Source organism: Georgenia muralis (genome assembly GCF_003814705.1).
GTDB lineage: Bacteria > Actinomycetota > Actinomycetes > Actinomycetales > Actinomycetaceae > Georgenia > Georgenia muralis.
Genome location: NZ_RKRA01000001.1, coordinates 690,504 through 748,174, shown reverse-complemented (window position 1 = coordinate 748,174; position 57,671 = coordinate 690,504). Strand labels below are relative to the sequence as shown.

The following is a 57,671-nucleotide window of genomic DNA, read 5'->3' as shown; positions in this document are numbered from 1 at the left end:
TTCCACGACCGAGACCTCTGCCTCGACGGCGTTGCCGCCCTCAGGGTCCTCGCCCGGTGCCAGGACCCGGAGGTCTTCCGGCCGGATCGCCAGGCGCGCCGTCTCCCCCTCGTGCACGCCCTCCACGGCCGTGGCCGTGATGGTGAGGTCGGGGCTCTCGACGACGATCCGGTCCCCGGCGACGGAGGTGACGGTGACGTCCGTGATGTTCCGGTACCCCATGAAGTCGGCGACGTGCCAGTTCACCGGGTTATTGTGGAGCTCCTCGGGGGTGCCGACCTGCTGCACCCGGCCCGCCCGCAGGACCACCAGGCGGTCCGCCATGGAGAGGGCCTCCTCCTGGTCGTGGGTGACGTGGATGGTGGTCAGACCGAGGCTCTGGTGGATGCGCCGGATCTCCATGCGCATCTCCAGGCGGAGCTTGGCGTCGAGATTGGACAGCGGCTCGTCCATGAGGACCAGCCGCGGCTCGAGGACGATCGCGCGCGCGATCGCCACCCGCTGCTGCTGACCGCCGGAGAGCTGGCCGGGGAGCTTCTTCGCGTGCTCCTCGAGCTTGACCAGCGCGATGGCCTCCGCGACGCGGCGCTTCATCTCGGCCTTGGGGACCTTGCGCATCTGGAGGCCGAAGGCGACGTTCCGTTCGACCGTCAGGTGCGGGAACAGGGCGTAGTTCTGGAACACCATGCCGAAGCCCCGGCGCTCCGACGGCAGGGTGTCGATCCGTTCCCCGTCGATGGTGATGGTCCCGTGGGTCAGGGGGAGCAGACCCGCCAGGCAGTTCAGCGCTGTGGACTTCCCGCAGCCCGACGGTCCGAGCAGGGCGATGAACTCGCCCGCCCGGACCGTCAGGTCGAGGTCAGCCAGCGCCACCTGACCGCCGAAGCTCCGGCCGACGCCGTTGAGCTCGAGGGTCTCGAAGGCACCTGCTGCGATCGCCATGGTCAGCCCTCGTACTTCCCGGCGCCGATCTCACGGTCCCAGATGTCGAAGGCCTCGACGAGCTCGGCCGCGGGAAGCGGGACCGCCTTCTCGTTGGACTCGATGAGGTCGTCGTACCAGTCCCGGCCGAACTCCTCGATGACCTGCTGGCTCTCCTCCGGCGCCAGGTCGAGGGTGGCTCCCTCGACGGCGGGGCCGGGGTAGAAGTAGCCGCTGTCGTAGGCCTTGGCGTTCTGCTCGGGGGTCAGCATGTCCTGCAGCAGCAGGAGGATGGCGGAGAGCTTGTCCTCCGACTGCCCCTGGGGGACGACGGCGTAGTGGGCGTCCGTGACCCAGGTGAACTCGTCGAACGCGGCGGCCTCGATGGTCGCCGGCTGCCGGCCCTCTGCGCGGGGCTCGATGTCCCAGCCGGTTGTCGTGGGGATGAGGTTCCACGTGCCGTCGGCGATGTTCGTGATGACCTGACCGGTACCGGTGGGGTAGTTGTCGATGTACTGGTTCAGCTCACGCAGGTACTCCCACGTGTTGTCCCACCCGTCGACCGGGTCGAGCGGGTCGGTGTCACCGAGCATGTAGGGAAGGCCCTGGAGGAACGTGCGGCCCGGCCCGGAGTTCGCCGGGCGGGCGTACCCGAACTCGCCCGGGTGCTCGCTGGCCCACTGGAGCAGCTCCTCGGGCGTGGAGGGCACGTCCTCGACGGCGTCGGGGTTGTACTGCAGCAGCGGCCCGGAGGGGTAGTACGTGACGAGGACGCCGTAGCCCTCGGCGAGCTCCTGCATGGCGGCGGCCGGCTCGATGTAGTTCTCCTGGTTGCTCACGCGGTCGCCGTACTCGTCGACCAGCGGGATCCACAGGTCCTGGTCGATGCCGGCGGACAGACCGTCGGTGCCGGTGAGGACGAGGTCGATCTGGAGGTTGCCGGAGTCGACCTGCGGCTTGACCGCACCCACCAGGTCGGGCGCTCCGCCGGCCTCCCAGGTGACGGAGGAGATCACGTCGGGGTTCTCCTCGACGAAGGCGTTGACCATGCCCTCGGTGAGCTTGATGTTGCCGGCGACGTCCATGATGTTCAGCGTGACCGGCTCGGACGGGGTCTCGGGGACCTCGCCCTCCGCGGCGCCACCGGTCTCGCCGCCTCCGCCGCCGCCACCGCTGTCCGGGGCCGAGCAGGCGGCCAGGAGCACCGCCATGACGGCGGCCGCTGCGATCGAGGCTCGTACGGTCTTCGTCCGTGACATATCGCTTTCCTTCCTCTCCTTCCGGCTTCGTTACCGGATGGGAACCGTGGGGCTCGGCACCGGGCCGGTGGTCTCGCGGACCATCAGTTCCACCGGCAGCCGGTGACCGAGCGGGGAGTCGGCGGCCCGGGCGGGCGCGCCGTCCTCGATGAGGTGGGCGAGGACGTCGACCGCGGCCCGGGCGAGCGGCCCGATCGGGATGGCGACCGTGGTCAGGGGCACACCGACGCCACCGGCGAGCGGGATGTCGTCGAACGACGCCACGCTGAGCCCGCCGGGCACGTCGACCCCGCGCTCACCGGCCCGGGAGAGCAGCCCCAGGGCCATCAGGTCGTTGTAGACGAGGACGGCGGTGGCGTCGCTGGCGAGCACCAGGTCTGCCGCCGCCACCCCGCCGGAGAAGAACGGCTGGAAGGAGCCGAGGTCTTCGATCGTGATGTCGCCGAACGTGTCGGCCGCGCGCGTCAGTCCCTCACGTCGCTGACCGTCGCTCCAGGATCGATGGGGCCCGCCCGCGTAGGCGATGTGGCGGTGGCCCAGGGCGCGCAGGTGCCGCAGCGCGATCCTCACGCCCTCGACGTTGTCCGCCACCACGTGCGACAGCTCCCCGGAGCCCCGGTGGAGCAGGACCACCGGGACCCGACCGGCAAGCGCCTCGAGCTCGGCGTCGCTGGAGCGCGGCGAGCACAGGATGAGCCCGTCGACCTGCTGGGACACCTTGCGGGCGAGTCGTCGCTCGTGGTTCGGGTCCTCGTCCGAGTCGGCCACCACGAGGGCGTAGCCCATCGACCACGCCCGCGCCTGCACAGCTTTCGTCGTCGCGGCGAAGAACGGGTTCTCGAGGTCCGGGACGACCAGGCCCATGGCGTGCGTCCGTCCGGTGACCAGGCCGCGGGCGGTGGGGTTGGGCTCGTAGCCCAGCTCGCGGGCGGCGGACTCGACCTTGCGGCGGGCGCCCGGTGAGACGGTGGTGGGGGTGGAGAGTGCGCGGGAGACCGTCGAGACGGACACACCGGCCCGTTCGGCGACGTCGCGTGCGGTGACCCGCATCCCACACCCCCTCGTGTGGGCGCCATCCTGCAAGCGTTCTCATCTCACGTCAAGGGTTCGCCGTTGCGTCGCGCCCAGCGACCCCGTTATCTGCGGGACCGGCACTGCAATCGTTTGCGACTCGGCTCGTCAGGGCTCAGGGGCCCAGACCTGCCGGCTCGTGCGGACCGGAGCGCCGGTCTCGACCGCCCGGCGCACCTCGAGGCCGAGGTAGTGGTCCTGCGCCGCATCGGCGAGGCTGTACACCTCGGGGCCGCCGGCGACGTGCTCGCCCATGGCGCGCATCACCGCCGCCACGGACAGCTCCTCGTCGGGCAACCGGGCCCGGAGGAAGTCGTTGCGGTAGAGCCACCGGTCCCCCAGGGTGAGCCCGCGCAGGAACATGCCCTCGTGGCTGCCGGGACCGCCGGCGGCCAGCCGCTCGATGCGGGTGCGCAGCGGGGTGCGGTGGTCGACCATCCGACGCACGGTCTCGTCGCGGAGCTCGCCGCGGTCCCCGCGCACGAGCACCGTGCCCGAGCGGATCCACGAGCGGTACTGGTCGGAGCTGAAGTCGTAGGTGCCCACGCGGCCGCCGAAGTCGAGGCGCGCGGTGACGTGCCGCTCCTCGAGCACCCGCTCGGCGGCGGGGTCGCCGGCCCGGTCCGGCCCGCCGGCCAGCGGCGCGACCGACTCGTACGCAGTGACCGTGGCGTCCTCGAACCCGATCCCCAGCAGCCGCCGCAGCACCGAGATGCCGTGGTAGTCGTGGGCCACGGAGACCAGCGCCTCGCTGACGTCCCCGAGCAGGCCCGAGCGGGCGACGGCGATCTGCGCGCTGACCATCGGCTCGAGGTGGTACTGCTCGGCCACCTGGATGCGCGCGCCGCCCTGCACGAGGGCGTGCAGCCGGGCGAGCCCGGCGACGTCGGGCGCCGGCGGGGTCTCGGCCAGGACGGGGAGACCCGTGGCCGCGACCGCGGTGACCACCTCCTCCGAGGCGGCCTTCGCGACGGCGACGACGGCGAAGTCCGGGTCGCCGGCCAGCGCAGCGCCGAGGTCGCGGTGCGTGCGCACGCCGAAGGCCCGCTCGAGCCGTGCGCCGCGGCCCGGGTCGCGGGCGAGGACGCCGGTGACCTCGAGGCCGGGGACGAGGCTCGCCACCCGCAGGAAGGCCTCGGCGCGGAAGCCGCTGCCGATCACGGCGAAACGGGTCATGAGCCTCTCCTCGGTCGCGACGTGCGAGTGTGGCGGCGAAAGCGTTTGCAGGCCGCCGTTGACGAGCATAGGCTCGGCGTGGGCACACGTCGGGCGACCACGACGTGCTCCGTCGTCGCCGACCCCGGGCCGCGCCGGCATGTGCGGGTGGCTGCGCACCTACCTTCTGCCGCCGCGCGGCTGACGCCTGCGCCGCCCGCTGCGGCGTAGCCGACGTCGACGGTCACGGTTCCACCGGCCGGGACGTCCTCGCAGGTCGGAGCACTCGTGACCGGGCGCGGCGTCCGCACGGGCTGCGGTAGGTTCCCGCCCATGCCGCTGTTCGACCTTCCCCGGAGCGACCTCGAGTCGTACCTGCCCGACGTCGCCGAGCCCGCCGACTTCGACGCCTTCTGGTCGACCACGCTGGCCGAGGCCCGCGGGCACGACCTCGCGCTGCGGCTCGAGCGGGTCGAGACGGGCCTCGAGCTCATCGAGACCTTCGACGTCACCTTCGCGGGCTTCGGCGGCCACCCGGTCAAGGGCTGGCTGACCCGGCCCGCCGGGGCCGCCGGCCCGCTGCCCGCCGTCGTGGAGTACGTCGGCTACGGCGGTGGCCGAGGGCTGCCCCACGAGCGCATCGGCTGGGCGAGCGCCGGCTACGCCCACCTCGTCATGGACACCCGGGGCCAGGGCTCGTCGTGGGGCGGCGGCGGGCACACGCCCGACCCGGTCGGGGCCGGGCCCGCGGCGCCGGGCTTCCTCACCCGCGGCGTGGAAGACCCCGCCGGCCACTACTACCGCCGGGTCTTCACCGACGCCGTCCGCGCCGTCGAGGCCGTGCGCGCGGTCCCCGGGGTGGACCCGGCGCGTGTGGCGGTGGCCGGCATCAGCCAGGGCGGCGGCATCACCCTCGCCGTCGCCGGGCTGGTCCCCGACCTCGCCGCCGTGCTGCCGGACGTGCCGTTCCTGTGCCACTACCGCCGCGCCACGGAGATCACCGACTCCCTGCCGTACGCCGAGATCACCCGGTACCTCGCCGTCCACCGTGACGGCGTCGACCGGGTCTTCCAGACGCTGTCCTACCTCGACGGCGTCACGTTCGCCCGGCGCGCGAACGCCCCGGCGCTGTTCTCGGTGGCGCTCATGGACGCCACGTGCCCGCCGTCGACGGTCTACGCCGCGTTCAACCACTACGGCGCGGGGACGGGCGCGGGTGCAGGCGTCCGAACCGCAGCCGCTGCCGGCTCCGGTGCGGGCGCCGGTACGGACGCGGGCGCCGGGACCGACCGGCCGGCGAAGGAGATCGTCGTCTACCCCTTCAACCAGCACGAGGGCGGCCAGGTGCACCAGTTCGCCAAGCAGGTGGCCTGGCTGGCGCCGGTCCTCAAGGGCTGACCGACGACGGCTGGGCGTCCGGGTCCCGCCCGGGGCCTCACGGGGCGTTCGGGGTCAGCGGATCTCCCAGACCGCCCGGCTCGCGTCGTCGAACGCGAAGAGCTCCTCGATGAAGAAGCTGCCGCCCTCGATCGCCTCGGGCGGGACGTCCATGCAGACCTGGTAGCTCGCGCTCGCGCCGGTGCCCATCGTGGGGACGTCGAACACCGGGTTCGGCTCGGTGGCCGTGCAGGACGCCCAGTCGTACTGCAGGGCGTCGGCGCCGACGAAGACGTGGTTGAGGTCGATCCAGGGATCGCCCTCGTCCGTGCCGTTGAAGACCACGGAGACGTCGGCGAGGACGTACCGGCCCTCGGCGGCCTCGTTGAACTCGACGGCGCCCATCTCCTCGTCGGCGTCGAGGTCGATACCGGTGACGGTGACGGTGTAGTCGCCCACCTCGGCTCCCTGCCCCAACGGCAGGGCGGCGGCCAGGTCGGGGGCGTCACCCGCGGCGCCGTCCGGGGCGGTCGTCGCGTCGTCGCCGGTGGGGGCGTCCGTGAGGTCCTCGTCGGCCGGGGCCTCCTGGGCGGGTTCCTCCTCGACGACCGGCTCGGGAGCACCCAGGTCGCTCTCCTGGAAGGCCGTGAGGGCCGCCCCGAGGATCACGGACACGACGAGCCCGAGCAGGACCGAGAGCACGCCGAGCACGAGCCCGGCGATCCCCAGCCCCTTGCCGCCGGCCTGGCCCTTGTTGGCCTTGGTCATCGCCATGATGCCGAGGACGACGGCGACGATGCCGCCGATGATCCCCGCGATGCCCACCACGGGGATCCACGCGACGAGGATCGACAGCAGGCCGACGACGAAGGCGGCCACGGCCAGACCGTTGGTGCGCTGCGGCTGGCCCGTGGGCTGCCCGTACTGCTGCTGGTACCCGTAGCCCTGACCGTAGGCCTGCTGGCCGGTGTAGGGCTGCTGGCCGGAGCGGGGCTGCTGGCCGGAGTAGGGCTGACCGTACGGCTCCTGGCCGTAGCCCTGCCGGCCACCGGAGGACTGCCCGTCACCCTGCTGGTAGGGCTGGCCAGGCGTGTCACCATCCGAACCCTGCCCGGCCGGGCGGCCGGCCTGCCCGGGCGGAGGCGGCGGGGCGTAGGGCGAACGGTCGTCGGGAGGGTTCGACATGGCGGGTCCCGCTCTTCAGATGTCAGTCCCGGCGCGGTGTCCGGATGTGTTCAGCGTAGGGGCCCCGCCGTTGGGGGCGCAGGGGAATCCTCGTGCGGCTCCAGGGCCAGTCGCACGGTGGGGCGGCCCCGTCGTCGGCCGGTCTCGACGAATCCGGCCCGGACGAACGTGGCGAGGGTGCCGCGGAACAGGCTCGAGCTGCTGCGCGGTCCGGCGTCCGCGCCGGTGTCCACCGGGTACGCCTCGACGAAGCGGGCGCCGTGGCCCCGGGCGTGGTCCACCGCGGCGCTGACGAGCGCGCCGGTCACGCCCTCGCCGCGGTGGTCCGCACGGACGTAGAAGCAGGTGACCGACCAGCAGTCGGGGACGTCCTCGAGCGCGATGATCGTCGAGCGGGGGATGCGCGCGTGCTCCGGGCGTGGGGCGACCGCGACCCAGCCCACCGCCTCACCGCCGGCGTAGGCGAGCAGGCCCGGCGCGGGTGCCTCGCCGGCCCGGGCCGCGAGGAGGTCGTGCCGCTGCGCGACGCGGGAGGCGGAGAACTCCTCGGGGGAGAGCCGCCACCACATGCACCAGCAGCTCGCGGGGTCCTCGCGGCGCCGGAAGAGGTGCTCGAGGTCGCCGAACCGGGCCGGCGTGAGCGGGCGGATCTCGACGGCGCTGTCCACCCGTCCATGATGCGCCGGGTCGTCCGGCCGGGCGGGAGCCCTCCCGCCGTCAGGGCCCTCGGGCCGAGTGTTGCGCCCGTCAGGCCATCTTCTCGACGACGTGGTCGACGCACGCGGTGAGCGCCTCGACGTCGGCCGGGTCGACGGCGGGGAACATGCCGATGCGCAGCTGGTTGCGGCCGAGCTTGCGGTACGGCTCGGTGTCGACGACCCCGTTCGCGCGCAGCTGCGCGGCGAGCTCCTTGGCGTCGACGCTCCCGGCGAAGTCGATCGTGCCGACGACGGGGGAGCGGTGCTCGGGGACGGCCACGAACGGCGTGGTGTAGTCGCGGTCCTCGGCCCAGCCGTAGAGGATCGACGACGAGTCCGCCGTGCGCGCGGCCGCCCACTCGAGGCCCCCGTTCTCGTTGATCCAGTCGACCTGCTCGGCGAGCATGACGAGGGTGGCCACGGCCGGGGTGTTGAGGGTCTGGTCCTTGCGTGAGCTCTCCACCGCGAGGGCGAGGTTGAGGAAGTCGGGGACCCACCGCGCCGCGGTGACCTCCTCGATCCGGGCGAGCGCGGCCGGAGAGACGACGGCGAGCCAGAGTCCGCCGTCGGCCGCGAAGACCTTCTGCGGCGCGAAGTAGTAGACGTCGGTCTGGGACAGGTCGACCGCGGTGCCCCCGGCGACGGAGGTGGCGTCGACGACGGTGAGCGCGTCGCCGTCGCCCTGCCGCCAGACGGGGGAGAGGACACCGGTGGAGGTCTCGTTGTGGGGGTAGGCGTAGACGTCGACGTCCTCGACGCTCGTGCAGACCGCCAGCGAGCCGGCCTCGGCGGTGCGGATGTCCGACGGCGCGAGGAACGGCGCCCGGTCGGTCGCGGTGGCGAACTTCTGACCGAACTCCCCGAACGCCGCGTGCTGGGCCCGCTCGCGCACGAGGGAGAAGGTGGCGGCGTCCCAGAACGCCGTCGAGCCGCCGTTGCCGAGGACCACCTCGTAGCCGTCGGGTGCCCCGAGCAGCTGCGCCAGGCCCTCCCGGATCCGCCCGACGAGCTGGCGCACCGGCGCCTGGCGGTGCGACGTGCCCAGCAGGGACGAGCCGAGTGCGGCGACCATGTCCGCCTGGGACTGACGGACCTTGGACGGCCCGCAGCCGAACCGGCCGTCGGCGGGGAGCAGGTCGGTGGGGATGGTGACGGTCTCCATGGGCGCGATCTTGCCACCGGGGCGGGTGGGCCGGTGCCGGTGCCCCGGCCGTGACACCGCCGAGGGGGGCACTGGTGGTCCGGCCAGCCGGCCGGCCGGGCGGCTGGTGCCCAGTGGCCGGTGGCCGGTGCCGAGCGATGCCCGTTGCCCGGCCTTGGGTGAGGATGGATGCATGGCCACCCGTCGGAGCGCGCGCACACCGGCGGTGCGTGCGCTCGTCGCGGTGCTCGCGCTGGTCGCGGGCGGCTGCGCGGGGACGGCGACGCCGGATTCCGGGACGACGATGCCGGAGACCGGGCCGACGACCACCGCACCGCCGGGCTCGTCCGCGGGGAGCGCCACGGCGCGGGAGAGGAGCACGACGGTGCGGCTGACCGCGATCGGCGACTCGCTCACGGGCAGCGACGGCGACCTCGCCGGCGACGACTTCGGCCCTGGAACCTGGCTGCCGCACGTCCTCGGGGCGGGGGAGGACGGCAGCTCGGTGGAGTGGGTCGGCGGCTGGGCGGTGCCGGGCGCCACCACCGCCGTCATGCGGGCCCAGGCCGAGCCACGCCCCGACGCCGACGTCCTCGTGGTCCTCGCCGGCACCAACGACATCGCCCTCGGGGTCCCCGCCGAGGAGATCGCCGCGAACATCGAGGCGATCGTCGCGACGGTGGGCGCCCCGCGGGTGATCGTGGCGAGTGTCCCGCCGATCGAGTGGGCCCCCGACCTCGCCCCCCGGCACAACGCCGCCCTCGAGGCGCTGGCCCGTGGGCACGGGTGGGAGTTCGCCGACGTCGCGGCGGGCCTCAGGCGCGGTGACGGCTGGGTGCCGGGGATGAGCGACGACGGCGTCCACCCCACCGAGGCCGGCTACGCGGTCCTGGGGCGGGCGCTGCGGGAGGCGCTCCTGCGCTGACGCCCTGGCGGGCGACAGGTCACAGGTGCCGCAGGCGCTGGACCTCCAGGACGTGCGCGGACCACCCGGCGGTGCGTCCGCACAGGTACAGGGCGCAGAAGAGCTGGGGCGGGACCCCGACGTGGTCGAGCAGCACGCCGCCCCAGAAGAGCGTGTTCGCCCCGGGGGTCGGGCCGGAGGTGCGGGCCAGGGTCTCGGCGCCCGCGCGGGCCAGGGTCTCGGCGCCCGCGCGGGCCAGGGTCTCGGCGCCCGCGCGGGCGACCGCCTCGGCGGACTCGAGCCGGCGCGCGCCGGCCCGGACGCAGGCGTCGCGAAGCATCCCCACACGGGCGTCGGCGGGGACCAGCTCGTCGCCGAAGCCGGCGAGGTCGCCACCCCGCGCGAGGTGCGCCGCGATGGCGGCGTCGGCGTCGCCGGTGCGCTCGGCCTCCGCCACGATCGCCAGCGCCCGGGCGGCCGCGCCACCGCCGAAGGGTGCTCCCGCGACGGCGACAGCGGCGGCGAGGCACGAGGCGGCGTCGGCCCCCATCTCCGCGGCGGTCCGCGCGGTGCGGGTGGAGGGGACCAGACCCGTCTCGGAGACGGCGAGCCAGAACAGGTCGAGCGCCGCGACGGCCTCCGGGTCGGCGACGCCGCGCCACCGCACGAGGAACCGCTCCGCGATGGTCGTGACCATGTCGACCTCGCGCTGGGGCACTGCCGGCACGTCCTCGCCCCGCGCCGACTGGGCCACGAAGCTCAGCGTCATCACCGACGCCCGAGCGAGGTCCTCCCGGGCGCGCGTGGAGTCGATCTCCACCAGTGGCCGGTATCCCCACACGGGGGTGAGCTGGGCCAGGGCGGAGAGCACGTCGACCCGGGTGTCGCCGGTGCGCACGGGGAGGTTGAACGGCTCCGCCGGCGGGAGGGCGTCGCCGCCCTCGCCGTCGACCAGCAGGCCCCAGATCTCCTCGAACGGGGTGCCCACGAGGTCGCGCATCCGCCGGCCGCGGTAGAGCGGCTCGCCGTCGGCGTACGCGTACAGGGGCGGCGCGGTGCCCGGGTCGGGCAGCGGGAGGCGAGGAGGGGTGAGCGGCATCACGCGAACCATAGAGCCGGAAGTGGACAGAACGGAAAACTGCCCTCCACCGGGCCGGGGCGCTGCCCGTTGTGGCCGGGCATCCCTATCCTGAGGACAGGCATGCCCATGACCAGCCGTCGCGACGCGGCCGCTGGGGCGCGCGCGGAAGAGAGCGGGAGTACGTGAGCGATCTCATCGACACGACGGAGATGTACCTCAAGACCGTCTACGAGCTCGAGGAGGAGCGCGTCGTGCCGCTGCGTGCGCGCATCGCGGAGCGACTGGGCCACTCCGGCCCGACCGTGTCCCAGACCGTGGCCCGTATGGAGCGAGACGGGCTGCTCCTGCTCTCCGGGACCAGGCAGATCGAGCTCACGGACGCCGGTCGCCGCAGAGCGACGGAGGTCATGCGCAAGCACCGGCTCGCCGAGCGGCTGCTCACCGACGTCGTCGGCCTGGAGTGGGCGTACGTCCACGACGAGGCCTGCCGGTGGGAGCACGTCATGAGCGAGCGGGTCGAGCGCCGTCTCCTCGAGCTGCTCGACCACCCGCACGTCGACCCCTACGGCAACCCGATCCCCGGCCTCGACGCGCTGACGGGGGACGAGGAGGTCGTGGCGCCGCGTGAGGAGGTCCGGTCCCTCGCCGACGTCGCCGCCGAGCTCCTCCCGGCCGGCGACGACGGCGAGCGCTTCGCCCCGCAGGCCCCCGTACACGGGGAGAGCCGCCGCGTGGACGAGCAGTCCGCCCGCGCGGACGTCGGCGACCTCCGTGCCGACGTCGTGCTGGCGCGCATCGGTGAGCCCCTGCAGGTCGACGTCGACCTCCTCTCCCGCATGGACCAGTCGGGGCTGCGGCCCGGGGTGCGCGTCGAGGTCCGGGTGCGGCCGGGCGGGGACGTCGTCTCGCTGCACGCGCCGGGCTCCGAGACGGTCCTGGACCTGCCCGAGGAGATCACCCGGCACCTGTTCGTCACCACCTGACGAGCGCTCGGGGCGCACGTGGCGGCGTCTCCCGGAGCCGGGCGCCATGCATCCACCGCGGCGCCACGCGCGTCCCCCGGAGCCGGGCGTCACGCATCCACCGCGGCGCCACGCGCGTCTCCCGGAGCCGGGCGTCATGCATCCACCGCGGCGCCACGCGCGTCCCCCGGAGCCGGGCGCCATGCATCCACCGAGGCGCCACGCGCGTCGGCGGGTGTGAGCCGCCTCACGAACCCGATGCTGAGAAGCGCTTCCCGACCACCCCGGGGCGTGGTCGGCGGCGAGTGGGCCCTGGCCCCCTGTGGCCCTTTCACCTGCGACGACACCCTCTGACGTGACCGCCCCGTGGGTGCTGGCCGCGGCCTTCGGCGGAGAGGTCGCCGCGGACCTCACCGCACCCGCGCCGACGTGACATCCCCAGGGTCGTGATCGAAACGTGACATAGCCAGAATCTGGCTGTAGTGTCCAGATCGCTTCCGGAACCCTCCTCCGCGAAGTCTTCGGGCGGACGCCTAACCCTGCCGCCGCCCCGGAGTCAGCATCGAGTAGGAACAGCGGCGGGGACGGGGGAACCAAGTGATGGACGGCTCCGGGAGACCGGGGCCTCGGGGTGAAGTGCGGCCTTCCTGCAGCAGGAACCGCGCCGGGTGTTCTCCCACCCGAACCCGACAGCTCACTCCGTAGGCAGCCAGGAGAGGTAATCCGTGACCACCATGACGCCCCAGGGCGCCCGCCACCGTGCGGCCCGCCGTCCCTCCACACCGTTGACCGTGGCCCTCTCCGGCCAGGGCGCGCGCCGCGGCATCGCCGCCGTCGCCTCCTCCGGTCTCATCCTGACGATGGCGGCTACCTCCGCCTCCGCGGCCCCGCAGACCTCGGCCCTGCCGAACGTCGACATCTCCGCCGCGACGTCCGAGGCGCTCACCGCGATGGTGACCACCCCGACCGTCACCGTGCCGGCCGACATCACCTGGTCCGCCGACGTCGTCGCCTCCGCCGAGGCCACCCCGCCGCCTCCGCCGCCGGAGCCCGAGCCGGAGCCGGAGCCCGTCGTCGAGCGCGACACCGCCGCGGCTTCGCGCACCGCCGAGCGCACAGCGATCGAGGCGCCCGCCGCCCGGACCGCTGCTCCGGCCCCCGCCGAGGCCGCCCCGACGCCGGCGCCCGCCCCGGTCGCCGCCGCCTCGGGTGTCGGACAGCAGATCGTCAACATCGCCCGCCAGTACGTCGGCGTCCCGTACGTCTGGGGCGGCGCGACCCCGGCCGGCTTCGACTGCTCCGGCTTCATCCAGTACGTCTTCGCGCAGGTCGGCATCTCGCTGCCCCGCACGTCCTCCGCCCAGGGCAGCGTCGGCTACCGGGTCTCCGCCGCCGAGGCGCGTCCCGGCGACATCATCTGGGGCCCCGGCCACAGCGGCATCTACACCGGCAACGGCCAGCACATCGCGGCCCGCAACCCGGGCACCGCGCTGTACGAGAGCCCCATCTACATGTCCAACCCCGTCTTCATCCGGGTCACCGGCTGAGCGAGCCTCCAGCCGCACCCGACGGCCCGTCCCTCCTCGTGAGGGGCGGGCCGCCGTCGTCGTACGCCCGGCGGTGACGCGGGGTTCGGTGAAGTCGTGGGTGTCGGGTCGAGCGCGTGGGGACGGTGCCGCTGAGTCACCCCGGGAGGTGCTCGCTCGACCGTTCGCGACAGAGTCGCTGGGTTGCGGGCTCGGGGTGCGGTGAAGTCGTGGGTGTCGGGTCGAGCGCGTGGGGACGGTGCCGCTGAGTCACCCCGGGAGGTGCTCGCTCGACCGTTCGCGACTGAGTCGCTGGGTTGCGGGCGGCGAGGCCGCACCCGAACCGCCAGGCGAAACCCCACGTCCCCCGGACGGGGAGGGGCACAATGTGGGCAACGGATCGACGAACCACCGCCGGGGAGAGTCCATGTCGCACGAGAAGGTCATCGTCGTCGGGGTCGACGGGTCCGAGGCGAGCCTCGCCGCCGTCGACTGGGCCGTTGCCGAGGCGTCCCGGACCGGGCACCGGCTCCACGTGGTCTGCGCGTACGCGTTGCCGTCCTTCACCGCGGCCTCGCTCGACGGCGGCTACGCCGCGATGGACGACACCGCCATCCAGCAGGGTGCGCAGGCGGTGGTCGACGAGGCCGTCGCCCGCACCGCGGACTCCGGGCTCCGGGTGACGTCCTCCCTCGAGACCGGCGACCCGGCCGGGGTGCTCGTGGACCTCTCGCGCGAGGCCGCGCTCGTCGTCGTCGGCACCCGCGGCGGCGGCGGGTTCACCGACCGGCTGCTGGGGACGGTGTCCTCGGCCCTGCCCGCCCACGCGCACTGCCCGACGGTCGTCGTGCCGCTGTCGCCCGCGCGGTCCTTCCTGCCGGTACGGCGCATCGTCGTCGGGGTGGACGGCTCGGAGTCCGCCCGCATCGCCCTGCGGCGAGCCGTCGACGAGGCGATCGTCTGGGACGCCGAGCTCAGCGCCGTCGCCGCCGTGCCGATCGCGACCGGTGCGGGCGCCATGGCCTGGCTGCCGGCCGCCGTCGACCGCGACGAGGTGCTCGCGGACGTCCGTGAGGGTCTGGGTGTCGCGGTCAAGGCCGCGGTGGGCGACCGGGACGTCCGCGTGCGCCAGCACGCGCTGGACGGCAACGCCGCCGCGCTCATGGCCGAGTTCTCCACCGCCGTGGAACTGGTGGTCGTCGGCTCGCGCGGCCGCGGCGGCTTCGCCGGGCTGCTCCTGGGCTCGACGAGCCAGGCCGTTCTCCACCACGCCGTGTGCCCGGTCATGGTCGTGCCGTCGCGCAGCGCCGACGAGGGCGCCGCACCGACCGACGTGCCCTGGAACCAGTAGCCGCTCAGCCCTCGAGGTCCGGGTCCGCCGCCGGTGGGCCGTAGTGCTCGTGCAACCCGGTGGGCGTGGCGGCCGGTCCGGGCAGGCCGAGGTCGGTGGCGTCGAGGGTGGCGCCGTCGTCCCCGACCACGCGGACCTCGACCGCCTGCGGGACGAACGCTCGGTGTCCCAGCCGGGCTCGGTGGCGCGGTCGAGCAGGCCGAGGAGCGCGGTGGCGTCGCCCGGGGCGGTGACGGTGCCCCGCACGGCCCGGCCCGACTTCTCGTCCTGCTCGACGACGACGTCCGCGTCGCACACGCCCGGCAGGGCGGCCATCTCGGCGCGGAGCCGGTCGGCCTCGCGCTCGAGGTCGGCGGCGGAGGCGGCGCCTCGGAGCTGGTCCAGAGCCAGACCGCCCGGTGGGTGGGGGCGGGCGCCGGGTGCCCGACGGGTCCGACCCGCTCCACGCCGACGTCAACGTCGACTACGAGGTCGCGCGCGACGGCTCCCGCGGCGGTCAGCGCCCCGGTCGAGCGGCGACGGCGCGACAGGGCGACCGCCTTGTCGCCGTCCCAGGCGACCACCTGGGTCAGCGCCACGCCGCCGAGGGTGGCGCTGACACGGATGCGCAGGCCCGGCGCGGCGACCAGGACCAGGCCGGCGACGAACGCGGGGGCGAGGTCGGCCACGCCGCGACGTCGAGCGTGACGTGCACCGGGGAGGGCGCGGGGCGGGGCTCGTCGACCCGGAGCGTGCTCACCGGCTCATCCTGGCGGAGAATCTGCCCCCGTGACATGGGGAGAACTCCCCATCCCGTCGGCTACGGTCGTGGGATGGAGGACAGACCCGGGGAAGCCCGGGCGGCCCGCACCGGCGGAGCGGCCGGGCACCTCGACGGTGCGCCGGCGCACCTCGGTGGTGCGGCCCCGCCCGCTGGCCCGGCCCGCGCGGGATCGGTGCTCGTGCGGGTCCTCGTGGCGGTCGGCCTGCTCCTCGCGTGGGCGCAGACCGCAGGGGGCCCGGTCGAGCGGTCCACCGGTGACCTCCTCACCGACCTGGCGGTCGGTGAGGTGATGAGCCTGACCATCGAGCGTCCCGACCCGCAGTCCGTCACCTCCGGCGAGGCCGAGGTGCAGTGGACCACCGACGGGCGGACCTTCTGGGCGACCTACTGGTTCAGCACGGTGCCCGGCGAGGAGGACGAGGGGCTCACCATCCTCGCGGCCGCCAGGGACGGCGGCGTCCTGGTGCAGACCGAGCCGTTCGCCTTCGTCGAACGGGACGATGCCGGTCCGGTGTGGTCGGCCGTGGCGCTCGCGGCCCTGCTGGTGCTGGTCCTCGGCCCCGAGCCCCGCCTGGCGACGAGGTGGGCGTGGTTCTGGCTCGCCGTCGCCGCGGCTCCGGTCTGGCTGGTGTTCGTGCTGCTGGAGCCGGCGCCGCTGTGGTCGCGGTCGCCCCTGCCCGTCCGGCGGCGGCTCACCGGCGGCTGGGCCTTCCTCGTCAGCGTCACCGTGCTGCCGTTCGTCCTGTCGGCCCTGCCGGGTGGTCTGCTGCCCCGCTGACGCGCTCGCCGTCGGACGGCCCCGCCCGTGCGACGGGGCCATCCTTCGTGCCGGACCGCTCTCGGCCGGCCGGGCCTGCCGGGCTACGTGCGGCGGGCGTGCCACTGCCGGGCCGGCTGGGCGCGGGTCTCGTGGGGCACGAAGCCCTGCGACCGGCGCTGCCCGGGCGGCTGCTTCCCGGCCGGGCTCACCTTCTTGGGAGCTCGCACGGCTACCTCCTTCTCCTCGATGCCGATGGGTCGCGCGTCTGCATCACGAGGTGAACATGGGACGAGCATCGCGCGCCGAGGTGGGCGCCGTCGAGGGAATTTGGACCCGGTACCGTCGTGGCCGACACGAGGAGACGCCATGCCCCTGCGCTCGATGCTGCTGTTCGTCCTGGCCGCCCTGCTCGAGATCGGTGGTGCGTGGCTGGTCTGGCAGGGGGTGCGTGAGCACCGAGGCTGGCTGTGGGTCGGACTCGGTGCGATCGCGCTCGGCCTCTACGGCCTCGTGGCCACCTTCCAGCCGGAGGCGAGCTTCGGCCGCGTCCTCGCCGCCTACGGCGGGGTGTTCGTGGCGGGCTCGCTCGTCTGGGGGGCGGTTGTCGACGGCTTCCGCCCGGACCGTTGGGACGTCGCGGGTGCACTGGTCTGCCTCGTCGGGGTCGCCCTGATCATGTACGCGCCCCGACCCGCCTGACCGGGGCGCATCGGCGCCGTGACCGCCGGCGTCAGCGGCCCGCCTCGCGGGCCTCCTCCCGCAGCACCTCCGCGAGGGTGTCCAGCGCGAGGTGCATGTCCCCGCGCGAGATCGTCAGGGGTGGGGCCAGCCGCAGCGTGTTCCCGTGGGTGTCCTTGGTGAGGACGCCGCACGCGGCCAGGCGCTCCGACGTCGCCCGTCCGCTCAGGCCCAGCGCCGGCTGGACGTCCAGGCCCGCCCAGAGCCCGATCGTGCGCACCTCGGCGAGCAGCCCCTCGGCCACGAGGTCCTCCAGCCGCGTGGTGAGCTCGGCGCCGAGCTCGCGGGCCCGGGCCTGCAGGTCGCCCGGTGCGAGCAGGTCCACCACGGCCAGGCCGACCGCGCAGGCCAGCGGGTTGCCGCCGAACGTCGAGCCGTGCGTGCCGGGGGAGAGGACCTCCAGGACGTCGCGCCGGCCCACGACCGCGGACACCGGCAGGATCCCGCCGCCGAGCGCCTTCCCCAGCGTGGTGAGGTCGGCCCGCACCCCCGCGACCTCCTGGGCGAGGGTGGTCCCCGTGCGGCCCAGACCGGACTGGATCTCGTCGAGGACCAGCAGGACGTTCGCGCCGTCGCACAGGTTCCGCAGCCTCGGCAGGTAGTCCGCCGGCGGGATGATCACGCCCGACTCACCCTGCACCGGCTCGACGAGGACCGCGACCGTCGTCTCGTCGATGGCCGCGGCGACGGCGTCCGCGTCGCCGTACGGCACGATCCGGAAGCCCGGGGTGTAGGGGCCGAACCCGTCGCGCGTCTCGGGGTCGGAGCTCATCGAGACGATCGTCGTCGTCCGGCCGTGGAACGCCCCCTCGGCGACGACGATCGTCGCCTCGCCGTCGGGCACGCCCTTGACCTCGTAGCCCCACTTGCGGGCGGCCTTGACCGCCGTCTCGACCGCCTCGGCACCGGTGTTCATCGGCAGCAGCATCTCCGTGCCGGTCAGCGTCGTGACGGCGTCCGAGAACCGCAGGAGGAGGTCGTGGTCGAAGGCGCGCGAGGTCAGGGTGATCCGGTCCAGCTGGGTCTTGGCGGCCTCGACGAGCGCGGGGTGGCGGTGGCCGAAGTTGAGGGCGGAGTAGCCGGCGAGACAGTCGAGGTAGCGGCGGCCGTCGACGTCGGTCACCCACGACCCCTCGCCTGAGTGCAGGACGATGGGGAGCGGGTGGTAGTTCGGGGCGAGCGAGCTCGGCGGGGCGGCGTGGCGCCCCGGGGCGTGGGAGTGCGACGCCGGTCGGGTGGCGTCGTCCGGGGTGTGCCGGGCGGCGTCGTCCGGGGTGGCGGAGCGGTGCGGCGCCGAGAGGGTGGGGGGCGCCTGGCGGGGGTCGAGCACGGATCCTCCTGGGGTGGCAGCGGTGTGACCAGTGTCTCAGCCCGCGGCCCTGCAGCGGCAGGGACCCGCAGGATCGTGCGCGTCCACGTGCATCGGCAGGCGTCCGGCGGCTTCCGCGCCCGGCTCTCGGCGGCGCCGGCGGGCGGTGAGCGGCGTGCCCGCGTCTCGATGGGTGAGAAGACCGGTGGTTCAGCTGCCCCCGAGCCGTGGGACGTGGTTCGGTGTGGCGGTCACCTACCGGGCCGGACCGCGGCCCGCCTGATCCGGGAGCGCTCGTGCTCAACGTCTGAGATTTTTCGCGGTGTCCCGCTGATCGCCGGATCGGCGGAGATGCCGCCTGACCTGCGACGACAGACTCTTCCGTCGGGGACCCAGGTGGACTGAAAGGCCCTCTCAGGGCACGTCATTCCCCCACAGTTCCCCCACAGATTTCGGTCCGTCTGCGCAGGCCGGAGCCCAGGTCGTCGGCGCTGTCGGGTGTGCGATTCCCCCACCAGAGGAGGTCCGGGCGGGACACCTGATGGGTGGAGGCACACCCATGACCGAGAAGCAAGGACGAAAGCGGACCTTCGGCGAGCTGGAGCGACGCAGGAGCCAGCAGGCTGGAGCGGTCACCGGCTGGCGCGCCCGCTACACCGGGCCCGACCTGATGCGCCACTCGCGCAACTTCGGCGACAAGATGGCCGCCGAGGCCTGGCTCAACGCCGAGCGGCTCCTGATCGACCGCGACCTGTGGACCCCACCGCGCGACCGGGAGCGCCGCGCGCGGCTGGCTGCCCAGCGCGGGATCACGTTCGCCGAGTGGGCGGAGCGATCGATCGCCGGCAAACAGCTGCGCCCCTCGACCCGCTATCGGTACGAGCAGACACTGCGCAGACGCGTGCTGCCCGATCTCGGAGACATCCCGCTGCGGGACCTGTCGCGGCTGGACATCACCAACTGGTACACAAAGATGCGGGCGCAGCTGGCCGCCGAGGCCAGGGCCGCACAGCGCAAGGGCGAAGGTCGTGGCGCGGCGTTCTCCGCCTACCAGGTGCTGTCCTCGGTGCTGAACGACGCCGTCGACCACGACCTCCTTGACACCTCGCCGGCCCGCGTCAAGGGGGCACTGCGGTACGACGCCGTCCACGAGCCCGTGGTGCTGACACCGGAGCAGATGTGGACGTTGCACGAGCTGATGCCGGACTACCTGGCAGCACTGGTGCCGTTGGCGGCGACCACCGGGCTGCGTCACGGTGAGCTGCGGGCATTGCGGCGCCGGCACCTGCACCTGGACGACCCGGCACGCGCCGTCGTGCAGGTACGGGGCACCGCGGCCAACAACAGGGTCCGTGGCAGGTTCAACGAGATCGGAGAACCCAAGACGAAGGCATCCCGGAGGGACGTCGCCATCCCGTCGTTCGTCGTGCCGATCCTGCAGGCTCACCTCGAGAAGCACGCACAGCCCGGTGACGACGGCTTCGTCTTCGTCGGACGGAAAGGCGCGGTGCTGCACGCGTCCGTCGTCGAGTCGAACTGGCAGACCGTGCGCAAGCAGGTGGGACTGGACGACCTGCACATCCACGACCTGCGGCACACGGCGCTGACGTGGGCCGCTCGTTCGGGTGCGACGTTGGCTGAGCTCATGGCGATCGCGGGCCACAAGAACCCCACCATCGCGCTCCGCTATCAGCACATCGGTGACGAGGAACGTCGCCACGCCATCGCCGAGAAGGTGGGGGCCGCCTTCACCGACGAGCTCGCCCAGCGGCGTGCTCGGCGTGCGACGGGCGTCGAAGGGGGTGCGCGGTCGGTGGGCTCAAGCGGACAGGGAGGGCCCGAAGGGGCAGGGCGCACACCTCAGATGTGACGGACGGTGCGTTCGACACGACCAGGAGGAACGAGATGACCACGAACCGGCGGGCGACCACGCGGGTGCCGAGCGGCAAGCTCGTCGCGCTCTCCGACGCCGCAGCAGAGTTCAGCGTCTGTACCAAGACGATCCGGCGACGCATCGCCGACGGCACGGTCACCGGGTACAAGGTCGGCCGCGTCATCCGGGTCGACCTCGAGGAGCTCCGCCGGGCGCTCGTCATCAAGATCCCGACGACGCGGTGAAGGCCGCGCGCGGCGTCTCGTCTTTGAAGGTCACGACGCAGCACCCGTCCCGGTGACCGCCGAAATGTCGAGTCACTCGCTCCTCGTGACTGCAGCAACGACGAGAGGTGAACGCCCGACGTGGTCGTGAGGACTCCCCACCACCGTCCTCTTCCCCCGAGGTTGCCGGCTCCACCGAAGCACAGTTGCCGGGGATGGTGGCCGTGTCCGCGGTGGTGACGAGTCGTCACCACCTTCCCTTCCCCCGAGGTGCGTCTCTACGGAAACGGGTCGCCTGCCCGCCCGGCGGCGTGTCCGCGGTCGTGATGACTCATCACCACCGCTCTCTTCCCCGCGGTGGCCGGCGTCGGCGTGCCTCGCGTTGCCGGCGTCCGGCTCGCCTGTGTGATCGCGAGTTGCATGGGTCTTACTCTCGCGCTGGTGCGTTGCCGAGAACGTACGGGGTGCCTGACCCCGTACGCACCCCGTACGCACCCCGTACGCACCATGGCGGCGAATATCGGCCCAGGTCAGGGTGCGTACGGGGAGAAGGTCGCCGCGTCTTGGCGTCCGGCCCCCAAGTTCCCTCCTCTCCGCCCTCCCGTGGTTGCTCGTCGACCAGCGCGCCCACGCGGGGCGACAGCGTCCGGGAAGGGCTGTTCGACTATCAGGTGTGCCCCCGGCGCCAGAGGCCAAGCCACCGCGGCTCCGGACGTCCGGCGCCGGGCGGAGACGCGGTGGCGGAGCGGAGGTCCGCGTGGACGGCTTGCCCGCGTCCCGGCCACCCGGCCGGAGCAGTCCGAGACGGCCGCGGGCTGTGGTCTTCACACCTCTGGCACCCGAGGTGGATTGGGTCGCGCACCTGGTGGGTGTGACGGTCTCGATGCGGGTGGTCTCGGCGGGCAAGGGGTACGGGTACCTGCTGCGCTCGGTCGTGCAAGGTGATGGGAACGTCGCGCAGGCGACGGGGTTCACGCGGTACTTCACGGAGGCGGGTACCCCGCCGGGGGTGTGGATGGGGAAGGGGGTCGCGTTCTTCGGGGCGGGGGAGCTGCGCCCGGGCATGGCGGTGACTCCCGAGCAGCTGCGGACGCTGTTGGGTCGGGGGAGCGACCCGGTCACGGGGGTGAGCCTGGGTCGGCCGTTTCGGGAGTACCCGAGCGTGGCCGAGCGGACCGCGGCGCTGACCGCCCGGGTGGACCGGGCGCTGCCGGCGGGGGAGTTCGACGCCGAGGTGACCCGGATCCGGGCCGAGCAGGCCGCCCGTGGGCCACAGACGGCGACGGCGGGGTTCGATCTGACGTTCTCGGTGCCGAAGTCGGCGTCGGTGCTGTGGAGCGTGGCGGACGCGAACATCCAGGGCCTGATCGTCGAGGCCCACCATGCCGCCGTCGCGCAGGTGCTCGATTTCTTTGAGCGGGAGGTTGCGGCCACCCGCACCGGGCATGCCGGGATCGCGCAGGTGTCGGTCGTGGGGGTTGCCGCGACGGCGTATGACCATTGGGACTCGCGGGCCAACGACCCCCAGCTCCACACCCACGTGGTGGTCTCGAACAAGGTGATGACGGCCCACGACGGGCGGTGGCGGACCCTGGACTCCCGGGCGGTCCACCACGCGCTCGTTGGCCTGTCCGAGCACTACAACGCCGTCCTCGCGGACCGGCTCACGGGCACGTTCGGGCTGTCGTGGGAGCGGCGCGAGCGTGGCGAGGACCGCACCGGCCAGTGGGAGATCCAAGGTGTCAGTGAAGCCCTGATCGCCGAGTTCTCCAGCCGGGCCCGGGCGATCGACGTCGCCACGGACGCGAAGATCGCCGCCTACGTGGCCGAGCACGGCCGCCGGCCCACCGGCCGGCGGATCGTGCAGCTGCGCGCCGAGGCCACCCTGGACACCCGCCCCGAGAAGGCCATCCGGGCCCTGGCCGACCTGACGGCCGAGTGGCGGGCACGCGCGCGGGACCTGGTGGGGGGCGATCCCACGGCGTGGGCACGCATCCTCACCACCACCCGAGAGCCGGCGCGGGCGCTGACCGGGGAGTCGGTGCCGATGTTCCTGGTCGACCAGGCCGCCGCCGACGTGGTGGAGGCGGTGGCGGAGCGGCGGTCGACCTGGCGGCACTGGAACCTGTGGGCCGAGGCCTCGCGCCGCACGATGGGCTGGCGCTTCGTCGCCGCCGCGGACCGGGAACAGGTGATCGCGCTCATCACCGACGCGGCCATTGGGCGGTCGGTCCGGCTCACCCCGGGCGAGGTCGCTACCGTCCCGGCCGGGATGCGGCGCGGTGACGGCACCAGCCCCCTGCGGCCCCGGCACTCCACCTACTACTCGAGCGAGCGTCTGCTCGGCGCGGAGGACCGGCTGCTCACCCTGGCCGACGACCACGACGCGTCCCTTGTCGTCCCGCAGCACCTCGCCGGGAACGTCACCGGTTCCCGGGGTGACGGTGTGGTGGTCGGCGGGGAGCAGGCCGCCGCGATCACGCAGATCCTCACCTCGGGCCGACGTCTGGATGTGCTGGTTGGTCCGGCCGGGACCGGGAAGTCGACCGCGATGGCCGCCCTGGCCGGTGCCTGGACAGCGGTGCACGGGCCCGGGTCCGTGGTCGGGATGGCGCCGTCGGCCGCCGCCGCACAGGTCCTCGCCGAGGACATCGGCCTCGGCTGTGACAACACCGCCAAGTGGGTGTACGACCACGCCCGTGGCAGGGCGGACTTCTGCCCGGGCGAGCTCGTCATCCTGGACGAGGCCACCCTGGCCTCCACCCGCACCCTGGAGACCATCGCCACCCGCGCCGCCGAGGCCGGCGCGAAGGTCGTCCTCGTCGGCGACCCGGCCCAGCTGCAGTCCGTCGACGCCGGCGGTGCGTTCAACATGCTCACCGCGGCCCGCGGCGGCGACCTGGCACAGCTGGTGGAGGTGCGGCGGTTCATCCACGTCTGGGAGAAGGACGCCTCCCTCGCCCTGCGCGACGGCGACCCGGCCGCGATCGACGCATACGCGGGCCACGGCCGGATCGTCGAGGGCACCACCGAGGCCATGATCGACACCGCCTACCAGGCGTGGCAGCACGACCTGACTGCCGGCCGGTCGTCCATCCTGGTCACCGAGGCTGCCGATTCCGTGCGACACCTCAATGACCGCGCCCGCGCCGACCGCATCCGGTCGGGTGTGACATCCACGCTGCGCGAGGTCGGACTGCGCGATGAGGCCCGCGCATCGGTGGGTGATGTGGTCATCACGCGGCGCAACGACCGCCGCCTGCGCACCAGCCCCGGCACCTGGGTCCGCAACGGCGACCGGTGGACCGTCACCCGAGTCGGCCGCGACGGCACGCTCGGCGTCCGCCAAGCCGGCGACGCCAGCGGCGCGGGCGTGAGGCTGCCGGCCGGGTACGTCGCCCGGCACGTCGACCTCGGCTACGCCGTCACCGCCCACCGCGCCCAGGGCCTGACGGTCGACACCGCCCACGTCGTCGTCTCCCCCTCGACCACCCGCGAGAACCTGTACGTGTCCATGACCCGCGGCCGGCACGCGAACACCGCCTACGTCGCCCTCGACCAGCCCGACCCACTCCACGCCACCCCCGCCGAGACGGAAACCACCGCGCGGACCGTCCTGTTCGGCGTGCTCAACCACTCCGCCCTCGAGCTCTCCGCCCACCAGACCATCACCGCCGAGCAAGAGAGGTGGACCGGCATCGCCCAGCTCGCCGCCGAGTACGAGACCATCGCCACCACCGCCCAACACGGCCGGTGGACCCGGCTCGTCACCGACGCCCTCACCGGGGCGGGCGGGCTCACGTCGGCCGAAGCCGCGCAGGCCACTAAGTCTGAGGCTTTCGCCGTCCTCATGGCTGAGCTGCGCCGCGCCGAGGCCCACCACCACGACCTCGACACCCTCCTGCCGCGCCTGGTCACCCAACGCACCCTGCTCGACGCCGACGACATCGCCGCCGTACTCACCGCCCGCCTCGGCCGAGCCACGCGACAGCCCGCACCCGGCACGACCCCGGACCTCATCGCCGGACTCATCCCGGCCGCGTCCGGCCCTTTGCCCGCCGACTTCGCCCGCGCGCTGGACGAACGACGTCAGCTCATCGAGACCCGCGCCCACACCCTCGCCGAGGCCGCTGTCCGCGACCGGGCGCCCTGGGTGTCCCACACTGGGGAGCGGCCGAACGGTGCAAGCGACTACCAAGGGTGGCTCGCCGAACTGACCGTCATCGCGGCCTACCGCGACCGGTACGCCATCACCGGCCCCGCGCCCCTCGGACCCTCCACCCACACACTCGCACCGGGACGCGACCGCCGCCGCGCCAACGAAGCCCTCCACCGCGCCCGGGCCATCATCCAGACGCGCAGGACCGACGGCACCAGGGCGCAAACCCACGCGCGCAGCCTCTAGGACGGCCCAGGCCTCGTCCGAATCGCGCGCGTACCTGGCCGGAGAGAACAATAACGTCCGCCGCAGAGTCCCGTCCGGGCCTGCGACCCTTGGCCCTCGCCCTGTCGGGCTGCAGCCACAGCCCGGCTCGGCGATCCACGGCCGGTACGTCCGGCGGTTCCTCGTGGTCGAAGACCTCGAGCGAATCCCCGGAGGGACGCGTACGTCGGGAGCGACACGACCGGCCCATGGCCACATACGCGGAGATCAACTGTCCGTCAGCAGGGAAGTACGTATCCGTCTGAACAAGGTCGGCATGTCCCGTTAGCTGCACACGACACGGACACTGGCCCCGAGCACCGCCGCCGTGTCACTCAACACAACACCGCGGTGTGGTTTCGGACATTTTGCGCCTATAGCGGGTCATACTGAGAACGACCGTCGCGCCGAGTGGAGTCGGCTGGAAGAGCACTACCACCCGAGAATGAGGTGTGTGGCTCTCGAGCCAGGATATTGCGGTCTAGTGAGAGGGCGGGAGCGATGACACTTCTCTCTGACGACTCGCGGCCAGCCCGCCGCGGTCCCGGGCGTCCACGGCACGCCGACACCGAAGAACGTGCTTACCGGTCCGCCCTCGAGCTGTTCGGCCAGAGGGGCTGGGCAGGACTCAGTCTGGACGCCGTCGCCCAGCACGCTGGAGTCGGAAAGTCGTCGATCTACCTCCGGTGGAAGGACAAGCGCGAGCTGCTCCTGGACGCAGTTCGCGACTTCGAGACCCGGCACGTCAACCCGGCGGACCCGTCGCTCCCCATCCGCGACTACCTCGTCGAATACGCGGTTGCCCGGGCGGCACTCTTTCTGGGCAAGCAGGGGGCCACCATGGCGGCGATCATCTCGGCTGCGGTGGCAAATCCAGACGAGTACGCGGACATCCAGAACGAGAGCCTCAACCGAGGGGTGCTCGCTTTGATGGGCCGGCTCGAGCAGGCCGTCGCCGAAGGGGAGATGCCCATCGGTACATCCGCTGCCCAGTTCCTTGAGGCGCTCGAAGGGGCGATCGTCTTCCACACGATCATCGCGCCTGGCCGCCCATCCAAAGACCAGATCGCCGAGACCTTGCCGCAGTACGTCACTGAGCTCGTCGACTGGTTGCTCCGCGGACTGCCGCAGCGACGGAGCCCTGATCCGCCGGCGTGGTGAGCGTCGCCGCAGAAGTAGAACCCCTTGTCTGAAGGCAACCCTGGCGCCGTCCTGATCCGACCGCCCCGAAGGGCAATCTTGTAGGCGAACCCGTCCGAACCGGTCCTGGGGCTGATGGAGACCTTGGTTAAGGCCAACGGGTGAACTCGGGCAGGCCCCGTCCACCGCGGTCGAGACGCCGTACACGCTCCTAGCTCGCCCAGCGAGTCCCAGCCGGGCAACACGTCGGGGCCGGCCTCCAGGGTCGGAGTCCCTACGCGTCGCCGGGTGAACACACATACCCCACCCCGGAGTGGGTCGGCAGCATAGGGCCCAGGTCGGTCATCCGCCACGTCATCCCGGTTGTAGCCCCGAAGTCACGGTTCACTAGGTCCGCGCCGGGAGGGTATCCAAACCGGCGCCCGGGGGGGGGGGGGGGGGGGGGGGGGGGGGGGGGGTAGATTCGATGCGTTACTTACGCACCGTAAGCAACGGGTGCCGCTGGCGGCGAGAGGAGTACGGAGATGCCCGGGAGACTCGAGGGCAAGGTTGCCCTCATCACGGGGACGGCCGGGGGGCAGGGGCGGGCAGCGGCGCTGCTGTTCGCTCGGGAGGGGGCGAAGGTAGTCGGCTGTGACGTGAAGGTGGCCGAGGCCGAGGAGACGGTGGCTCTGGTCAAGGCCGAGGGGGGCGAGATGGTCTCGATGCAGCCGGTCGACCTCGGGGACGAAGAGCAAGTTCGCCAGTGGATAGATTTCGCTGTCCAGCAGTTCGGTGAGTTTGACGTTCTCTATAACAATGCGTCGGCTCCTCGATTTGGAAGAATCGCCGACTTCTCCAGCGAGGATTGGCATTTCACGATCAGGAATGAACTCGACCTGATCTTCTTCGCCATCAAGCACGCTCTACCCCATATGCGGGCTCGCGGAGGGGGATCGATCATCAATACGGCCTCCGTGGCGGGTCTCACCGGGCGAGTCATCGGCGGCTTGCACGAGTTCGCGCACTCTGCCACTAAGGGCGGGGTGATCGCGATGACGAGGACGTTGTCGTCGGACCTCGCCGAATATGGCATCCGCGTCAACTCCATCGCTCCAGGTGGGATCGACACGCCGGCTTGGCAGACCTTGGGCGAGGAGATGGTGAACCAACTGAGGCAGACCATCATCGACGGTTCCCTCATCAAGAGAGTTGGCATGGGAGAGGACATTGCATCCTGCGCCCTCTACTTGGCCTCGGACGAGTCGGGTTACGTCACAGGGCAGAACTTTGTCGTCGACGGGGGATTTTCGGCGATCTGATCGGCCCTGGGCTGCGCTAACCCGAAAAAATGTCGGTGAGCTTGGCGGGGTACCTGGGAAAGGCGGTGAGGCGACTTCTGCAAGTGACGGTGTCGCCGAGTTCAGGTCGAAGACGTGGTGCACGGCCATGCCGCATCGAGCCGGTCGAGACTTGGGCCGCCCGGACAGGTACTTGACATCCTTTTGCGTTCACCAGGCACGTCTCGAACCCGGCGGCCTCGAAGACGTAGAGCGGGGGCCTCCAGGAATCGCTAGGCCGCCGCCGCGATGTCCGCGGGGCCGCCTGGTGGGACGTGCAGAATACGGTAGCGGCTCTCGTGCTCGGTTCGGGCGGCGTACTCCAGGGCGGGGTGCAGCCGCGTGGTGGTGTTCAACCAGTGGTCGAAGACCAGTCCGACGCGCCCGGCCGAATACTGGCCCGACCTGGTCGGTGTTGCAGTGCAGTGACGCGGTCGCGACGTCAGGCGGCGCCCGGACCACAGGAAGGCCTCGCAGCTCCTGCGGGTCGGCACCGCCCGCGCGTCGCCGGCTGAACCCTTCGATAGAGGCCAGGGCCCGTAGCCGTCGCGGCCGTCCAGCACCCATGAGCACCGCACGGTACTTGGACTCCAGCTCGTACTTCTTGGAGAGGTCGTCCAACACCGTCGCGGGCGCTCCGCCGTGGCGATGCCCGGCACCCGGGGCGGCCTTCATCGACGAGGTGCCTTGCGCGCAGCTCGCAAGGCCCTCCAGTCGGACCTGCGGTTGGGTGTCCGTGGGAACTGCCGTCCCCGCATCCTGAACGGGTCATCAGCGTGCGCAGAAGGTCATCACGCGATTTCCATCAGTCGGCTCGGCCTCCTCCGACCCCGTGAGACTTGGGGTCTGGCATGGTTACGCCGGGAGGGTGGCCGGGCGGCGGCCTCGCCGCTCACGCAGGGCCGCGCTGGCGCGTTCGGTCAAGTGGTACAGGACCGGGACGAGCACCAGCGTCAGGAGGGTGGAGGTGGTCAGTCCGCCGATGACCACCAACGCGAGCGGCTGGGAGATGAACACGCTGCCCCCCGTCAGTCCCAGTGCCATCGGGGTCAGGGCGCCGATGGTCGCCGCCGCGGTCATCAGGATCGGCCGCAGCCGGTACCGGGAGCCCTCGATCACCGCGTCGAGGACGCTCAGGCCGTGCTCGCGGTTCTGGTTGATCAGGTCGATGAGCACGATCGCGTTGGTGACGACGATGCCGACGAGCATGAGCAGCCCGATCATCGACGGCACACCCAGGGGTGTGCCGGTGAGCAGCAGCAGTGCCACTGCACCGGTGGCGGCGAACGGCACCGACACCAGGAGTATGACCGGCTGAAGCAGGGAGCGGAACGTGGCCACCATCACCAGGTAGACGATGGCGATGGATGCCAGCAGCGCCAGATACAGGTCGTCGAACGCGGATTGCTGCTCCGCGCTGACGCCTGCGATCTCGGCTTCTGCGCCCTCGGGCAGGTTGAGGGCGTCGAGCTGTTCCTGCAGCCGGGTGGTGATTCCTCCAAGGTTCTGATCGGTCGCGGTGGCGGTCACCGTGGCGGTGCGCACCCCGTCCTGGCGGGTCAGGCTGGTGGGCTGCTGGACCTCGCTCACCTCAGCGACCTGACCCAGGGGGACGATCCCGGTGGCGGTGGGGATCGGGGTGGCGCGCAGTGCCTGTACGTCGGCGGGCGCCTGGCCCAGGAGCACCACGACGTCGGTCGTGCGTCCGGCGATGTCCGCCTGACCGATCGGCGCACCGCGCAGCAGCCCGGCCATGGCCTGCCCGATCTCGCTCTCGCTCGTGCCGGCCTGGACGGCCGCCTCGCGGTTAACCTGGATCTGGATGGCGGGTGCGTCCGAGGCGAGGTTGTTGACGACGTCGGTCGTACCCTGGACGTCCGCCATGGCAACGGCGACAAGGTCTGCGGCCTCGCGAAGGGTCTGGTCGTCGACGGCGCGGACCACGACCTCTACCGGCGGCAGCCCGAACCCGGCCTGGCCGGTGGTGACGGTCAGCTCCCCGGCATCGTCCAGGTCCGTGATCGCGGCACGAAGATCTTGCTCGACGCGGGCCTGGTCGGCGTCCAGGTCGGTGGTGATCGCGAAGGTGGCCGTGTTGGACCCGCCGCCACCGCCCAGGAAGGCGGTCTCCAGTCCGTCTCCACCGGAGCCGACGGTCACCTGGTACGTCTCGACCCCGTCCAGGTCGGCGATGACGTCCTCGACCTTCCGTGCCGCGGCGTCGGTGACTTCCAGACTGGTCCCGGCCGGCAGCTGCTGGTCGACGCTGAGGGTGTTCTGGCCGGCGTCGCCGATGAAGTTGGTCTCCAGCCGCGGGGCGGCTGCGACGGTTCCGCCGAGCACGGCGGTCGCGATGACCAAGGTGATCACCGGGTGGGCAAGCGCTCCCCGAAGCACTGGCAGGTAGCTGCGCTGGAGGAGTCCGCGGCGTTCTCGCTGCTCTACGCGGTCTCGGTCCACAGCCGTGTGCGGGTGGTCGGCCGGGGCGCGCAGGAACCAGTAGGCCAGCACCGGGATGATGGTCAAGGAGACGAGCAGCGAGGCCAGCAGCGCCACAGCCACGGTGAAGGCGAAGGGCCGGAACAGCTCACCGACCTGACCTCCGACGATCCCGATCGGCACGAACACCGCCGCGGTGGTGATGGTGGACGACGTCACGGCACCGGCGACCTCACGCACCGCGGCCAGGATCGCCTGCTCCTTGGGCTCCCCGTAACCGAGGTGGCGTTTGATGTTCTCGATCACCACGATGGAGTCGTCCACGACCCGCCCGACCGCGACCGTCAGCGCCCCGAGGGTCAGGATGTTCAGCGAGTATCCACCGACCAACAGCCCGGTCATCGCGATAAGCAACGACAGCGGGATCGATATCGCCGTGACCAGCGTGGACCGCAGCGACAGCAGGAAGAGCATGATCACGATCACTGCGAAGATCAGACCGAGGAGGCCCTCGGTGCTCAGGTCCTCGATGGACTTCTCGATGAACGGTGCCTGGTCGAAAACCACGTCGACCGCAGCACCCTCACCCAGCGCTGCCTCCATCCCCGGGATCAGGTCCCGCACGTCGTTGGAGACGCTGACGGTGTTGCCGTCGGGAGTCTTGGTGATCGCCAGGGCGATGCTCGCCTGACCGTTCGTCCGCGCATACGAGGTGGCGGAGACCGCGGCCTGCTCGACCGTAGCCACGTCACCCAGCAGGACCGGTGCACCGGAGGGGTTGGCGGCGGGCAGCGCGATCGCGGCGATGTCCTGCACCGAGGACAGCCGCTCGCCCACCACGACGTTCAGGCTGCGCTGTCCGTCGGTGACCGTGCCGGCCGGGATGACCACACCATTGGCTTGCAGTGCCGAGCTCACAGCGTCGAAACCGATCCCCGCGGCCGCCATGGCAGCCGGATCCGGGACAACCTCCACGCGCATCTCCCGCGCACCGGACAGGGTGACCTCACGCAATCCCTCCACCCCGCGCAACTGCGGAAGGATCTCTTCCTCCACCCGGGTCACGAGTTCCTGCTCGTCCAGCTCCGGGGCAGCCACCGCCAGCTGCACCACCGGAAGCTGGTCGATGCTGCCGGTGATCACCGACGGTGTGGCGTCCGCGGGAAGACCGGTGCCCGGGCGGGACACGGCCTGTTCCAGGTCCTGCTGGGCAGCCTTCATGTCCGTGCCGTAGGCCAGTTCCACCGACACGACCGACAGGCTGTTGCTGCTGGTCGACTCGGTCCCCTCCAGACCCTCCACACCGCTGACGGCGGCCTCGACCACCTCGGTCACCTGCCGCTCGACCACGTCCGGCGCGGCACCCGGAAGAGGGGTCACGACCACCGCGAGCGGGATCTCCAAGGACGGAATGAGCTCCTGCTTCAGCGACGTGGTGGAGAAGACCCCCGCCACGATGAGGATCAGCGTGGCCAACGCCACCACAGCGCGGTTGGAGAGGCTCAGGCGGGCAAGACGAGTCATAGGAATCTCCCGTATAGTCGGTGCGAGGTGAATAGTACGGCTTAGCCGAAGAATTGGGGCACGCGGTGGATCGGGACGGAGTGATGGCGGCCATCGCCGAGGACGAGGCGGCGCTGCTACGCCTCTTCTCGAGGGCGCAGTTCACCGCTCTGTTGCAGACCACCTTGACGATGCAGCAACTCAAGGTCCTGTTGCTGCTGCACGTGGACGGGTCGCTGATGAGTCACGAGCTGGCCGACGCGCTGAAGATCAGCCCGGCATCGGTCACCGGTCTGGTGGATCGACTCGCAGACCGGGGGCTCGTCGAGCGAGTAGCGGATCCGGCGGACCGTCGTGCCCGACACATACATCCCACAGCTCGAGGCTCACACCTGGTGGAGCAGCTGATGGCCGAAGGTGCCGGACATCGCGTCGCGCTCCTGTCCCGCCTGGACGACGAGAGCGTTCAGACCATCGCGACGGCGTTCGCGGCGCTGCGTCGAGCCGCAGAGCAGGTCTACGGTCGCGAATGACCACTCGATCTTGCCCCGCTGTGCTGCTGGGCTTAAGCACCACAGCCCCAAGCGGGGCCACTTCGGGCTGTCACTGACGCCCGCCCTCCTGCCACAGCGATGTGACCACGGACCCGAAGATCGCTGCCTACGTGAACGAGCACGGCGCCCGACCTCCAGCCAGCCCATCAATTGTGCGGCTGCAAGCCGAGGCCACGCGTCACAGTGGCGCCGCCGGCTCCTCGGCTTTCAATATGCGCAACGCCTCGTCCGCATGAGTCTCCATCCGCAGCTCACTACGGATGACTCCTCGTACCCGACGGTCGGAGCCGATCACAAACGTGCTTCGTCGCGGTGGGAGCCCGGGAAGGTTCCTCTGGATGCCGTAGTCGGAGGCGACGGTCCCATCCGGGTCGGACAGCAACGGGTACCCGAGGTGGTGTTCGGCGTCGAACTGACGTTGCCGAGCAACGGTGTCGCGGCTGATCCCGACCCTGCTCGCACCGACGGCGTTGAATTCCGCGGCCAGGTCACGAAAATGGCAGCTCTCCGCGGTGCAGCCTCGGCTCATCGCCAACGGATAGAAGAACAGCACCACCGGCCCGGCCACTAGCAGCCGGCTCAACCGAACGGCAGTCTGATGCTGGTCGGGGAGTTCGAAGTCCGGGGCAAGGTCACCGACGCCTAGTACGCTGCTCATCTACGACTCCACCCGCACGAGAGGGACCGGTGCGGATCGCGCGGCAAGCTGCGCCCAATCGAGAGGACCACGTCCACAGTGTCCGCACCGATCCTTCCACCTGGAGATGGGCGCCGGCATGCCCGTGCCGGCACCCTAGGCCACCATCCATTCTAGATCAGGTCCTCACGAATAGTAAGCATCCTTCGTAAGTGCGCGTACAACGGCGCGCGGCTGGCCCACAGCATCCTTCGCCCGGGGCGTGGTGGGCGTAGCAGGTCAGCAGTGCGACGCCGGTAGGCAACTGTGAGGCTCCTGCAGCGCCCGGGTGCGGGAGTCGATCACCGGGGGGCGGGCGAGGGCCTGTTGGCCATCTCGGAGACATAGACCGTCGTCTAGGTGAGCGGCCCCAACGGTGGGACCGCGTGGTGCATTCAGGCCTTTGGTGCGCTTGGCGATCTGCGCCGTGCTCAGGTCCACCAGCGACAGCTGCTGGAACGCGGCGACCCAGTCCCGGTCGGCCGAGCACTACCAAACGCGATCGTCACGTCTAGCTAGCTGAACGGGATCGTAGAAGTCCACCGCCGCATCGCCCGCGGCTTCCGCAACCCCACCAACTACCGACTCAGGATGCTCCTCGTCGGAGGGCGGCCTCACCCCACCGATTCTCCGATGGAGCCGTCAAACCGCTGACGTGGTGTGTGGACATGAGCCCTCTGATTCGCGACTCGCAGCTGAGCATGGCTCCGGGCCTATCGCATCTCCGATGCTCCGGTACCGTACAGCGAGTCAGGAGGATCGTCCGAGTTCGCAGAACTCGATACGACGTCCCTGCCCGCATCGCGATCGCTGGGGGACCACATTGCCCGAGACGACCATCCCGGCCGGCGCCAGTGCGCCCTCTCTGCGTGCTTACCTGGCCGCCCCTCCGATCGGGGAAGGGCCCTGGCCGGGTGTCGTGGTAGTGCACGAGGCCTTCGGGCTGACCGACGACACCAGGCAGCAGGCGGACCGGCTCGCAGCTGGAGGCTACCTGGCCGTGGCGCCCGACCTGTTCACCGCCGGTGGTCCGATGCGGTGCCTGAGATCGACGTTTCGGGCGCTCGCCCGCGGGGAGGGCCCTGCATTCGACGATTTGGCGGCCACTCGGGCGTGGCTGGACGAACGCGCCGACTGCACCGGGCGGGTCGGCGTGCTCGGCTTCTGCATGGGCGGGGGCTTCGCTCTCCTCGCCGCCACCCGCGGCTTCGACGCTGCCGCTGCCAACTATGGCCAACTCCCCGAGGACGCCGACAGCGCCCTCCTGGGCGCCTGTCCGGTGGTTGCCAGCTACGGAGCTCGAGACCGCACGCTGCCCGGGGCGGCCGAGCGACTGGACCGCGCGCTCTCAGGTCTCGGAGTTGAGCGCGACGTGAAGGAGTATCCCGACGCGGGTCACTCCTTCATGAACCGGCACAACAGCGGTCCTCTCGCTGTGGTTGAACGGATCGGCGGCTTCAACTACCACCACCCGTCATCGGAAGACGCCTGGGACCGCATCTTCAGGTTCTTCGAGCGACACCTCCGAAACGGTGGAATAGCGAAGTCCTGACGACTTCAGCAGCCGCCGGGGCCCTCGGTCACGCTTCGGCTGAGTGCCGAACCACTCGACCTGAACGGATTCCCGTCGACGTCCTCTCCGATGGTTAATCAAGGCGATTACCAATCCGGGTGAGGCGCCTGCTCTGGAGGTCCAAGCAGGAGTCGCCCTGGCCGCGTTCACGCCGTGACCTACCTCGCCGTTCCTGCCGGCCTCGTACCCTCCGAGGCTGGACCGTTGCCGCCGCGAGGGCCCAAAGCGGCTCTTCGAACATCCGGTGGGGAGTGAGACTCGCGGTGTGATCACGGCTGGGTAGGGGTCGAGGTCCCCGATGATCAGTAGCGACCAAGCAACCGCTCAACCCGAGGACCTCGACGTTGCCCAACGCTACGGGGTGCGTTGCCGCACCCACGACAGATCCCTGCTCGCGTTGTGACGTGCTGCTCGGCCTGGACCGTGTCCGGGCCGAGGGCGTCGATCGCGACGAGACGGTGATGACCGTGGAGACGGTGATGACCGTGACGGTCTCCACGCCCTGGCAGTTGATCGGTTGCCCGACCTGCGGGGTCGTCGCCCCGAGCCGCGGCCGGCGCCTGCGCGTCCTGCACGACGTTTCCGGAACTGTGGCGGTACAAGTGCTGTGGCGCTAGCGGACCTGGCGCTGCCCGGACCGCGGCTGCCCCAGGGGCACGTTCGTGGAGCAGGTCCCAGGGCTCGTCGCCGCCCGTGGCTCAATCACCACCTGGGCGATCACCTGGGCGATCGGGCAGCTGCGCCGTGAGCACGCCACGATCCAGGGCCTCGCCCGCCGGCTCGGGACGTCATGGAAGACGCTGTGGCGCACGGTCTGCCCGAGCCCGAGCGCCTCGCGGACCCACTACACTCAGACTGAGCGAACCGCCCGGTTCCCCGGAAACACAAGGGAATCCGTGAGTTCCCTAGGCTAGGCGCGGTTCACCCTGTTTCTGACGACGCTGCACCGGGTTATCTACGCGTCCCCAGTGTGGAGTCTCGGCAAGCAGCCCTGCCCGCTATTCGTGACTTTACTCCACACGCGTCGGTGGGCTGGCTGCCCGAGGGGTGCGGTCGTCGAGTGCCGTGTCACGGCACTACCATGACGAACCCCCGACCAACGCGGTCCACGTTGCTACGTACCGGGAGCTAAGGCATGCCGCGGCCCCGCGGAAGACCGCCGAGACGCGCACTACCCGCGTTGCTGACCCACCGCACCCTCCCGACCGCTGTCGCGGTGATCATCCGCGACGGGTGGCGTGGGGCTACCGCCGGATACGGCTCCGTGCCGGGCGAAATGTTCGACACCGACCGTGACGAACACCGCCGTCGACGTGGCCACGGTGCATCCGTCGAGGTCGCTCAGGGTGGCAGCAACAAAGAACTTCCGGTCCTCACGGCTCGTCACCCTCGCCTCCATCCGGTAGGTGACCCCCACGAGGACAGGTGACAGGTAGTCCACTGTGAGCTGGCGGGTGACTGCCGGCGTCCCCACCAGGTACAGCAGGAACCCCGACAAGTCATCGAGGACGGTGGCGACCGCGCCGCCGTGGACGACTCCTGGAGCTCCCACGTGGCGGTCGTCAAAGACGTGGTCGGCCGCCACCCCGTCCCCACGGCGGTTGACTTGGAGGTGATGGCCGTGGGCGTTGTCGGGGCCGCAGCCAAGGCACTGTTCGTGGTGCGGTGGCAGCATCGCGCCATCTGGGTGGGGCCCGGCCCTCTCGGCCCAGTGCGCGAGCATCGCTTCCACGTCAGCCATCAAAGCGATCACCTTTCGCCTTACTGCTGCCGCGACGAGAGGTTCGCCGCAGGGAGAGGGTAGTGGGTGCGTGCTCACGGTGCCGGACGGTCGGTCTCGTCGAAGACCCGAAGTCAGTCACGCGGAGGTCAGGAAGCCCGCTGCGGGGCTCGCCTCGCATCCCATTGTCAGGCGGTGGGGGCGTTGGTCAACTTCTTCATCACGTCAACGAAGATCTGCCCGATGTCGGGGTCGGGGCGGCCGGCGCCGCCGGCTGCGACCCAGCCGCCGTCGACGACCAGGTTCGCACCGGTGACGTAGTCGGCCTCGTCCGAGCACAGGTACACCGCTGCCATCGCGATGTCCTCAGGCCGCCCGATGCGGGGGTTGAGCAGTGCGCGTTCGACCGGTGCGCGCCCGCCGGCCTCCAGCAGTGGTCGTGTCGCGGGGGTGTCGATGAACCCTGGGGAGACGGCGTTGACGCGGATGTTCCACGGTGACAGCTCAACGGCGAGATTGGTGGTCAGCCGCAGGACAGCGGCTTTGGCCACGTTGTGCACCAGGTTGCCTGCGACGTTCCCGGGCATGGCCGAGCCGACCATCGCGGCGACCGAGCCGGTGTTGAGGATGGTGCCGCGGCCCTTGCGCTTGAAGACCGGCAGGGCCTTCTGGATCGCCAGGAACAAGATCGTGACCTCGTTGGTCATGTCGAAGTCCCAGTCCACGCGGGTCAAGGACTCGATGGTGCCGCCGCGCACGCCCGAGGCGTTGTTGTAAAGGATGTCGAAGTCGCCGTACTCCTTGACAGCGAAGTCGATCCAGCGCTGCACCCCGGCTTCGTCACCCAGGTTCAGCGGCTGCATCGAGACCATCTCACCGCCGTGTGCCCGGACGAGTTCGACGGTCTGTTCGGCTAGGTCCGCCTTGAGATCGCAGCCCACGATCTTGGCGCCTTCCATAGCGAAGGCGAGCGCGGCCGCCCGTCCCTGCCCGTCTGCCGTGCCGGTGATCAGGGCTACCTTGCCCTCGAGTCGTCCCGCCATGAGGTACTCCTTCTTGACTAGTTCCCGGACCAGCGCGACCTGAGCGTCAGGCCGTGCCCTCAGGGCCCGGTGTGGTCCCCGGCTCTGATCTGAGCGGAGGTTCTGCTCCTGTTGCGTAGGCGTATGACGCCATTACGAGACCGGCGGCGATGTCCGCCTCGTACGCGTCGCGTGGGGCGTAGACCATGACCGCACCCGGCGCGATGATCCCGAGGCGGGCGACGGGGTGCTGCTCGGCCCAGCCTGCTTCGATCGCAGCCTTGGCGGCCGTCGGCGGTAGTACCAGGTGTAAGGAATGGTCGGGGGCTGGATGGAGGTGGGCGAACTCGGTGTCGACCATGAAGGAATCGGGTGGGCCTTGGGCTCGGCCCCGGGGAAGCGTGAGCGCTCGTGCACCCGGGACGGAGATCATCGAGCTCGCCCAGACCACACCTGGCAGGTCGATGAGCTGCCCGATGAGGTACTGCCGCGGTTGGTCGTCGTCGGGCTGCTGGTCGAGCTGGGTGTGCGGGTTGGTCGAGGTCGTGGAGGGTCGTGGGCCAGGGCGATGAGGCATGGCCACGGGGTCGGCGTTGCTCATGACAGGGTGAACAGCGGGCTGACCAGGACGAGACCGAGATCGTCACCGAGGTAGGCGAAGACGGCGAACATCACCAGCGCCGCACCGGCCAGGGCCAGGTCCTTGAGGAACTGGGTCTGTTCCATGGCCTTGGCTCCGGGATCGGTCTCGGCCCAGAAGCCGTGCATGATGAAGGCTGTGGGTACCAGGAACGCCACCAGCAGCAGGGCACCGACGTCGGGCCAGATCCCCAGGGCCACCATCAGGGCGCCGACCAGGATCTGCAGCCCCGTCAGCGGGACCATCACGTTGGCGGCCGGCACGCCCTTGCCCGCGGCGTAAGCAGCCATCATCTGCCTCTGTGCCAGGTGGCCGTAGCCTGACCCGACGAAGAGCAGGCCGAAAAGCACCCTACCGAGGAGCACCAGGACATCCACGTTATCCTCCCGAGGTCGCCGCTTACCAAGAGTAAGTACTTGAGGTATAGCAGTACTCTGAGCTCAGGTCAATCACGCTTGAGCGGAGGTAGGAGGGCAAGGTGGCGGACGAGGGGAGCGGCCTCATGGGTGGTGACTGCGGACGGTACTGCCCGTCCTTCCACCAGACCGTCGAGCTGCTCGGTCGGCGATGGAACGGTGTCATCCTTCATGCGCTGATGGCTCACGCGGAGCGCTTCAGTGAGATCCGCGCCGCGATACCGGGGCTGTCCGACCGCCTGCTGGCCGAAAGGCTGCGAGAGTTGGAACGTGAAGGACTTCTCTCGCGCACCTGCCCGGTGAGCAGCGGCGCGCCGCGATACGTGCTGACGGCCAAGGGGCGGGCTCTGGAGCCGGTGATCGACTCAATCTCGTCCTGGGCTTCAGACTGGAGCCAGGTAGCTGACTAGGCGTCGATCGCGCGGTGGCCTGACTTTCGGTGCGAGGTGGAACCCACCGACGATGAGGACCAGCTCCCCCGCGTGCAGGAGTCCGTCGGACATCAACGCGACCGCGCTGGTGGACTGGTCGTAGAAGTGGTGCCAGGCCAGGATCTGATGAAAGACGATCTCGTCGATGGCCGCCATCAGCCCGACCCCGATCATCGCCGCCGCGAGGATCGATGACCGGCGCGCATTCGTTCCCGGTTCGGGGGACGGACTCGTCACGGAAACCTCCAGGGCGGCTCGGCACTTGTCCAACAACATCAAACCGCGTCCGGACATCACCCGCACCCGCACGCGAACCATCCGCCGCCGCGGTCAGGTGCTTCCGGAGCCGGGGCGGCGCGGCTCTCGCCGCCGCTGCTCGAGTCCTCGCTCGATTCTCCGTCGCGGGTGTGACCGGCGAAACGGTGAATGACAAGGGAGCCGGCGTGCAACCTGGTTTGTCGTGAGAGAGGGGCGGGCGGGCTCTCTCGATGGTGGCAAGCTGGCGTTGCACAACTCGAAATCTGCTACGTGAGAGGCAGAACTGCGCCATCGCGGTTGTCGGCAACGCTCGAAAGTGAGGCGGATCCGACCGGGCTCGGTAGGGTGACGGTGGTGGGTGCGCTACCCATCCGAGTTCACGACGATAACCGTCGGGGTCTCGCCACCTCTGCTTCGGCGGGGGAGAGCACATACGGCCCTGTTCCCCCATGGTTCCCCCATAGCGTCCGAGCTCAGGGCGAAACCCCAGGCCAGGACAGGTTCGAACAGTTCAACGTCTGGAACCTCACCACCCGCCTCGTCGTCGACCTCCGTCGGCAGGCCGGTGCGATGTGTGTGCCGGCGTCCTGTTGTTGAGCTGACCGAGCGACGACTCGGCGGCGCCTCGCACGGTGACCGCGCCACCCGCACGGTGGCGGCGCCTCGCACGGTGACCGCGCCACCCGCACGGTGACCGCCCCACCCGCACGGGGACCGCGCCACCACTCGGCGGTGACCGCCCCGCCCACCGCACGGTGACCCCGCCACGCAGGGCCGCCGACGGTGGCAGGGCCTGGTGTCACCGGGCGGCCGGGCCCAGCAGGCCGCCGGCCGAGACGTGCCCAGTGCGTCGCAGGCCCCACCGGTCGCCGCACCGCTCGGCGGGCCTGCGTCCCGGCCGCTCGGCGGACCTGCGTCCCGGCCGCTCGTCGGGCCTGCGTCCCGGTCCACCACCTGCTGCAGCCAGTCGCACCTCACCGCACCAGCGCCGTCCCGTCATGGCACAGGTGCCCCTCGAACCCACCCCGGCCGGCCACCCGGCCCGCCGCCGCCAGACCAGAAAGGCACCACCCGTGTCCACCGCTCCCACCCGGAGGCGTCTGCGCCTGCCGTCGTTCAGCGCGCAGATCCTCATCGCCCTCGTCGTCGGCGTCCTCCTCGGCTGGCTCGCCCTCGAGATCGGCACCGGCGCCGAGGGTGAGCCCAACGGCCTGACCGTCGCGCTGGCGACGATCGGCTCGTCCTTCGTCAGCCTCCTCAAGGCTGTCGTCCCGCCGCTCGTCTTCACCGCCATCGTCGCCTCGATCGCCAACCTGCGCGGGGTCGCCAACGGCGCCCGCCTGGCGGGCCAGACTCTCCTGTGGTTCGCGATCACCGCCCTGGTCGCCGTCGCGATCGGCATCGGGCTCGGCCTGCTCCTGCAGCCGGGCATCAACTCCGGCGCCGACGCGTCCGCCGCGTCCGTGCCGGGACGAACGGGCAGCTGGCTCGACTTCCTCAAGGGCATCATCCCCGCGAACTTCCTCGGCCTGACCTCCTCCGGGAGCCTGCAGACGGGCGCCGACGGCGCCGTCGCCGGGGTGAGCACCGCGGTGAGCTTCAACGTCCTGCAGATCATCGTCATGGCCCTCGTGGTCGGCGTCGCCGCCCTCAAGGTGGGCCAGAAGGCCGAGCCGTTCCTCACCTTCAACCGCTCGCTGCTGGCCGTGATCCAGAAGGTGCTGTGGTGGATCATCCGCCTCGCGCCCATCGGCACCCTCGGTCTCATCGGCAACGCCATCGCGACGTACGGCTGGGGCTCCATCGCCCAGCTCGGCACGTTCACCCTGGCCATCTACGTCGGCCTGGCGCTCGTCCTCTTCGTCGTCTACCCCGTGCTCCTGCGTGCGCACGGTCTGTCGGTGGGCCGCTACTTCCGTGGCGCGTGGCCGGCGATCCAGCTCGCGTTCGTCTCCCGCTCGTCCATCGGCACCCTGCCCGTGACCGAGCGCGTGACCGAGCGGAACCTCGGCGTGCCCCGCGCCTACGCCTCGTTCGCGGTGCCGCTGGGCTCGACGACCAAGATGGACGGCTGCGCGGCGATCTACCCGGCGATCGCGGCGATCTTCGTCGCCCAGTTCTTCGGGATCTCCCTCGGCGTGACGGACTACCTGCTCATCGCCTTCGTGTCCGTGGTCGGCTCCGCGGCGACCGCCGGGCTCACCGGCGCGACCGTCATGCTCACCCTCACCCTCTCCACCCTCGGCCTGCCGATCGAGGGCGTCGGTCTGCTGCTCGCCGTCGACCCGATCCTCGACATGGGCCGCACTGCGGTCAACGTCGCCGGTCAGGCGCTCGTTCCGGTCATCGTGGCCAAGCGTGAGGGGATCCTCGACGTCGAGCAGTACGAGTCGGCCGACGCCGAGGACCTCTTCACCGACGACGTCGACGACGTCGTCGACGACGCCGCGCAGGTCGGCGCGGACGGCGCGGCTCCGGTGCTCGTCGGCTCGGGCGGCGGGGCCGAGCCGGTCGCGTCCGACGCCCGGCGCTGACAGCTCGGACCGCCTGGCACCTCGGACCGACCGACACCTCGGCCGACCCGAAACACCCCAGCCCGAACGGTCGCACGAAGCGGAGCCCGCCCCCTCGGGGCGGGCTCCGTGACCGTCCGCAGCGCCTCTCGGCGGTAGGGCCGCTCGAAGCGGCTCGGCGTTGAAGCCCGGGGGCAGTGTCGGATCGGTCATCAGGGAGAACGCCCGGGAGGCACCGCACATTCCGGCCCGGCTGCGCGGGCTCAGCGGGTGAGGTACCGCTCGATCCGCCACAGGGCCAGCGCGGTCATGCCCTCGAGGACGGGCGTGAGCAGCGCCGTCGTGAACCTGCGCGGCAACGGCCCGCGCAGGTGGACCTGCTCGCCCCAGTCGACGGCGCAGCGTCCCGGGCCGAGCGGCTCGACCTCGATGGAGACGTCACCGAGGAGCACCGGGCCGATCTTGCGCACCCGGAGCAGCCCCGGTCGGCCGCCCTCGGGCGCCCGGACCTCCTCCACCCGCATCCGGTCGACGAAGAATCCTGTCGTCACCGCCTCCATGAGGTCACCCGGGCGCGGTGGTGCGGGCGGGGCGTCGATCGTGGTCAGCGGGATCCAGCGGTCGTGGCCGGCGAGGTCGCCGATGAGCGTGAAGGCCACTTCGGCCGGGACGGGCAGGACACGGCGCACCGGCGCTCCTCTCCTCGTTCACGGTCCGGTGTCCCGGCGCCGGTCACCATCGTCGCAGGTCGACGTCGGCCGGGCGCGGAGGCGTGCGGGTGCTGGCTCCGGTACGCAGCGGCGCCGCCACGGCACCGGCACGCGGCATGATGAGCGACATGGGTCGACCGCGGCGACGGGTGCGCGTCGTCGTCGCGCTGGTCGGCGCCGCCGCGCAGCTGGGCGCGTGCTCGCCGCCGCCACCGGACCTGCCCGCGACCATCGGGTGCACCTACCAGTACCGTCCCGATGCGGGGGCGTCGGCCGGTGAGCGCAGCGGCACCGTCGAGGTGCTGGGCACGACCGGACCGGCGACCGCACCGGCGGTGACCGAGCTGCCCGACTTCCGGATGGAGGTCGTCTACGTCGCCGCCGGACCGGAGGGTGCCTCGGTGCGCATCGCCGTCGACGACCCCGCCGGCGAGCCCCTGCACCACGTGCTCTACCAGGTCGACGCCGGCGCCGACCTCTCGTCCACCTCGCACGGCTTCACGGGCCTGCACTACGTCTCCTCAGGGCCGGCGGAGCTGCAATACTTCTGCGTGGCGGACGGCTGAGGCCCCTGCCGCGAGCGCCGGGCAGGATGGGCGCATGTTCCTCGCCCGCCGCCTCCTCCTTGCCGGGGAGCTCGCCCCCGCCGTCGCCGAGCACCTGCACGAGCGTCCGGGCGAACCCGACCAGCCGGACGGCACGGACCCGGGGCGCGGACCCGACCTCGAGCTGCGGGTCCTGGACGCAGCGGCGACGGCGGACGACCTCGCCTGGGCCGACAGCTTCTCCGGCGTCGCGGCCCCGCCGGGGCTGACGACCGCCGGCATCCGCTGGGTCCACACGATGGCCGCGGGCGTGGACGGGATGGTCGCGGCGCTGACCGGCAGCGACGTCGTCCTGACCAGGACCATCGGGTCGATGCCGCGGGCCATCGGCACGCACGTCCTCGCGCACGTGCTCCCCGGGCTGACGCACGTCGCCGACTACCGGGCGCAGCAGGACCGCCACGAGTGGCGGCGGCTCGAGCCCGCGCGGGTGGAGCGCCGGCGCGCCGTCGTCCTCGGCACCGGGGAGATCGGTGCGGGGGTCGCCGAGGTGCTGCGGGCGGTCGGCTTCGCCGTGACCGGGCTCAGCCGGTCCGGCCGGGACCGGCCCGGGTTCGACCGGGTCGTCGCCCTGGCCGACGGCGCCGCGGACCTCGTCGCGTCCGACCTCCTCGTCCTCGCCCTCCCGCTCACCGAGAGCACCCGAGGTCTGGTGGGACCGGTCGTCCTGGGGTCGCTGCGCGGCGCCGTCGTCGTCAACGTCGGCCGCGGCGCGACCCTCGACCCCGGTGCGCTGCGGGCCGCGCTCGACGCCGGCTCCGTGCGCCGGGCCGTCCTCGACGTCGTCGAGACCGAGCCGCTGCCGGCCGAGGACTGGCGCTGGGACCACCCGGGGGTCACCCTCACGCCCCACGTCTCGGGGCCGACCGAGGCGGCGGACATCGCCGCCGAGCTGCTCGCCGTCCGGGCGGACCTCGCCGCGGGGCGGCGGCCGCCGACGACGGTCGACCTGGGGCGCGGGTACTGACCGGTCAGCCGGTGCCGACGAGGTCGAGGATGGCGGCGGAGACCTCGTCCGGCTCCCGCTCGGGCAGCCAGTGCCCCGCGGGGAGCTCGACGAAGCGGTACCGCTCCTCGACGTGGTCGCCGGTGCGCTCCGCAGCCGACCGGGACAGGTACGGGTCGCGGTTGCCCCACAGGAACGTCGTCGGCACCTGGACGGGTCCGACGTCCAGCCGGGTGAGCGGGAGGGCGCGGTACCAGTTGAGGGCGGCGGTGAGCGCACCGGGCTCGTCCATCAGCGCGGCGTACCGGGCGGCGTCCGGCGCCGGGAGCCCGCTGTCGCGCAGCGCCGCCTCCAGCCGCTCCCCGAGCGCCGCCTCGGGCAGCCGGGGGACCTGGAAGGCGAGCATGTAGGACGAGCGCACCAGCTGCGCCGGGTTGAGCATCGACCGCACCATCGCGCGCGGGTGCGGCGTGGACAGGGCGGTGAGGGAGGCGACGCGGTCCGGGTGGGCGGAGGCCAGGGCCCAGGCGACGCCGCCACCCCAGTCGTGACCGACGACGTGCGCACGCTCGAGGCCGGCGGCGTCGAGGAGGGCCAGGACGTCGGCGACGAGCCACTCGAGCCGGTACGCGGCGCGGGCGGCCGGCCGGGCGCCCGCGGAGTACCCCCGCTGGTCCGGGACGAGGGTGCGCAGTCCACCGCCGTGCAGGGCGGGGACCACCTTGTCGTACGCGGCGGAGCTCTGGGGGAAGCCGTGGAGGAGGACGACGCTCTCGCCGTCGACCGGCCCCTCGTCCCGCACGTCGAAGAGGAGGCTCCCTCGGCCGTACTGGCGCAGACGACTCATCCCCGCAGGTTACGCGGGCGACGCGCCCGTCTCGCGCGGTGGCGGTGCGTGCCCGGACGCGGAGGAGGCCCGTCCCACCTTGGCGCAGGGGGGCGCGACACATGGCCGGGACGGGCCCCCAGGGCGACGGTGCCGCCGGGCGTCATGGCGCGACCCCCCGGGACACCGTCACCGGCTCTACCGCTCCATGGAGACCTCCGCAGACTCGCCGATCTCCTCTCCAGGGTGCGCCGCCGTGCCGGGTCCCGCATCCCGGCGGCGGCCGGACCGGCGGCCGGACCGGCGTCCGGACCGGCCTCCGGACCGGCGGCCGAGCCCCGGCTCAGCGCCGGATGACCCCGTCCCGGCGCATCTGCCGGTGCATCGAGCCCCACTGCCGGGCCTGCTTGCGCCGCACGCGGACGTCGGACCGGGTCGCCATCCACGCCGCCTCGCGCTGGAGGTGGAGCCAGCTCTCGAGGCGGCGCCGGGGGAGCTCCCCGGACTCGACGGCCGCGAGGACGGCGCAGCCGGGCTCGCCCCGGTGGCTGCAGTCCGCGAAGCGGCACGACGCCGCGAGCTCCTCGACGTCGGCGAACACCTTGTCGACGCCGTCGCCGACGTCGAACAGCCCGACCCGGCGCAGTCCGGGGGTGTCGATGACGAGGCCGCCGCCCGGGAGGACGACGAGCTCTCGGTGGACGGTCGTGTGCCGCCCACGGCCGTCGGCGGCGCGGACCTGCTGGGTGGGCATGACCTCGCCACCGGCCAGGGCGTTGACGAGGGTGGACTTGCCCGCGCCCGAGGGACCGAGCACCACCGCCGTCGCCGAGCCGGTGAGGTATCCGCGCACCGCGGGGACGCCGCCGCCCGTCACCGCCGAGACGGCGTGGACGTCCACACCCGGCGCGGCTGCGCCGACGTCGGCGAGCAGCTGCGGCAGCCCGCCGGGCAGGAGATCGGCCTTCGTGAGGACGACGACGGGCGTGCCGCCGCTGTCCCAGGCGAGGGCGACGAGGCGCTCGATGCGCCCGAGGTCCGCGAGGTCGTCGGCGTGGCGGGCCGGCTCGGCGACCACGACGACGTCGACGTTGGCGGCGAGCACCTGACCCTGCCCGTCGCCCGAGAGGCCCTCGCGCGACGTCCGGGAGACGCCGCCACGCACGACGGCGGACCGGCGCGGCAGGACGGCCGCCACCTCGCGGCGGCCCTCGGGCAGGGCGACGAGCGCCACCCAGTCGCCGACGCACGGGAGCGCGACGGGGTCGGCGGCGGCAGCCCGGCGCACCGGGGCGGCGAGCCGCGCGTGCTCGGCGCCGGTGGCGGTGAGGACCTCGACGGCGCCACGGTCGACGCGGCTCACGCGGTCGGGCTCGGTGCCGGGCGGCAGGGTCGCGGCCAGGGCGTCGGTCCAGCCGAGCGCGGGGAGGTCGGGGCGGATCGGATGAGAGGGGCCGAGCTGGGTCTGACGTGGTGCAGTCACGTTGGGGCATCCTTCGGGTGGGGATGCCGCGTACGTCAGGGCGACGGGGGCATCCGGGGGGTGGGCGGGCACTGCGGGAGAACGACCACTGCCCTCACCTCCTCGGACGACGACGTCGGCGCTGTCGTGGCGCCGTCGTGGACGCTAGTCCGGCACCGCGGTGCCGTCGAGCGAATTTCGCCCGGCCCCGGCGTCTCGCAGGGCCTGCCGACCCAGCCGGCGGACGCTCTCGCTGATCCGGTCCAGCCGCTCGGCCTCGAGCGTCCAGACCTGCCAGTAGAGCGCGACGTCGCGGTGCGCGTCGTCCTCGAGGAGGGCGAGGGAGCCGTCGCTCAGGTCAGTGCGGAGCTGGAGCTCGGGGATCATCCCCCACCCCAGACCGGCCCGCAGGGCGGCGAGGAACGCTTCCGAGGACGGGATCGTGTGCGTCGGCGGCGCCGGGTCGACACCGCGGGCGCGGAGGACCTCGTCCTGGAGGCCGTCCTTGGCGTTGAACTCCAGCACGGGCATGGCGGCCCAGTCGATGCCGGATCCGACGCGGAACCGCTCGATCAGTGCGGGGGCGGCCACCGGGAGGTAGCGCATCGAGCCGAGCCGCTCGACGCGGCAGCCGTTCACGGGCGTCGGGCTGCCGGTGACGGCGCCGACGACGTCCCCGCGGCTCAGCAGCGTGCTGCTGTGGTCCTGGTCCTCGACGTGGAGCCTCACCGTGGTGTCGGGCCAGCCTGCGGCCTCGCGCAGGACACCGACGAACCACGTCGCCAGGGAGTCGGCGTTGACCGCGACGGGGGTGACCGCCCGGGAGGCGGCGCCGGTGCCGAGCGCAGTCCTCGTCTCCGCCTCGAGGACCTGCACCTGACGGGCGGTGCGCAGCAGCACTGCCCCCGCCTCGGTCGGGGTGCAGGGCGCGCCCCGGCGGACGACGACCTGTCCCACCGACCGCTCGAGGGCCTTGATCCGCTGGCTGACCGCCGACGGGGTGATCCGCAGCAGGTCCGCCGCGGCCTCGAAGGTCCCCTCGTCGACGATCGCCGAGAGGGCCCGGAGCTGTTCGAAGTTCATGAAGCAGACCTTAACGACGCGTAGATCCGCGCATTTGTCTGCGGCAGCAGCCGCTCCGTACCGTCACCGTCGTGTGGAGCATCTGGGGGGCCGGCCTCATGACCGGCCTGGCGCTGATCGTCGCGATCGGTGCGCAGAACGCGTTCGTCCTGCGCCAGGGCATCCGGCGTGAGCACGTCGGCGTCGTGGTGGTCCTGTGCGCGGTCAGCGACGCCGTGCTCATCCTCGGGGGCACGGCGGGCATCGGGGCGCTCGTGTCGCGCTTCCCGGCGGCGCTCGACGTCCTGCGGTGGGGCGGGGCCGCCTACCTCACGTGGTGGGCCGTGCGGTCCTTCGTCTCGGCGTCCCGGCCGTCGTCGTTGGCTGCCGAGGCGCCGAGGTCGAAGGGTTCGGTGATCGTCACCACCCTCGCGCTGACGTACCTCAACCCCCACGTCTACCTCGACACCGTCGTCCTGGTCGGCAGCCTCGCCAACCAGCACGGCCCGGACGCCCGGTGGGTCTTCGCGGCCGGCGCGGTCACCGGCAGCGTCGTGTGGTTCTCCGCGCTCGGGTACGGCGCCCGGGCGCTCTCGGGGGTCCTGCGGAGCCCGCGGACCTGGCAGACGGTGGACGTGGTGATCGGGGTGATGATGCTCCTGCTGGCCGTCAACCTGGTCCGGGGCTGATCCGCGAGGCGGCGCGTCGGTGGAGCCGCCGCCGTCCCTGGTCGTGCGGCCGTCCCTACGCCCGACGGAGCAGCCCGTCGACGAGGTCACGGGAGAGGGTCTTGTAGCCCTCGGTCTCGAAGAAGACGGTGATCCGGTCGCCCTCGTGGCGCATCACCACGCCCGGCCCCCACGTCGCGTGGACGACGGCGGCCTGGAGCGGCCAGGCCTCGCTCGCGTCGTCGTCGTCGTGCGCGGCGGTCCCCGAGAGGCAGACGTCGCACCGGCCGCACGCCCCGGTGTGCTCCTCCCCGAAGTACCCCAGGAGGAAGTCGCGCCGACAGGAGGTGGTCTCGGCGTAGCCGCGCATCATCTCGATCCGGGAGCCGGCGATCCGCTCCCGGGACTCGGTCGACTCGACCGCCGCCTCGACCACACGGGCCGGCCGGTCGTCGCCGACCGCCCGCACCCCCCGGCGGCCCCGCGCCGCCGCACCGACCTCCGTGAGGAGGTTGACCTGGTTGGTGAGCCGGCGGGCGGGCATGCCGAGCTCGCGGCGCAGCGCCGTCATCGGCACGGCCCGGTCCGCAGCGCGCAGAGCCGCGAGGACCGCGCGCAGGGAGTCCTCGTCCACCGACGTCGTCGCGAAGAACCGGCGCAGCCCGAGGTCCTCGGGACGGTAGTGGAGGGACGCGAGGGCGGGCTCGCCGTCGCGACCGGCGCGTCCGATCTCCTGGTAGTAGCTGTCGAGGGACTCGGGTGCGTCGGCGTGGACGACGTGGCGCACGTCCGGCTTGTCGATGCCCATGCCGAACGCCGAGGTGGCGACCACCACGTCGAGCACGCCGTCGAGGAAGGCCCGGTGGACCTCCTCCCGCTCGTCCGCCCGGCGTCCGGCGTGGTAGGCGGCGGTCCGGAGGCCGCGGGCGGCCAGCTCGGCGGCGTAGGCCTCGGTCTCCCTGCGGGTCGCGACGTAGAGGAGTCCGGGGCCGGCGAGCTCGCTCACCTGCGCCACGACGGCACGGCGCTTGTCGTCGGCGGTCGTGTGACGGTGGACCTCGAGCGTGAGGTTGGGCCGGTCGAAGCCGCGGGTGACGACGAGCGGGTCCCGCAGACCCAGGCGCTCGATGATCTCGCGCTGGACCGGGCCGGACGCCGTCGCGGTCAGCGCCACGACCGGTGGCCGGCCGACCCGGTCGACGGCGGATCCGAGTGCGAGGTAGTCCGGCCGGAAGTCGTGACCCCAGGACGAGACGCAGTGCGCCTCGTCGACGACGAGGAGCGAGGGGCGGGACTCCCGGAGCCGGTCGAGGACCGAGTCCTTCGCGAGCTGCTCGGGTGCGAGGAACAGGAACTCCGCCCCGTGCTCGCGCACGGCCTCCCACGCCTCGGCGTTCTCCCGCGCGTTCTGCGCGGAGTTGACCGCCACCGCCTCGGGCCCGCCGGCCTCGACGAGCCCGGCGACCTGGTCCGCCTGAAGGGCGATGAGCGGGGAGACGACGACGGTCGGGCCGTCCCGCAGGACCGCCGGCACCTGGTACACGGCCGACTTGCCGTAGCCGGTGGGCATGACCGCGAGGACGTCGCGACCGGCGACCGCCGCGGCCATCGCCTCTCCCTGGCCCGGGCGGAGCTCGACCCAGCCGAACGTCTCCCGGGCGACCCGCTCGACGTCGGCGGTGTCGGCGGGTGCGGCGGGCGTGCGCGCGGTGACGGTCGTGGCGGGACGTGAGGCCGCGCGGGACGTGGGACGGGCAGGCATGGGGCAACTCTGCGGCGCGGTCGGCGGGTCGGCAATCCGGGGCGCGGAGTCCGGGCCGCGGGGAGAACCGCTCCGCCGGCCGGTCCTCGTCTGCGCGTCCGGCACCACGGCTGCGCCGTCACAGCCGTGCTGTGACGCTCCCGCCCTGACCGGGTGCCGGGTGCTTCAGCGCCGCGATGCCCTCGCATTCCTCCTCCTGGTGCCCGGCTCTGTGTTCTCCGGTTCCGGGGTGCGCCGACGCATCGGTGCGCGTGCATTCAAGAAATGCGGCAGCTGTGGATATCTGCGTTTATCCACAAATTGATTTACACGAGTCGGAGGTATTGCGGTCCCGTACGCGCGTTCGATAAATTGGTGGCAGGTAGAGGAGTCGATTCGAAACGCCCCGTGAAACGGGGCGGTGTGCCCTGGGGGGTGTGTGGTGGCGGCGGAGGCGGTGGTCGATCCCGGGACCGCGTTGGCGGCCGGGGTCGCCGACCTGCTGACCGCGTGCGCGGGGTTGGCGGAGCTGGACGTGCACGGGCTGGCGTTCACCGCCCTGGCCCAGACCGCCCAGGACTTGGAGCGGGTCCGCCGTCACCTCACCGGCCTGGAGGCCAAGGTCCTGGCCGCGGTCGACGCCGACGGGCGGTGGGCCACCGGCGGGGCCAGGACCCTGCCCGCCTGGGTCCGCCAGACCACCGGCGCCCACCCCGCCACCGCCGCCCGGCGGGTCCGTACCGCCCGGGCCCTGCGCGAGGTCCTGCCCGCCACCGCCACGGCCCTGTCCGCGGGGATGATCAGTGACGAGCACGTCGGGGTCCTGATCCGCCACGCCACCGACACCCCCGCCCGGGTGGCGCAGCTGGCCGACCCCGAGCTGGGTGAGGACTTCCTCCTCACCCACGCGATGGGCCTGGACGTGGCCCGGTTCACCCGCCTGGTCCAGCACTGGGCCATCCGCACCGACCCCGACGCCGCCGACCGGTCCTACACCGACGACCTGGACCGTGAGGAGCTGTTCATCTCCGACGTCCCCGGCGGGTCCCTCCTACGCGGCTTCCTCGCCACCGCCAACGCCACCGCCCTGAAAGAAGCCCTCACCGCCCGCACCGGCGTCCCGCCCGCCGGGGACACCCGCACCCCCGCCCAACGCCGCGCCGCGGCCCTGAACGGCCTCACCCACCTCGCCCTGGACTCCGGCACCCTCCAACCCACCGCCCGGATCCGCCCCCACCTGGCCGTGACCACCACCCTGGACACCCTCCTCGCCCTCACCGCCGCCTCCGCACACGGCACCGGCGGCGCCGGCGGCCCCGGGCGGGGTGACGCCGGCACGGGCGGCGTCGAGGACGCGGGCGAGGACGGGGACGCCCTCGCCCGGATCACCGCCGACCTCGACCCCGGTGTCCTCGCCGGGATCGAGGCCGCGACCCTGGCCGACAACACCCCCATCCCCTTCACCCTGCTCCAACGCCTGGCCTGCGCCAGCGCCGTCCACCGCGTCATCTTCGGCCCCGACGCCGAGATCCTCGACGTCGGCCGCGAAGAACGCCTCTTCACCACCGCCCAGACCCGCGCCATCATCGCCCGCGACCGGCACTGCCAGTACCCCGGCTGCGACGCCCCACCCGGCGAGGGCGAGATCCACCACAACCTCTGGTGGTACGCCCACCACGGCCCCACCGACATCACCAACGCCATCCTGCTGTGCTGGCACCACCACGACCACGTCCACGCCCAACACCTCACCATCGAACGCCACCCCACCCACTGGCGTTTCCTCGACCGCCACGGCACCCCCACCGGCACCACCCCCATCACCACCCCCGGAACACCACCGAGCCCCGGATCGCCACCGAGCCCCGGGTCGCCCCCGACCCCGGCATCACCACCGACCTCAGGGTCACCACCGACCCCAGGGTCACCGCCGACCTCGGCGTCACCACCGACCCCAGGGTCACCACCGACCTCAGGGTCACCGCCGGGCACCTAGCCGTCGCACAGCGCCCGGTCGTCGCCGAGCAGCGGCGGCCGGGCCCTCGAGCCGGACCGCTGGACGAGGTACGTGGTCCGTCCGGACGGGCTGGACCGACGACCGGTGCGCTGCGAACTCCGGCCGGGCCTACCGACCGCCCGCGTCGACGACTACTTGATCGCACCCCGCGTGACGCCGGAGATGACCCACCGCTGCGCGAAGAGGTAGACGATGAGGAGCGGCGTCATGGCCAGCAGGTACGAGGCGAACGCGAGCGTGAAGTCGGCCGAGAACTGCCCCTGGAAGACGTACTGCACGAGCGGGATCGTCGCGCCGCCCGGGTCCGAGATGATGATGAGCGGCAGCATGAAGTCGTTCCACGCCCACAGGCAGGTCAGGATCCCGACCGTGGCGTTGATCGGGGCCAGCAGCGGGAAGACGACGCGCCAGTACACCCCCCACGTGCTCGCCCCGTCCATACGCGCCGCCTCCTCGAGCTCGCGCGGGATCGAGGCGATGTACGCCGTGTAGATGAAGACGTTGAACGACAGCCCGTAGACCGTGTACAGCAGGACCAGCCCGATCTGGTTGTCCAGGCCCAGGGTCGCGGTCAGCTTCGCGACCGGCAGCATGAGGATGGGGAAGGGGATGAACAGGGCGGAGATGAAGTAGAAGAAGAGGCCCTTGAAGAGCTTCCGGTCCATGTGACGGGCGATGGCGTACGAGACCATCGAGTTCGTCAGCAGGGTCAGGACCACGGCGCCCACGGTGATGAACGCGCTGTTGAGGAACGCCCGCGGGTAGTTGGTCAGGGTCCACGCCTGGGAGAAGTTCCCCCACGCGACCTCACTCGGCGGGGCGAACCCGGACCCGCCGAGCTGGTCGGGGGTCTTCAGTGCCGTGACGACCGTGAAGTACAAGGGGATGAAGATCGTCAGGGAGAGCACGATCAGGAGCGCCGTGAGCCACAGGTTCGCGCCGCTGCGCTCCCGACGGGAACGGCGGGCCTGCTTCGGCTCCGGCAGGGTGACGGACGTGGCGGACATCAGGCGGACACCTCCTCACGCCGCAGCACGCGGAGCTGCACGACGGCGAAGACCATGATCACGATCATGAAGATGACGGCGTTGGCGATCTGGTAGCCGTACTCACCGCCCTGGAAGCCGCCCCGGTAGATGAGGACGGCGATGGTCTCGGTCGACGTTCCCGGACCGCCGCCCGTCATGGCGATGACCTGGTCGAAGACCTGGAGGAAGTTCTTCAGCGACAGGACCATGTTGATGGTGAAGAACGCCCAGATCATCGGCATGGTGATGTGCCAGAACCGGGTCCACGGGCTCGCCCCGTCGATCGAGGCTGCCTCGTACAGCTCGATGGGCACGGTCTGCAGACCGGCGATGTAGATGATGATGTTGAACGCGACCGCCTGCCAGACCGTCATGACGACGATCCCGATCCACGCCAGGCTCGGGTCGGTGAGGATCGACGTCGAGAGCCGCTCGATGCCGAGGGACGACGCGATCGCCGGGAGAGACTGGTTGAACAGGTACTGGAAGACGTACCCGACGACGATCAGCGCCAGGACGTTCGGGATGAAGTAGACGCCGCGAAGGGTGTTCTTGAACTTGATCTTCCCGTTGAGCCCGACGGCGACCGACAGGGCGATGATGTTGACCAGCACGGTGGCCACGAGCGCGAACTGGAACGTGAACAGGTAGGTGCTCCGGACCCGGTCGTCGCCGAAGAGGGCGGCGTAGTTCGACAGCCCGACGAAGTTCCAGGACCCGTAACCGGGGGAGTCCGTGAGGCTGAAGAACACGCCCTGGAGCACCGGGAGGGTGTGGAAGATGAAGAACAGGATGAAGGCCGGCACGACCATCCAGTAGTAGGCACGGTCCAGCCCGCTCCTCCGGCGTCGCTCACCCCGCTCGCCGTCCGTGCCGGTGGGACGGACAGCCCTGTCGGTCGCGGTGGCCATCAGCTCTCCACCGCCCCGAGGCCCCAGGAGCGCCGCTGCGACACCCGGTCCCAGTTCTCGTCGAGCGTGCCGAGGAACGCGTCGGTGTTGCCGTCACTGAGGTACTGCTGCAGGAGCGGCCCGAGCGGGATCGCCGGGATGAACTGGTGGTCGAAGAAGCCCACGGTACGTCCCTCCTCGATGTAGCTGCGCACGCCGGCCAGCGCCGGGTCGTCGTTGGTCACGCCTTCGAGGGTGGGTATGGCGAGCTGCTGCTCCGCGTACTCCTCGACGACGTCGGGCTGCATGAGGAACTCGATGAAGCGCATGGACTCCTCCGGGTGTGCACCGTTGGCGCCGGCCGCGATGACGACGTCGACGCCGGAGACCAGCCGGGTGTCCTCGGGGTTCTCCGTGGCCGGCAGCGCGAAGGTCCCGATCGTGAAGTCCGGCTCGAACGAACGCACCTGCGGGACGGCGTAGCTGCCGATGAGGAGCATGGCCGACTGGCCCTCGGCGAAGGCCCGGGTGCCCTCCTGATAGCCGTCGGCGAGCGGGTCGGGCTGGGTGTACTCGAAGAGCGTCGCGAGCTTCTCCACGCCCTCGGGCCAGGCCTCCTGGAACGACGCCTCCCCGGCGAAGCGGTCGACGTAGAAGTCCTCGGGCGTGGTCTGGGACATGATCGGCGCCATCGGTGCCTGTGCCGTCCAGGCGTCGGCGAGCATGCCGTAGAACGGCGTGATGCCCTCGGCCTCGAACGTCTCGGCCACCTCGATGAGCTCGGACCACGTCTGCGGGACCTCGACGCCGTACTCCTCGAACATCTCGACGTTGTAGAGGACCCCGCTGGCGTTGGCCGCGAAGGGCACACCGTTGACCGCGTCCGGCGTGCTCGCCCCGAGCTCCTGGAGCGTCTCGACGTACTGCTCGCTCACGTCCTCCAGCACCGGCTCGCCGGCGAGGTCCATGAAGATCCCGGCGGAGGCGAGCTCACCGAACGTGGCGTTGCCGTTGAGGGTGAGGACGTCGGGCACGTCCTCCTTGACGAGCCGGGTGCGCAGCGCCGTCTCGGCGTCGGGGACGTTGTCCACGATGATGTCGATGTCGGGGTTCTCGGCCTCGAACCGCGCGGCCAGCTCCTCGAAGTACTGCACCGCCTCACCCTTGAACTGGAAGAACACCAGCTCGGTGCGATCCCCTGCTCCGCCCGCGCACGCGGCGAGCATGGTCACCGCCGCCAGGGCGGCGGTGCTGCGGAGTCCTCGTCGACTCATGGACCACCTCGGGGTTCGTGTCCGCTGGACGTCCACCGTGCCGGTGTGACGTAGGTCCCATCCGCATCTTGTGTAGTCCCGATCATGGGGGGCGGCAACCGGAGGCAGGGCCTACCGCCACCATCCCCGCCATCGCCGGTCGCGCACCGCCACCGCCGGTCGTGAACCGCCACCGCCACGCCGACCGTCCTCCGACGGACCTCCGGTCGACGGGTGCGATGCCGGGCCGCCTCCTACCCTGGCTGTCATGACGAGCCCCGAGCCGAAGCCCGCCCCGGACCACTCCGACACGAGGGAGGACGCCGGCAGGCGTGACGAGGCAGGCACGGGGGACGACGCCGGCCGCGGCAGCCCCTGGTGGCGCTCCGCCGTCGTCTACCAGGTCTACCCCCGATCGTTCGCCGACTCCGACGGCGACGGGATCGGCGACCTGCGCGGCGTCATCGCCAAGCTCGACCACCTCAGGTCGCTCGGCGTCGACGTCGTGTGGCTCTCGCCGATCTTCACCTCCCCGCAGGCGGACAACGGCTACGACATCTCCGACTACCAGGGCATCGACCCCACGTTCGGCTCGCTCGAGGACGTCGACGAGCTCGTCGCCGGTCTGCACAGCCGCGGCATGAGGCTGGTCATGGACCTCGTCGTCAACCACACCTCGGACGAGCACCAGTGGTTCGTGGAGTCGGCGGCGTCGAAGGACTCGCCCAAGCGCGACTGGTACTGGTGGCGCCCGCCCCGCGAGGGCTTCGTCGGCGGCGAGCGCGGCGCGGAGCCGACCAACTGGCACTCGTTCTTCTCCGGCTCGACCTGGCAGTGGCACCCGGAGACGGGGGAGTACTACCTCCACCTCTTCGCCCGCAAGCAGCCCGACCTCAACTGGGAGAACCCCGAGGTCCGCCAGGCGGTCTACGCGATGATGCGGTGGTGGGTCGCCCGCGGTGTCGACGGCTTCCGGATGGACGTCATCAACCTCATCTCCAAGGTGGTCTGCGACGACGGCGCGCTGCCCGACGGCGTCGTGGGGACCGACCTCCCCGCCGGGGTCAGCCGCTACGCCGACGGCTCGCCGTTCTACACCAACGGCCCGCGCCTGCACGAGTTCCTCCACGAGATGCACACCGAGGTCCTCGCCCACGGCGCGGCGTCGGGGGACGTCCTCATCACCGTCGGCGAGATGCCCGGCGTCACCCTGGAGGAGGCGCGGAAGGTCACGGACCCGGCCAGGCGCGAGCTCGACATGGTCTTCACCTTCGAGCACGTCGGCATCGACCACGGCCCCGGTGGCAAGTGGGCGCTGCGTCCGCTGCACCTGCCCGACCTCAAGGCGAACCTCGCCCGCTGGCAGGAGGGCCTCATGGCGGTCGGCTGGAACTCGCTCTACTGGAACAACCACGACCAGCCCCGCGTGGTCTCCCGGTGGGGCGACGACTCCGCCGAGCACCGCGTCGCCTCCGCCAAGAGCCTCGGCACCGTCCTGCACCTGCTGCGCGGCACGCCGTACGTCTACCAGGGCGAGGAGCTCGGCATGACGAACGTGGGCTGGTCCCAGATCGGCAGCTACCAGGACATCGAGACGCTCAACTACTACAGCGAGTCCGTCTCCGGCGGCGCCAGCGACGGCGAGGTCATGGCGGGCATCGGGCCGGTCTCGCGGGACAACGCCCGCACCCCGATGCAGTGGTCGGACACGCCGCACGCCGGTTTCACCACGGGGACGCCGTGGCTCGCGGTCAACCCCAACTACCCGGCTGTCAACGCCGAGGCCGCGGTCGCCGACCCCGACTCGGTCTTCCACCACTACCGCCGGCTCATCGAGCTCCGGCACGCGCACGAGGTGGTGGTCGAGGGTGACTTCGCCCTGCTGCTGCCCGATCACGAGCAGGTCTTCGCCTACACCCGCAGCCTCGGGGACGAGACGCTCCTCATGGTCGCGAACCTCTCGAGCGCGCCGGCCGTGGTCGACCTGCCCGGGCAGGCGGCGACCGTGGCGGGCACCCTGCTCATCGCCACCCACGCCGACGGCGCCCCGGCCGACGGCGAGCGGGTGAGCCTGGCCCCGTGGGAGTCCCGGGCCTACCTGGCCTGAGGCGCGTTCCCGCCGGGTCCCACCTGTGTCGCACCAGACACCGCGCGGGCTGGCCGCGGCGACGGACGGAGGACTACGTTGCCCGCGTGCTGAACGACGGGCCCGCGGCCCGACCTCCTGCCGGACCGGGCCGTCCCCGGACCCCGGACGGGCCGCACACCCGCCGGCCGCGGCCGCCGCTCCAGCCCTTCCAGCGGCACCCGGCCCAGGTGCTGGCCCTCAGCTTCGCCGTGGCCCTCGCGATCGGCACGGCCCTGCTCATGCTGCCGGTCTCCGTGGTCGCCGAACCGCCGACCGACCTCATGCCGGCGCCGACCACCGCGGTCGGCGGCGCCACCTTCGTCACCGCCGTCTTCACCGCGTCGTCCGCCGTGGCGGTCACCGGCCTGGTCGTGGTCGACACGGCGACCTACTGGACGCCGTTCGGCCAGGCCGTCATCCTCGCGCTCATCCAGGTGGGCGGCCTGGGCATCATGACCTTCGCCTCCCTCCTCGCCATCCTCATGGCCCGCCGCCTGGGCCTGCGCGGCCGCCTCCAGACCTCGGCCTCGGTCCGCACGGTCGGCATGGAGGACCTGCGCGGGGTGGTGCTGGGCGTGGCCCGGGTCGCGGGCACGGTCCAGGCCGTCGTCGCCGCGATCCTGTTCGTGCGGCTCCTCACCACGCACGACCTCGGCCCCGGGGCGGCGGCGTGGAACGCCGTCTTCCTCGCGGGCTCCTCCTTCAACAACGCCGGCTTCGCCCTCGCGAGCGACAACCTCATGGGCTTCGCCACCGACCCGCTGGTCCTGCTGCCCATCACCCTGGCGGTCATCACCGGCGGCATCGGCTTCCCGGTGATCTTCGAGCTGCGCCGCCACCTCGGCGACCGCCTGCGCTGGTCGATGAACACCAACCTCGTCCTGGCCGGCACCGCCGGCCTGCTCGCGGTGAGCACCGTGACGATCGCCGCCCTGGAGTGGACCAACCCCGGCACCCTCGGCCCGCTGGACTGGCCGGCCAAGCTCCTCAACGCCTTCACGGCGGCAGCGTGGACCCGCACCGCCGGCTTCAACGCCGTCGACGTCTCGGCGATGCACACCCAGACGTGGTTCGCGCAGGACATCTTCATGTTCATCGGCGGCGGTCCCGCCGGCACCGCCGGCGGCATCAAGATCACCACGTTCCTCGTGCTGTTCTTCATCATCCTCACCGAGCTGCGCGGGGAGACGGCGGTCAACGCGTTCGGCAAGCGGCTCGCGCGGTCCGTCCACCGCGAGGCCGTGACGGTGGCCCTGCTCGCCGTCGCCGTCGTCATGACCGGTACGTGGGTGCTGCTCATCACCACCCACTTCACCCTCGACCAGATCCTGTTCGAGGTGGTCTCCGCGTTCGGCACGGTGGGTCTGAGCACCGGCATCACCCCGGCCGTCCCGGATGCGGGCAAGATCA

General features: G+C 71.8%; 48 protein-coding genes, 1 pseudogene and 1 riboswitch (2 of these 50 cut by a window edge). Of the genes and pseudogenes, 23 read left to right on the top strand and 26 right to left on the bottom strand.

Going from position 1 to position 57,671, the window contains the following annotated elements:
• The 4 genes from EDD32_RS03215 to EDD32_RS03200 form a co-directional block, all read right to left on the bottom strand.
• Positions 1-942, bottom strand: partial view of an ABC transporter ATP-binding protein gene (locus EDD32_RS03215; RefSeq protein ID WP_123914550.1) — the 5' portion only. Its footprint begins 192 nt before the window's first position; only the first 942 of its 1,134 coding nucleotides appear in the window; the start codon lies at positions 940-942; the stop codon falls past the left edge of the window.
• Positions 943-944: 2 nt separating this feature from the next.
• Positions 945-2,180 carry an extracellular solute-binding protein gene (locus EDD32_RS03210; protein WP_123914548.1) on the bottom strand — a complete coding sequence of 412 codons (1,236 nt, stop codon included), beginning with the start codon at positions 2,178-2,180 and terminating at the stop codon, positions 945-947.
• A gap of 30 nt (positions 2,181-2,210) precedes the next feature.
• Entirely contained in the window at positions 2,211-3,230 is a 1,020-nt protein-coding gene (locus EDD32_RS03205) for a LacI family DNA-binding transcriptional regulator (RefSeq protein WP_123914546.1), read from the bottom strand.
• A gap of 129 nt (positions 3,231-3,359) precedes the next feature.
• A complete protein-coding gene (locus EDD32_RS03200) occupies positions 3,360-4,427 on the bottom strand; it encodes a Gfo/Idh/MocA family protein (RefSeq protein ID WP_170175184.1) in 1,068 nt (355 codons plus the stop codon).
• A 312-nt stretch (positions 4,428-4,739) separates the two neighbouring features.
• Between EDD32_RS03200 and EDD32_RS03195 the strand changes: the two genes are divergently transcribed.
• A complete protein-coding gene (locus tag EDD32_RS03195; RefSeq protein ID WP_123914542.1) occupies positions 4,740-5,804 on the top strand; it encodes an acetylxylan esterase in 1,065 nt (354 codons plus the stop codon).
• Between the two features lie 54 nt (positions 5,805-5,858).
• Here the strand turns inward: EDD32_RS03195 and EDD32_RS03190 are convergent, their stop codons facing one another.
• From EDD32_RS03190 to serC, 3 genes are all read right to left on the bottom strand, one after another.
• On the bottom strand, positions 5,859-6,968 hold the full coding sequence (locus EDD32_RS03190) for a hypothetical protein (protein WP_123914540.1): 1,110 nt from the start codon (positions 6,966-6,968) through the stop codon (positions 5,859-5,861).
• Between the two features lie 50 nt (positions 6,969-7,018).
• On the bottom strand, positions 7,019-7,636 hold the full coding sequence (locus EDD32_RS03185; RefSeq protein ID WP_123914538.1) for a GNAT family N-acetyltransferase: 618 nt from the start codon (positions 7,634-7,636) through the stop codon (positions 7,019-7,021).
• 79 nt (positions 7,637-7,715) lie between these two features.
• The gene (gene serC, locus EDD32_RS03180; RefSeq protein ID WP_123914536.1) at positions 7,716-8,828 is read right to left on the bottom strand and encodes a phosphoserine transaminase; all 1,113 of its coding nucleotides are present in this window, start codon (positions 8,826-8,828) and stop codon (positions 7,716-7,718) included.
• Positions 8,829-9,000: 172 nt separating this feature from the next.
• Between serC and EDD32_RS03175 the strand changes: the two genes are divergently transcribed.
• The gene (locus EDD32_RS03175) at positions 9,001-9,732 is read left to right on the top strand and encodes an SGNH/GDSL hydrolase family protein (RefSeq protein ID WP_123914534.1); all 732 of its coding nucleotides are present in this window, start codon (positions 9,001-9,003) and stop codon (positions 9,730-9,732) included.
• Between the two features lie 19 nt (positions 9,733-9,751).
• Here the strand turns inward: EDD32_RS03175 and EDD32_RS03170 are convergent, their stop codons facing one another.
• The gene (locus tag EDD32_RS03170) at positions 9,752-10,810 is read right to left on the bottom strand and encodes a citrate/2-methylcitrate synthase (RefSeq protein ID WP_170175183.1); all 1,059 of its coding nucleotides are present in this window, start codon (positions 10,808-10,810) and stop codon (positions 9,752-9,754) included.
• Positions 10,811-10,974: 164 nt separating this feature from the next.
• Between EDD32_RS03170 and EDD32_RS03165 the strand changes: the two genes are divergently transcribed.
• The 3 genes from EDD32_RS03165 to EDD32_RS03155 all read left to right on the top strand — a co-directional run bounded on the left by EDD32_RS03165 (position 10,975) and on the right by EDD32_RS03155 (position 14,631).
• On the top strand, positions 10,975-11,775 hold the full coding sequence (locus EDD32_RS03165; RefSeq protein ID WP_123914530.1) for a metal-dependent transcriptional regulator: 801 nt from the start codon (positions 10,975-10,977) through the stop codon (positions 11,773-11,775).
• Between the two features lie 512 nt (positions 11,776-12,287).
• A riboswitch (cyclic di-AMP (ydaO/yuaA leader) is annotated at positions 12,288-12,477 on the top strand.
• An 11-nt stretch (positions 12,478-12,488) separates the two neighbouring features.
• Positions 12,489-13,301: a C40 family peptidase gene (locus EDD32_RS19740; RefSeq protein WP_123920122.1), complete on the top strand. Its 813-nt coding sequence runs from the start codon at positions 12,489-12,491 to the stop codon at positions 13,299-13,301.
• Between the two features lie 406 nt (positions 13,302-13,707).
• Positions 13,708-14,631: a universal stress protein gene (locus tag EDD32_RS03155; RefSeq protein ID WP_123914528.1), complete on the top strand. Its 924-nt coding sequence runs from the start codon at positions 13,708-13,710 to the stop codon at positions 14,629-14,631.
• Between the two features lie 4 nt (positions 14,632-14,635).
• On the opposite strand, the gene EDD32_RS19735 is transcribed toward EDD32_RS03155, so the two are convergent.
• Complete coding sequence (locus EDD32_RS19735; RefSeq protein ID WP_281274848.1) at positions 14,636-14,761, bottom strand: hypothetical protein; 126 nt, start codon at positions 14,759-14,761, stop codon at positions 14,636-14,638.
• A gap of 682 nt (positions 14,762-15,443) precedes the next feature.
• Between EDD32_RS19735 and EDD32_RS03150 the strand changes: the two genes are divergently transcribed.
• Positions 15,444-16,172 (top strand): hypothetical protein, encoded by a 729-nt coding sequence (locus EDD32_RS03150; RefSeq protein WP_123914526.1) that lies wholly within the window; start codon positions 15,444-15,446, stop codon positions 16,170-16,172.
• A gap of 83 nt (positions 16,173-16,255) precedes the next feature.
• On the opposite strand, the gene EDD32_RS19730 is transcribed toward EDD32_RS03150, so the two are convergent.
• Complete coding sequence (locus EDD32_RS19730; protein WP_281274847.1) at positions 16,256-16,381, bottom strand: hypothetical protein; 126 nt, start codon at positions 16,379-16,381, stop codon at positions 16,256-16,258.
• A 139-nt stretch (positions 16,382-16,520) separates the two neighbouring features.
• Between EDD32_RS19730 and EDD32_RS03145 the strand changes: the two genes are divergently transcribed.
• Complete coding sequence (locus EDD32_RS03145; protein WP_123914525.1) at positions 16,521-16,853, top strand: YnfA family protein; 333 nt, start codon at positions 16,521-16,523, stop codon at positions 16,851-16,853.
• Positions 16,854-16,884: 31 nt separating this feature from the next.
• Here EDD32_RS03145 and rocD read toward each other — a convergent pair whose 3' ends face one another.
• Entirely contained in the window at positions 16,885-18,222 is a 1,338-nt protein-coding gene (gene rocD / locus EDD32_RS03140; RefSeq protein ID WP_123914523.1) for an ornithine--oxo-acid transaminase, read from the bottom strand.
• A gap of 520 nt (positions 18,223-18,742) precedes the next feature.
• Between rocD and EDD32_RS03135 the strand changes: the two genes are divergently transcribed.
• The 5 genes from EDD32_RS03135 to EDD32_RS03115 all read left to right on the top strand — a co-directional run bounded on the left by EDD32_RS03135 (position 18,743) and on the right by EDD32_RS03115 (position 27,162).
• A complete protein-coding gene (locus tag EDD32_RS03135) occupies positions 18,743-20,071 on the top strand; it encodes a site-specific integrase (RefSeq protein WP_123914521.1) in 1,329 nt (442 codons plus the stop codon).
• 35 nt (positions 20,072-20,106) lie between these two features.
• The gene (locus EDD32_RS03130; protein ID WP_123914519.1) at positions 20,107-20,319 is read left to right on the top strand and encodes a MerR family transcriptional regulator; all 213 of its coding nucleotides are present in this window, start codon (positions 20,107-20,109) and stop codon (positions 20,317-20,319) included.
• A gap of 823 nt (positions 20,320-21,142) precedes the next feature.
• Positions 21,143-24,703 carry a MobF family relaxase gene (mobF, locus tag EDD32_RS19725; protein WP_281274846.1) on the top strand — a complete coding sequence of 1,187 codons (3,561 nt, stop codon included), beginning with the start codon at positions 21,143-21,145 and terminating at the stop codon, positions 24,701-24,703.
• Positions 24,704-25,222: 519 nt separating this feature from the next.
• Positions 25,223-25,882, top strand: coding sequence for a TetR/AcrR family transcriptional regulator (locus EDD32_RS03120; RefSeq protein WP_123914517.1), 660 nt, complete (start codon positions 25,223-25,225; stop codon positions 25,880-25,882).
• A gap of 503 nt (positions 25,883-26,385) precedes the next feature.
• On the top strand, positions 26,386-27,162 hold the full coding sequence (locus EDD32_RS03115) for an SDR family NAD(P)-dependent oxidoreductase (protein WP_123914515.1): 777 nt from the start codon (positions 26,386-26,388) through the stop codon (positions 27,160-27,162).
• A gap of 873 nt (positions 27,163-28,035) precedes the next feature.
• Here EDD32_RS03115 and EDD32_RS03110 read toward each other — a convergent pair.
• Complete coding sequence (locus EDD32_RS03110; RefSeq protein ID WP_123914513.1) at positions 28,036-31,143, bottom strand: efflux RND transporter permease subunit; 3,108 nt, start codon at positions 31,141-31,143, stop codon at positions 28,036-28,038.
• Between the two features lie 83 nt (positions 31,144-31,226).
• Here EDD32_RS03110 and EDD32_RS03105 point away from each other — a divergent pair, with 83 nt between their 5' ends.
• Positions 31,227-31,655, top strand: coding sequence for a MarR family transcriptional regulator (locus EDD32_RS03105; protein ID WP_123914511.1), 429 nt, complete (start codon positions 31,227-31,229; stop codon positions 31,653-31,655).
• A gap of 199 nt (positions 31,656-31,854) precedes the next feature.
• On the opposite strand, the gene EDD32_RS03100 is transcribed toward EDD32_RS03105, so the two are convergent.
• Entirely contained in the window at positions 31,855-32,334 is a 480-nt protein-coding gene (locus EDD32_RS03100; protein WP_123914509.1) for a peroxiredoxin, read from the bottom strand.
• Positions 32,335-33,175: 841 nt separating this feature from the next.
• Here EDD32_RS03100 and EDD32_RS03095 point away from each other — a divergent pair.
• Positions 33,176-33,904 (top strand): dienelactone hydrolase family protein, encoded by a 729-nt coding sequence (locus tag EDD32_RS03095; RefSeq protein WP_246005955.1) that lies wholly within the window; start codon positions 33,176-33,178, stop codon positions 33,902-33,904.
• A gap of 365 nt (positions 33,905-34,269) precedes the next feature.
• A pseudogene (locus EDD32_RS19980) lies at positions 34,270-34,746 on the top strand (helix-turn-helix domain-containing protein); the annotation flags it as partial.
• Between the two features lie 350 nt (positions 34,747-35,096).
• Here the strand turns inward: EDD32_RS19980 and EDD32_RS03085 are convergent.
• The 4 genes from EDD32_RS03085 to EDD32_RS03070 form a co-directional block, all read right to left on the bottom strand.
• Positions 35,097-35,666, bottom strand: coding sequence for a PaaI family thioesterase (locus EDD32_RS03085; protein WP_123914505.1), 570 nt, complete (start codon positions 35,664-35,666; stop codon positions 35,097-35,099).
• A gap of 167 nt (positions 35,667-35,833) precedes the next feature.
• Positions 35,834-36,688: an SDR family NAD(P)-dependent oxidoreductase gene (locus EDD32_RS03080; RefSeq protein WP_123914503.1), complete on the bottom strand. Its 855-nt coding sequence runs from the start codon at positions 36,686-36,688 to the stop codon at positions 35,834-35,836.
• Between the two features lie 46 nt (positions 36,689-36,734).
• Positions 36,735-37,028 carry a luciferase domain-containing protein gene (locus EDD32_RS19350; RefSeq protein WP_484103606.1) on the bottom strand — a complete coding sequence of 98 codons (294 nt, stop codon included), beginning with the start codon at positions 37,026-37,028 and terminating at the stop codon, positions 36,735-36,737.
• A gap of 236 nt (positions 37,029-37,264) precedes the next feature.
• Positions 37,265-37,684 carry a DoxX family protein gene (locus EDD32_RS03070; protein ID WP_123914499.1) on the bottom strand — a complete coding sequence of 140 codons (420 nt, stop codon included), beginning with the start codon at positions 37,682-37,684 and terminating at the stop codon, positions 37,265-37,267.
• 101 nt (positions 37,685-37,785) lie between these two features.
• On the opposite strand from EDD32_RS03070, the gene EDD32_RS03065 reads away from it, so the two are divergent.
• Complete coding sequence (locus EDD32_RS03065) at positions 37,786-38,133, top strand: winged helix-turn-helix transcriptional regulator (RefSeq protein ID WP_246005952.1); 348 nt, start codon at positions 37,786-37,788, stop codon at positions 38,131-38,133.
• On the opposite strand, the gene EDD32_RS03060 is transcribed toward EDD32_RS03065, so the two are convergent.
• Positions 38,107-38,463, bottom strand: coding sequence for a DUF2243 domain-containing protein (locus EDD32_RS03060; protein ID WP_246005951.1), 357 nt, complete (start codon positions 38,461-38,463; stop codon positions 38,107-38,109). The genes EDD32_RS03065 and EDD32_RS03060 overlap by 27 nt on opposite strands.
• A gap of 1,022 nt (positions 38,464-39,485) precedes the next feature.
• Here EDD32_RS03060 and EDD32_RS03055 point away from each other — a divergent pair.
• On the top strand, positions 39,486-40,946 hold the full coding sequence (locus tag EDD32_RS03055) for a dicarboxylate/amino acid:cation symporter (RefSeq protein WP_484103605.1): 1,461 nt from the start codon (positions 39,486-39,488) through the stop codon (positions 40,944-40,946).
• Between the two features lie 242 nt (positions 40,947-41,188).
• Here EDD32_RS03055 and EDD32_RS03050 read toward each other — a convergent pair whose 3' ends face one another.
• On the bottom strand, positions 41,189-41,614 hold the full coding sequence (locus EDD32_RS03050; RefSeq protein WP_123914495.1) for an SRPBCC family protein: 426 nt from the start codon (positions 41,612-41,614) through the stop codon (positions 41,189-41,191).
• A 149-nt stretch (positions 41,615-41,763) separates the two neighbouring features.
• Between EDD32_RS03050 and EDD32_RS03045 the strand changes: the two genes are divergently transcribed.
• Positions 41,764-42,201, top strand: a complete 438-nt coding sequence (locus EDD32_RS03045; protein WP_123914493.1) for a hypothetical protein — start codon at positions 41,764-41,766, stop codon at positions 42,199-42,201.
• Between the two features lie 34 nt (positions 42,202-42,235).
• Positions 42,236-43,207 carry an NAD(P)-dependent oxidoreductase gene (locus tag EDD32_RS03040; protein ID WP_123914491.1) on the top strand — a complete coding sequence of 324 codons (972 nt, stop codon included), beginning with the start codon at positions 42,236-42,238 and terminating at the stop codon, positions 43,205-43,207.
• Between the two features lie 4 nt (positions 43,208-43,211).
• On the opposite strand, the gene EDD32_RS03035 is transcribed toward EDD32_RS03040, so the two are convergent.
• The 3 genes from EDD32_RS03035 to EDD32_RS03025 form a co-directional block, all read right to left on the bottom strand.
• Positions 43,212-44,033 carry an alpha/beta fold hydrolase gene (locus EDD32_RS03035; RefSeq protein WP_123914489.1) on the bottom strand — a complete coding sequence of 274 codons (822 nt, stop codon included), beginning with the start codon at positions 44,031-44,033 and terminating at the stop codon, positions 43,212-43,214.
• Between the two features lie 322 nt (positions 44,034-44,355).
• Positions 44,356-45,495, bottom strand: coding sequence for a ribosome small subunit-dependent GTPase A (rsgA, locus tag EDD32_RS03030; protein ID WP_246005950.1), 1,140 nt, complete (start codon positions 45,493-45,495; stop codon positions 44,356-44,358).
• A 144-nt stretch (positions 45,496-45,639) separates the two neighbouring features.
• Positions 45,640-46,557 carry a LysR family transcriptional regulator ArgP gene (locus EDD32_RS03025; RefSeq protein ID WP_123914487.1) on the bottom strand — a complete coding sequence of 306 codons (918 nt, stop codon included), beginning with the start codon at positions 46,555-46,557 and terminating at the stop codon, positions 45,640-45,642.
• 98 nt (positions 46,558-46,655) lie between these two features.
• Here EDD32_RS03025 and EDD32_RS03020 point away from each other — a divergent pair, with 98 nt between their 5' ends.
• A complete protein-coding gene (locus EDD32_RS03020; protein ID WP_123920112.1) occupies positions 46,656-47,225 on the top strand; it encodes a LysE/ArgO family amino acid transporter in 570 nt (189 codons plus the stop codon).
• 55 nt (positions 47,226-47,280) lie between these two features.
• Here the strand turns inward: EDD32_RS03020 and EDD32_RS03015 are convergent, their stop codons facing one another.
• Positions 47,281-48,966: a RecQ family ATP-dependent DNA helicase gene (locus tag EDD32_RS03015; RefSeq protein WP_123914485.1), complete on the bottom strand. Its 1,686-nt coding sequence runs from the start codon at positions 48,964-48,966 to the stop codon at positions 47,281-47,283.
• A gap of 421 nt (positions 48,967-49,387) precedes the next feature.
• Between EDD32_RS03015 and EDD32_RS03010 the strand changes: the two genes are divergently transcribed.
• Positions 49,388-50,941, top strand: coding sequence for an HNH endonuclease signature motif containing protein (locus EDD32_RS03010; RefSeq protein ID WP_170175181.1), 1,554 nt, complete (start codon positions 49,388-49,390; stop codon positions 50,939-50,941).
• 152 nt (positions 50,942-51,093) lie between these two features.
• Here EDD32_RS03010 and EDD32_RS03005 read toward each other — a convergent pair whose 3' ends face one another.
• From EDD32_RS03005 to EDD32_RS02995, 3 genes are read right to left on the bottom strand one after another with little or no spacing between them, the layout of a single operon-like run.
• Complete coding sequence (locus EDD32_RS03005; RefSeq protein WP_123914481.1) at positions 51,094-51,969, bottom strand: carbohydrate ABC transporter permease; 876 nt, start codon at positions 51,967-51,969, stop codon at positions 51,094-51,096.
• Positions 51,969-52,901 carry a carbohydrate ABC transporter permease gene (locus tag EDD32_RS03000; protein WP_123914479.1) on the bottom strand — a complete coding sequence of 311 codons (933 nt, stop codon included), beginning with the start codon at positions 52,899-52,901 and terminating at the stop codon, positions 51,969-51,971. The genes EDD32_RS03005 and EDD32_RS03000 overlap by 1 nt, the downstream gene beginning before the upstream one ends.
• Entirely contained in the window at positions 52,901-54,154 is a 1,254-nt protein-coding gene (locus EDD32_RS02995; RefSeq protein WP_123914477.1) for an ABC transporter substrate-binding protein, read from the bottom strand. Before EDD32_RS02995 ends, EDD32_RS03000 begins: the two co-directional genes overlap by 1 nt.
• A 247-nt stretch (positions 54,155-54,401) precedes the next feature.
• On the opposite strand from EDD32_RS02995, the gene EDD32_RS02990 reads away from it, so the two are divergent.
• On the top strand, positions 54,402-56,240 hold the full coding sequence (locus EDD32_RS02990) for a glycoside hydrolase family 13 protein (protein WP_123914475.1): 1,839 nt from the start codon (positions 54,402-54,404) through the stop codon (positions 56,238-56,240).
• A gap of 86 nt (positions 56,241-56,326) precedes the next feature.
• Positions 56,327-57,671: the 5' portion of a TrkH family potassium uptake protein gene (locus EDD32_RS02985; RefSeq protein ID WP_246005949.1), read on the top strand. Its footprint extends 119 nt past the window's final position; only the first 1,345 of its 1,464 coding nucleotides appear in the window; it begins with the start codon at positions 56,327-56,329; its stop codon lies off the right edge, out of view.

Coding starts and splice junctions, on each gene's coding strand:
- EDD32_RS03210 (WP_123914548.1), bottom strand. CDS start 2,180: ATGTCACGGACGAAGACCGTACGAGCCTCGATCGCAGCGGCCGCCGTC.
- EDD32_RS03205 (WP_123914546.1), bottom strand. CDS start 3,230: ATGCGGGTCACCGCACGCGACGTCGCCGAACGGGCCGGTGTGTCCGTC.
- EDD32_RS03200 (WP_170175184.1), bottom strand. CDS start 4,427: ATGACCCGTTTCGCCGTGATCGGCAGCGGCTTCCGCGCCGAGGCCTTC.
- EDD32_RS03195 (WP_123914542.1), top strand. CDS start 4,740: ATGCCGCTGTTCGACCTTCCCCGGAGCGACCTCGAGTCGTACCTGCCC.
- EDD32_RS03190 (WP_123914540.1), bottom strand. CDS start 6,968: ATGTCGAACCCTCCCGACGACCGTTCGCCCTACGCCCCGCCGCCTCCG.
- serC (WP_123914536.1), bottom strand. CDS start 8,828: ATGGAGACCGTCACCATCCCCACCGACCTGCTCCCCGCCGACGGCCGG.
- EDD32_RS03175 (WP_123914534.1), top strand. CDS start 9,001: ATGGCCACCCGTCGGAGCGCGCGCACACCGGCGGTGCGTGCGCTCGTC.
- EDD32_RS03170 (WP_170175183.1), bottom strand. CDS start 10,810: ATGCCGCTCACCCCTCCTCGCCTCCCGCTGCCCGACCCGGGCACCGCG.
- EDD32_RS19740 (WP_123920122.1), top strand. CDS start 12,489: ATGACGCCCCAGGGCGCCCGCCACCGTGCGGCCCGCCGTCCCTCCACA.
- EDD32_RS03155 (WP_123914528.1), top strand. CDS start 13,708: ATGTCGCACGAGAAGGTCATCGTCGTCGGGGTCGACGGGTCCGAGGCG.
- EDD32_RS03150 (WP_123914526.1), top strand. CDS start 15,444: ATGGAGGACAGACCCGGGGAAGCCCGGGCGGCCCGCACCGGCGGAGCG.
- EDD32_RS03145 (WP_123914525.1), top strand. CDS start 16,521: ATGCCCCTGCGCTCGATGCTGCTGTTCGTCCTGGCCGCCCTGCTCGAG.
- EDD32_RS03135 (WP_123914521.1), top strand. CDS start 18,743: ATGGGTGGAGGCACACCCATGACCGAGAAGCAAGGACGAAAGCGGACC.
- EDD32_RS03130 (WP_123914519.1), top strand. CDS start 20,107: ATGACCACGAACCGGCGGGCGACCACGCGGGTGCCGAGCGGCAAGCTC.
- EDD32_RS03120 (WP_123914517.1), top strand. CDS start 25,223: ATGACACTTCTCTCTGACGACTCGCGGCCAGCCCGCCGCGGTCCCGGG.
- EDD32_RS03115 (WP_123914515.1), top strand. CDS start 26,386: ATGCCCGGGAGACTCGAGGGCAAGGTTGCCCTCATCACGGGGACGGCC.
- EDD32_RS03110 (WP_123914513.1), bottom strand. CDS start 31,143: ATGACTCGTCTTGCCCGCCTGAGCCTCTCCAACCGCGCTGTGGTGGCG.
- EDD32_RS03105 (WP_123914511.1), top strand. CDS start 31,227: ATGGCGGCCATCGCCGAGGACGAGGCGGCGCTGCTACGCCTCTTCTCG.
- EDD32_RS03100 (WP_123914509.1), bottom strand. CDS start 32,334: ATGAGCAGCGTACTAGGCGTCGGTGACCTTGCCCCGGACTTCGAACTC.
- EDD32_RS03085 (WP_123914505.1), bottom strand. CDS start 35,666: ATGGCTGACGTGGAAGCGATGCTCGCGCACTGGGCCGAGAGGGCCGGG.
- EDD32_RS03080 (WP_123914503.1), bottom strand. CDS start 36,688: ATGGCGGGACGACTCGAGGGCAAGGTAGCCCTGATCACCGGCACGGCA.
- EDD32_RS19350 (WP_484103606.1), bottom strand. CDS start 37,028: ATGGTCGACACCGAGTTCGCCCACCTCCATCCAGCCCCCGACCATTCC.
- EDD32_RS03045 (WP_123914493.1), top strand. CDS start 41,764: ATGGGTCGACCGCGGCGACGGGTGCGCGTCGTCGTCGCGCTGGTCGGC.
- EDD32_RS03040 (WP_123914491.1), top strand. CDS start 42,236: ATGTTCCTCGCCCGCCGCCTCCTCCTTGCCGGGGAGCTCGCCCCCGCC.
- EDD32_RS03035 (WP_123914489.1), bottom strand. CDS start 44,033: ATGAGTCGTCTGCGCCAGTACGGCCGAGGGAGCCTCCTCTTCGACGTG.
- EDD32_RS03025 (WP_123914487.1), bottom strand. CDS start 46,557: ATGAACTTCGAACAGCTCCGGGCCCTCTCGGCGATCGTCGACGAGGGG.
- EDD32_RS03020 (WP_123920112.1), top strand. CDS start 46,656: ATGACCGGCCTGGCGCTGATCGTCGCGATCGGTGCGCAGAACGCGTTC.
- EDD32_RS03015 (WP_123914485.1), bottom strand. CDS start 48,966: ATGCCTGCCCGTCCCACGTCCCGCGCGGCCTCACGTCCCGCCACGACC.
- EDD32_RS03005 (WP_123914481.1), bottom strand. CDS start 51,969: ATGTCCGCCACGTCCGTCACCCTGCCGGAGCCGAAGCAGGCCCGCCGT.
- EDD32_RS03000 (WP_123914479.1), bottom strand. CDS start 52,901: ATGGCCACCGCGACCGACAGGGCTGTCCGTCCCACCGGCACGGACGGC.
- EDD32_RS02995 (WP_123914477.1), bottom strand. CDS start 54,154: ATGAGTCGACGAGGACTCCGCAGCACCGCCGCCCTGGCGGCGGTGACC.
- EDD32_RS02990 (WP_123914475.1), top strand. CDS start 54,402: ATGACGAGCCCCGAGCCGAAGCCCGCCCCGGACCACTCCGACACGAGG.